The organism is Specibacter cremeus (genome assembly GCF_003946885.1).
In the GTDB taxonomy this organism is placed as follows: Bacteria; Actinomycetota; Actinomycetes; order Actinomycetales; family Micrococcaceae; genus Specibacter; species Specibacter cremeus.
In genome coordinates, this window is sequence record NZ_RWKQ01000008.1 from 55,874 (window position 1) to 106,059 (window position 50,186).

45 protein-coding genes and 1 pseudogene (1 of these 46 cut by a window edge) are annotated in these 50,186 nt (G+C 70.1%); 39 read left to right on the forward strand and 7 right to left on the reverse strand.

Annotation, left to right across the window (positions count from 1 at the left end; all coding sequences use genetic code 11):
- Positions 1 to 978: the 5' end (the start) of an asparagine synthase (glutamine-hydrolyzing) gene (gene asnB / locus EJC77_RS04545; RefSeq protein ID WP_125610389.1), read on the reverse strand. Its footprint begins 1,707 nt before the window's first position; the window shows 978 of its 2,685 coding nt (coding positions 1-978); the start codon lies at positions 976 to 978; its stop codon lies beyond the left edge, outside the window.
- Between the two features lie 108 nt (positions 979 to 1,086).
- Between asnB and pdxT the strand changes: the two genes are divergently transcribed.
- From pdxT to EJC77_RS04590, 9 genes are all read left to right on the forward strand, one after another.
- Positions 1,087 to 1,785 (forward strand): pyridoxal 5'-phosphate synthase glutaminase subunit PdxT, encoded by a 699-nt coding sequence (gene pdxT, locus EJC77_RS04550; RefSeq protein ID WP_125610390.1) that lies wholly within the window; start codon positions 1,087 to 1,089, stop codon positions 1,783 to 1,785.
- A gap of 2 nt (positions 1,786 to 1,787) precedes the next feature.
- The gene (locus EJC77_RS04555) at positions 1,788 to 2,543 is read left to right on the forward strand and encodes a YebC/PmpR family DNA-binding transcriptional regulator (RefSeq protein WP_125610391.1); all 756 of its coding nucleotides are present in this window, start codon (positions 1,788 to 1,790) and stop codon (positions 2,541 to 2,543) included.
- A 3-nt stretch (positions 2,544 to 2,546) separates the two neighbouring features.
- Positions 2,547 to 3,128, forward strand: coding sequence for a crossover junction endodeoxyribonuclease RuvC (gene ruvC, locus EJC77_RS04560; protein ID WP_125610392.1), 582 nt, complete (start codon positions 2,547 to 2,549; stop codon positions 3,126 to 3,128).
- 85 nt (positions 3,129 to 3,213) lie between these two features.
- Positions 3,214 to 3,828 (forward strand): Holliday junction branch migration protein RuvA, encoded by a 615-nt coding sequence (gene ruvA, locus EJC77_RS04565; protein WP_125610393.1) that lies wholly within the window; start codon positions 3,214 to 3,216, stop codon positions 3,826 to 3,828.
- 30 nt (positions 3,829 to 3,858) lie between these two features.
- Positions 3,859 to 4,911, forward strand: a complete 1,053-nt coding sequence (gene ruvB, locus EJC77_RS04570) for a Holliday junction branch migration DNA helicase RuvB (RefSeq protein ID WP_420820297.1) — start codon at positions 3,859 to 3,861, stop codon at positions 4,909 to 4,911.
- A 224-nt stretch (positions 4,912 to 5,135) separates the two neighbouring features.
- Positions 5,136 to 5,477, forward strand: a complete 342-nt coding sequence (gene yajC, locus EJC77_RS04575) for a preprotein translocase subunit YajC (RefSeq protein WP_338069458.1) — start codon at positions 5,136 to 5,138, stop codon at positions 5,475 to 5,477.
- Positions 5,478 to 5,596: 119 nt separating this feature from the next.
- The gene (gene secD, locus EJC77_RS04580) at positions 5,597 to 7,360 is read left to right on the forward strand and encodes a protein translocase subunit SecD (protein ID WP_125610394.1); all 1,764 of its coding nucleotides are present in this window, start codon (positions 5,597 to 5,599) and stop codon (positions 7,358 to 7,360) included.
- Complete coding sequence (gene secF / locus EJC77_RS04585; RefSeq protein WP_125610395.1) at positions 7,357 to 8,358, forward strand: protein translocase subunit SecF; 1,002 nt, start codon at positions 7,357 to 7,359, stop codon at positions 8,356 to 8,358. The genes secD and secF overlap by 4 nt, the downstream gene beginning before the upstream one ends.
- Positions 8,359 to 8,420: 62 nt before the next feature.
- Positions 8,421 to 10,802, forward strand: coding sequence for a RelA/SpoT family protein (locus EJC77_RS04590; RefSeq protein ID WP_125610396.1), 2,382 nt, complete (start codon positions 8,421 to 8,423; stop codon positions 10,800 to 10,802).
- On the opposite strand, the gene EJC77_RS04595 is transcribed toward EJC77_RS04590, so the two are convergent.
- The 3 genes from EJC77_RS04595 to EJC77_RS04605 all read right to left on the reverse strand — a co-directional run bounded on the left by EJC77_RS04595 (position 10,799) and on the right by EJC77_RS04605 (position 14,064).
- Complete coding sequence (locus EJC77_RS04595; protein WP_205786848.1) at positions 10,799 to 11,482, reverse strand: hypothetical protein; 684 nt, start codon at positions 11,480 to 11,482, stop codon at positions 10,799 to 10,801. The two genes, EJC77_RS04590 and EJC77_RS04595, sit on opposite strands and share 4 nt — an antisense overlap.
- Before the next feature lie 266 nt (positions 11,483 to 11,748).
- Positions 11,749 to 13,209 carry a DUF349 domain-containing protein gene (locus tag EJC77_RS04600; RefSeq protein WP_125610438.1) on the reverse strand — a complete coding sequence of 487 codons (1,461 nt, stop codon included), beginning with the start codon at positions 13,207 to 13,209 and terminating at the stop codon, positions 11,749 to 11,751.
- A 60-nt stretch (positions 13,210 to 13,269) separates the two neighbouring features.
- Entirely contained in the window at positions 13,270 to 14,064 is a 795-nt protein-coding gene (locus EJC77_RS04605) for a peptidylprolyl isomerase (RefSeq protein ID WP_125610398.1), read from the reverse strand.
- A gap of 185 nt (positions 14,065 to 14,249) precedes the next feature.
- Here EJC77_RS04605 and hisS point away from each other — a divergent pair, with 185 nt between their 5' ends.
- Positions 14,250 to 15,584: a histidine--tRNA ligase gene (gene hisS, locus EJC77_RS04610; RefSeq protein WP_125610399.1), complete on the forward strand. Its 1,335-nt coding sequence runs from the start codon at positions 14,250 to 14,252 to the stop codon at positions 15,582 to 15,584.
- Positions 15,585 to 15,795: 211 nt separating this feature from the next.
- Positions 15,796 to 17,574, forward strand: a complete 1,779-nt coding sequence (aspS, locus tag EJC77_RS04615; RefSeq protein ID WP_125610400.1) for an aspartate--tRNA ligase — start codon at positions 15,796 to 15,798, stop codon at positions 17,572 to 17,574.
- 54 nt (positions 17,575 to 17,628) lie between these two features.
- Here the strand turns inward: aspS and EJC77_RS04620 are convergent, their stop codons facing one another.
- The gene (locus tag EJC77_RS04620) at positions 17,629 to 18,930 is read right to left on the reverse strand and encodes a hypothetical protein (RefSeq protein ID WP_125610401.1); all 1,302 of its coding nucleotides are present in this window, start codon (positions 18,928 to 18,930) and stop codon (positions 17,629 to 17,631) included.
- Between the two features lie 175 nt (positions 18,931 to 19,105).
- Here EJC77_RS04620 and EJC77_RS04625 point away from each other — a divergent pair.
- Positions 19,106 to 19,807: pseudogene (locus EJC77_RS04625) on the forward strand (GNAT family N-acetyltransferase); the annotation flags it as partial.
- A gap of 16 nt (positions 19,808 to 19,823) precedes the next feature.
- Here the strand turns inward: EJC77_RS04625 and EJC77_RS04630 are convergent.
- On the reverse strand, positions 19,824 to 20,468 hold the full coding sequence (locus EJC77_RS04630; RefSeq protein WP_125610403.1) for an acVLRF1 family peptidyl-tRNA hydrolase: 645 nt from the start codon (positions 20,466 to 20,468) through the stop codon (positions 19,824 to 19,826).
- Positions 20,469 to 20,569: 101 nt separating this feature from the next.
- Between EJC77_RS04630 and EJC77_RS04635 the strand changes: the two genes are divergently transcribed.
- From EJC77_RS04635 to nusB, 14 genes are all read left to right on the forward strand, one after another.
- Entirely contained in the window at positions 20,570 to 21,988 is a 1,419-nt protein-coding gene (locus tag EJC77_RS04635) for a replication-associated recombination protein A (RefSeq protein WP_125610404.1), read from the forward strand.
- A gap of 159 nt (positions 21,989 to 22,147) precedes the next feature.
- Complete coding sequence (rpsD, locus tag EJC77_RS04640; RefSeq protein ID WP_125610405.1) at positions 22,148 to 22,774, forward strand: 30S ribosomal protein S4; 627 nt, start codon at positions 22,148 to 22,150, stop codon at positions 22,772 to 22,774.
- A 139-nt stretch (positions 22,775 to 22,913) separates the two neighbouring features.
- Positions 22,914 to 23,288: a DUF948 domain-containing protein gene (locus EJC77_RS04645; protein WP_125610406.1), complete on the forward strand. Its 375-nt coding sequence runs from the start codon at positions 22,914 to 22,916 to the stop codon at positions 23,286 to 23,288.
- A gap of 36 nt (positions 23,289 to 23,324) precedes the next feature.
- A complete protein-coding gene (locus EJC77_RS04650; RefSeq protein WP_205786850.1) occupies positions 23,325 to 23,576 on the forward strand; it encodes a hypothetical protein in 252 nt (83 codons plus the stop codon).
- Positions 23,577 to 23,660: 84 nt separating this feature from the next.
- Positions 23,661 to 26,342: an alanine--tRNA ligase gene (alaS, locus tag EJC77_RS04655; protein ID WP_125610407.1), complete on the forward strand. Its 2,682-nt coding sequence runs from the start codon at positions 23,661 to 23,663 to the stop codon at positions 26,340 to 26,342.
- The gene (gene ruvX, locus EJC77_RS04660; RefSeq protein ID WP_125610408.1) at positions 26,342 to 26,893 is read left to right on the forward strand and encodes a Holliday junction resolvase RuvX; all 552 of its coding nucleotides are present in this window, start codon (positions 26,342 to 26,344) and stop codon (positions 26,891 to 26,893) included. The genes alaS and ruvX overlap by 1 nt, the downstream gene beginning before the upstream one ends.
- A gap of 7 nt (positions 26,894 to 26,900) precedes the next feature.
- Positions 26,901 to 28,301, forward strand: coding sequence for an endolytic transglycosylase MltG (mltG, locus tag EJC77_RS04665; RefSeq protein ID WP_240629766.1), 1,401 nt, complete (start codon positions 26,901 to 26,903; stop codon positions 28,299 to 28,301).
- The gene (locus EJC77_RS04670) at positions 28,302 to 29,201 is read left to right on the forward strand and encodes a shikimate dehydrogenase (RefSeq protein ID WP_125610410.1); all 900 of its coding nucleotides are present in this window, start codon (positions 28,302 to 28,304) and stop codon (positions 29,199 to 29,201) included.
- Positions 29,202 to 29,233: 32 nt separating this feature from the next.
- A complete protein-coding gene (gene aroC / locus EJC77_RS04675) occupies positions 29,234 to 30,433 on the forward strand; it encodes a chorismate synthase (protein WP_125610411.1) in 1,200 nt (399 codons plus the stop codon).
- Positions 30,433 to 31,005, forward strand: a complete 573-nt coding sequence (locus EJC77_RS04680; RefSeq protein ID WP_125610412.1) for a shikimate kinase — start codon at positions 30,433 to 30,435, stop codon at positions 31,003 to 31,005. Before aroC ends, EJC77_RS04680 begins: the two co-directional genes overlap by 1 nt.
- Positions 31,006 to 31,024: 19 nt before the next feature.
- On the forward strand, positions 31,025 to 32,116 hold the full coding sequence (gene aroB / locus EJC77_RS04685) for a 3-dehydroquinate synthase (protein ID WP_125610413.1): 1,092 nt from the start codon (positions 31,025 to 31,027) through the stop codon (positions 32,114 to 32,116).
- Positions 32,113 to 32,616: a tetratricopeptide repeat protein gene (locus EJC77_RS04690; RefSeq protein ID WP_125610414.1), complete on the forward strand. Its 504-nt coding sequence runs from the start codon at positions 32,113 to 32,115 to the stop codon at positions 32,614 to 32,616. Before aroB ends, EJC77_RS04690 begins: the two co-directional genes overlap by 4 nt.
- Before the next feature lie 80 nt (positions 32,617 to 32,696).
- Positions 32,697 to 33,260 (forward strand): elongation factor P, encoded by a 564-nt coding sequence (efp, locus tag EJC77_RS04695; RefSeq protein ID WP_125610415.1) that lies wholly within the window; start codon positions 32,697 to 32,699, stop codon positions 33,258 to 33,260.
- Positions 33,260 to 33,697 carry a transcription antitermination factor NusB gene (nusB, locus tag EJC77_RS04700; RefSeq protein WP_125610416.1) on the forward strand — a complete coding sequence of 146 codons (438 nt, stop codon included), beginning with the start codon at positions 33,260 to 33,262 and terminating at the stop codon, positions 33,695 to 33,697. Before efp ends, nusB begins: the two co-directional genes overlap by 1 nt.
- Before the next feature lie 88 nt (positions 33,698 to 33,785).
- Here nusB and EJC77_RS04705 read toward each other — a convergent pair whose 3' ends face one another.
- Complete coding sequence (locus EJC77_RS04705; protein ID WP_125610417.1) at positions 33,786 to 35,012, reverse strand: PrsW family intramembrane metalloprotease; 1,227 nt, start codon at positions 35,010 to 35,012, stop codon at positions 33,786 to 33,788.
- A 131-nt stretch (positions 35,013 to 35,143) separates the two neighbouring features.
- Here EJC77_RS04705 and pyrR point away from each other — a divergent pair, with 131 nt between their 5' ends.
- From pyrR to EJC77_RS04770, 13 genes are all read left to right on the forward strand, one after another.
- The gene (gene pyrR, locus EJC77_RS04710) at positions 35,144 to 35,716 is read left to right on the forward strand and encodes a bifunctional pyr operon transcriptional regulator/uracil phosphoribosyltransferase PyrR (RefSeq protein ID WP_125610418.1); all 573 of its coding nucleotides are present in this window, start codon (positions 35,144 to 35,146) and stop codon (positions 35,714 to 35,716) included.
- Positions 35,713 to 36,714: an aspartate carbamoyltransferase catalytic subunit gene (locus EJC77_RS04715; RefSeq protein WP_125610419.1), complete on the forward strand. Its 1,002-nt coding sequence runs from the start codon at positions 35,713 to 35,715 to the stop codon at positions 36,712 to 36,714. Before pyrR ends, EJC77_RS04715 begins: the two co-directional genes overlap by 4 nt.
- Positions 36,711 to 38,027, forward strand: a complete 1,317-nt coding sequence (locus EJC77_RS04720; protein ID WP_125610420.1) for a dihydroorotase — start codon at positions 36,711 to 36,713, stop codon at positions 38,025 to 38,027. The genes EJC77_RS04715 and EJC77_RS04720 overlap by 4 nt, the downstream gene beginning before the upstream one ends.
- Positions 38,027 to 38,563: a PH-like domain-containing protein gene (locus EJC77_RS04725; protein WP_125610421.1), complete on the forward strand. Its 537-nt coding sequence runs from the start codon at positions 38,027 to 38,029 to the stop codon at positions 38,561 to 38,563. The genes EJC77_RS04720 and EJC77_RS04725 overlap by 1 nt, the downstream gene beginning before the upstream one ends.
- Positions 38,560 to 39,756 carry a glutamine-hydrolyzing carbamoyl-phosphate synthase small subunit gene (carA, locus tag EJC77_RS04730; RefSeq protein ID WP_125610422.1) on the forward strand — a complete coding sequence of 399 codons (1,197 nt, stop codon included), beginning with the start codon at positions 38,560 to 38,562 and terminating at the stop codon, positions 39,754 to 39,756. The genes EJC77_RS04725 and carA overlap by 4 nt, the downstream gene beginning before the upstream one ends.
- Positions 39,756 to 43,085 carry a carbamoyl-phosphate synthase large subunit gene (carB, locus tag EJC77_RS04735; protein ID WP_125610423.1) on the forward strand — a complete coding sequence of 1,110 codons (3,330 nt, stop codon included), beginning with the start codon at positions 39,756 to 39,758 and terminating at the stop codon, positions 43,083 to 43,085. The genes carA and carB overlap by 1 nt, the downstream gene beginning before the upstream one ends.
- Before the next feature lie 112 nt (positions 43,086 to 43,197).
- Positions 43,198 to 43,995 carry an orotidine-5'-phosphate decarboxylase gene (gene pyrF / locus EJC77_RS04740; protein WP_240629775.1) on the forward strand — a complete coding sequence of 266 codons (798 nt, stop codon included), beginning with the start codon at positions 43,198 to 43,200 and terminating at the stop codon, positions 43,993 to 43,995.
- A gap of 101 nt (positions 43,996 to 44,096) precedes the next feature.
- Positions 44,097 to 44,429 (forward strand): integration host factor, actinobacterial type, encoded by a 333-nt coding sequence (mihF, locus tag EJC77_RS04745; RefSeq protein WP_125610425.1) that lies wholly within the window; start codon positions 44,097 to 44,099, stop codon positions 44,427 to 44,429.
- Entirely contained in the window at positions 44,426 to 45,043 is a 618-nt protein-coding gene (gene gmk, locus EJC77_RS04750; protein ID WP_125610426.1) for a guanylate kinase, read from the forward strand. The genes mihF and gmk overlap by 4 nt, the downstream gene beginning before the upstream one ends.
- 35 nt (positions 45,044 to 45,078) lie before the next feature.
- Positions 45,079 to 45,342, forward strand: a complete 264-nt coding sequence (gene rpoZ, locus EJC77_RS04755; RefSeq protein ID WP_125610427.1) for a DNA-directed RNA polymerase subunit omega — start codon at positions 45,079 to 45,081, stop codon at positions 45,340 to 45,342.
- A 33-nt stretch (positions 45,343 to 45,375) separates the two neighbouring features.
- Positions 45,376 to 46,650, forward strand: coding sequence for a bifunctional phosphopantothenoylcysteine decarboxylase/phosphopantothenate--cysteine ligase CoaBC (gene coaBC / locus EJC77_RS04760; RefSeq protein WP_125610428.1), 1,275 nt, complete (start codon positions 45,376 to 45,378; stop codon positions 46,648 to 46,650).
- Between the two features lie 54 nt (positions 46,651 to 46,704).
- A complete protein-coding gene (metK, locus tag EJC77_RS04765) occupies positions 46,705 to 47,907 on the forward strand; it encodes a methionine adenosyltransferase (RefSeq protein WP_125610429.1) in 1,203 nt (400 codons plus the stop codon).
- A gap of 87 nt (positions 47,908 to 47,994) precedes the next feature.
- The gene (locus EJC77_RS04770; RefSeq protein WP_125610430.1) at positions 47,995 to 50,109 is read left to right on the forward strand and encodes a primosomal protein N'; all 2,115 of its coding nucleotides are present in this window, start codon (positions 47,995 to 47,997) and stop codon (positions 50,107 to 50,109) included.
- The last annotated feature ends 77 nt before the right edge of the window (positions 50,110 to 50,186 follow it).

A 50,186-nucleotide genomic window follows, 5' to 3' on the forward strand; every position in this document is an offset into this window, starting at 1 on the left:
GTCGGCGTACTTCTCCTCGTCATTGATGGAGTTGGGGAAGATGGCCGAGAACGTCTGCTGGGAACCGCCGAGCGAATCGGTCGCGTCCGCCTTCTCCTGCATGAGCTTGTTGATGGTGACGACGACGGCGGACGAGTCCAGGCCGCCGGACAGGGCCGTGCCGACGGGCACGTCGGACTGCAGTCGCAGCCGCACGCCCTCGGTGAAACGGTCCCGGTACTCGTCGATGACGGCCTGCGAGTATGGCGTCTCGGCCGTGGCCAGCTCCGCCAGTTCTTCCTTGAACCGGGTGAACGGGCTGATGGTGACCGTGCCGGCCGGGCCTTCCGCCGTGTCGACGGTGTTCAGGACCAGTTTCTCGCCGGGCATCAGCTTGTAGATGCCGTCGAAGAACGTCTCCGCCTCCTCGTCGTGGATGCGGAACTGCAGGTAGCGGTACAGGATCCGCTCGTTGACCTTCTTCTCCAGTTTCCCGGCGGCCAGCAGCGGCTTGATCTCGGAGCCGAACAGGAGCGTGGGCGCCTCGGCCGTGCCCGCGGTGGCGTAGTACAGCGGCTTGATGCCGAAGTGGTCACGGGCCAGCACCAGCCGGTTGTTCCGCTTGTCAAGGATCGCGAAACCGAACATGCCGTTGAAGCGGTCGAACGCCGCGTCGCCCCATTCCTCGTACGACTGCAGCACCACTTCCGTGTCGGACACGGTGGAAAACGTCCGGCCCAGGGCCTCCAGCTCGGTGCGCAGGTCCCGGTAGTTGTAGACCTCGCCGTTGTACACCAGGATCGTCTGCCCGTCGGCGCTGATCATCGGCTCGTGCCCGCCGGCCCGGTCGATGATGGACAGCCTGCGGTGCGCCAGCCCCACGTTGCCGTCCGCGTGGATTCCGTCGCCGTCGGGCCCACGGTGCACGATGCACGCATTCATGTCCCGCAACAGGGCTTCGTCTTCCCCGTACCCGTAATATCCGGCGATTCCGCACATACTGCCGTTCCTCATCTGTAGTTCGTCAGTCCACCGACAATCCTACGGGGTGGGTCCGGCACCCCCACGCACCGACGCCGTTTTGCGCAGTGGCGCCCACTATGATGAATGCTTGTGACTTCGCAGACCCCCAACACCCCGTCCGTCTCCCGCCGCCCGCTCGTGGGCATCCTGGCGTTGCAGGGCGACGTGCGCGAGCACGCCCGCTCGATGGAGGAGGCGGGGGCGCGGGTGACGACCGTGCGCCGCCCGGGCGAGCTGGCCGCCGTCGACGGCCTCATCATCCCCGGCGGGGAGTCGACCACCATCGACAAGCTGACCCGCATCTTCGGCCTGGCCGAACCGCTCAGGGAGCGCATCGCGGCCGGCCTGCCCGTGTACGGCAGCTGCGCCGGCATGATCCTGCTGGCCGACGACATCGCCGACCCGGCCCTCGACCTGGCCGGCAACCCGCAGCAGACGCTCGGCGGGTTGGACATCACCGTCCGCCGCAACGCCTTCGGCCGGCAGGTCGACTCGTTCGAGACCGAGCTCGCGTTCACCGGCCTCGCGCCGGCCGGGACCCCGGAAACGCCCGTGCACGCCGTGTTCATCCGGGCCCCGTGGGTGGAGCGCGTCGGCGAATCCGTGCGGGTCTTGGCATCCGTCGAACTGCCCGGCGACCCGCGGGCCGATAGAATTGGCGCAGAAGTCCATGCGGTGGCCGTTCGTTCCCAGCACCTGCTGGCGACCTCCTTCCATCCGGAAATGACCGGGGAGCGCCGCATCCACGACCTGTTTATCCGAATGATTAGAGGGGAAGCGTAACCATGTCAGGCCACTCCAAATGGGCAACCACGAAGCACAAGAAGGCCGTCATCGATGCGCGCCGGGCCAAGTCGTTCGCCAAACTGATCAAGAACATCGAGGTCGCCGCCCGCATCGGCGGTGCCGACCTGTCCGGCAACCCGGGCCTTGAACTGGCCGTGTCCAAGGCCAAGAAGACGTCCGTGCCCAACGACAACATCGACCGCGCCATCAAGCGCGGCGCCGGGCTCACCGGCGAGGTCGTCGACTACACGGAGATCATCTACGAGGCGCGCGGCCCGCAGGGTTCGGCGCTGCTGATCGAGTGCCTGACGGACAACAAGAACCGTGCCGCCTCCGAGGTGCGCCTGGCCGTGACCCGCAATGGCGGCACGATCGCCGACCCCGGCTCGGTCAGCTACCTGTTCTCCCGCAAGGGCGTTGTGGCGCTGCCGAAGAAGGAACTGACGGAGGACGACGTCCTCATGGCCGTGCTCGACGCCGGTGCGGACGAGGTGCGCGAGTCCGGTGACAACTTCGAGGTCCACTCGGAACCGGCCGACCTGCGCGCCGTCGTGGCCGGGCTGGAGGAGGCGGGCATCGAGTACGAGACCGACGAGGTCGAGTTCGTCCCGTCCATGCAGGTGGAACTCGACATCGACGCCGCCCGCAAGTTCATGCGCCTGTACGACGCGCTCGAGGACCTGGACGACGTCCAGAACGTGTACTCGAACGCGGACCTGTCCGCCGAGGTCATGGCCGCCCTCGAGGAGGACTAGGCCCTGCGCGTTCTCGGAGTCGACCCCGGGCTGACCCGGTGCGGGCTGGGCGTCGTCGACGTGGCCGCCAACCGGACGGCCACCTTGGTGGGCGTCGGCGTCGTCGGCAGCACGCCGGAGCAGGCCCTGGATGCGCGTCTGCTCGTCGTCGCCGAGGCGATCGACGCGTGGCTGGACGCCTACGCGCCGGACGTTCTCGCCGTCGAACGCGTGTTTTCGCAGACCAACCTGAGCACCGTCATGGGCGTCGCCCAGGTCTCCGGCATCGTGATCGTGGCCGCCGCCCGGCGCGGCATCCCGGTGGCGCTGCACACCCCGTCGGAGGTGAAGGCGGCCGTGACCGGCAGCGGCCGGGCCGACAAGGCGGCCGTCGCGGCCATGGTCACCCGCATCCTGCGGCTGGACGCCCCGCCGAAACCGGCGGACGCCGCCGACGCGCTGGCACTGGCCATCACGCACGCGTGGCGCAGCGGCTCGGCCGTTGCCGCCGGCGCGGCGGGAACGACGGCGGCGCAACAGCTGTGGCGCGAGGCCGAGGCGAAGGCGAAACGCAACAAGGAGAAGCCGCGGCAGACCTGGCGGTAGCGTGGCGGTTCGCCCCATTGTCGGACGGGTATGCTATTCGTAGATATATTCGGATTGTTCGCAGGAGAGCGGTGTAGGAGAGACCATGATCAGCTTTGTTCGCGGCCCGGTGGCCCAGGTGACGCTGTCCGCGGCCGTCATCGACGTCAACGGCGTGGGCATGCTGGTGCACGCGGCGCCCAAGACGCTCGGTACGCTGCAGGTCGGCGAGGAGGCGCAGCTGACCACGTCGATGATCGTGCGGGAGGACTCCCTGACGCTGTTCGGGTTCGCCGACCTCGACGAACGCACGGTGTTCGACATCCTGCTGGGCGTCAGCGGCGTCGGGCCCCGGCTTGCGCTGGCCATCTTGGCCGTGCACGACCCCGAGACCATCCGGGTGGCCGTCACGGCCGGTGACGGCAAGGTGCTGACCAAGGTTCCGGGCATCGGGCCGAAGGTGGCCGCGCGGATCGTGCTCGAGCTGGCCGGCAAGCTGGCGCCGACCGGGGCCGCCGTGCCCGCCGCCGCGACCGCCGCCGTCGACGCCGTCTGGAAACCGCAGGTCGTCGCCGCCATGACGAGCCTGGGCTGGAGCGAGAAGGACGCCGTGAAGAGCATCGACGCCGCCATGGCCGCCGACCCCGGGCTGGGGGAGCGCGGCAACGTCGCCGAGGTGCTGCGGGCCACGTTGCGCTGGCTCGGCCAGGGGGCGCGGTAGACCGTGGCCGATCCCCAGCTGCCCGGCCGCATCCACGCCGCCTCCTCCGAACTGGTCGCCCCGGCCGGCGAACCGGAGGAACGGGCGCTCGAGGCCGCGCTGCGGCCGAAGAACCTCGATGACTTCGTCGGGCAGGAACGCGTCCGCAAACAGCTCTCGCTGGTGCTGGCCGCCTCCCGCATCCGTGGGCGCAGCGCCGACCACGTGCTCATGTCCGGTCCTCCGGGCCTAGGCAAGACGACGCTGGCCATGATCATCGCCGCCGAGATGAACGCGCCGCTGCGCATCAGCTCCGGCCCGGCGATCCAGCACGCGGGCGACCTGGCCGCCATCCTGTCCTCGCTGTCCGAGGGCGAGGTGCTGTTCCTCGACGAGATCCACCGCATGTCCCGCCCGGCCGAGGAAATGCTGTACATGGCCATGGAGGACTTCCGTGTCGACATCATCGTCGGCAAGGGTGCCGGGGCCACGGCCATCCCGCTCGAATTGCCGCCGTTCACGCTCGTCGGCGCCACGACCCGTGCCGGGCTGCTGCCCGGGCCGTTGCGCGACAGGTTCGGCTTCACCGGGCACCTGGAGTTCTACTCGGTGGCCGAGCTCGAACTCGTGCTGCGCCGCTCCGCCGGCATGCTCGACCTGCGCCTGACCAGCGCCGGCTTTTCGGAGATCGCCGGACGCTCCCGCGGCACGCCGCGCATCGCCAACCGGCTGCTGCGGCGCGTGCGCGACTGGGCCCTGGTGCACGCCGTCGACACCATCGATGCACGCACGGCGTCGGCCGCCCTGGACATGTACGAGGTCGACGTCCGCGGGCTGGACCGGCTCGACCGCGCTGTGCTGGAGGCCCTCGTGAACAAGTTCAACGGCGGGCCGGTGGGGCTCTCGACGCTGGCCATCGCCGTCGGCGAGGAGTCCGAGACGGTCGAGACCGTCGCCGAGCCGTTCCTCGTCCGGGAGGGATTGCTGGGCCGCACGCCACGCGGCCGCATCGCCATGCCGGCGGCGTGGGAGCATCTGGGGCTTCGGATGCCCGGCAACGCGGTGGCCGCCGCCATGCTGCCGTTCGACGACGAAAGCCAGTAAACGGACCTCGCTGACCGTCCTGTTCATTGTTTGTTCAGGATTAGCCCTTAGACTGGTATGAGTTCCGGCACCATGTCACCGTCCGGGCGCCCAATTCCAGACGTATCAGAACGGAACCTTGACTGTGTCCCCTAGTAGCATCCAAGCGGCGGCCCAACAGGCCGCCGGCGGCTTCGACCCGATGACCCTGATCCTTTTCGCGCTCTTCGCCGTNGGTCATCATCATGATGTTCCGCAAGCAGCGGAAGGCCAAGGCGGCCCAGCAGGAGAAGCAGGCCCAGCTTGCCCCCGGCGTGAACGTCATGACCAACTTCGGCCTCTTCGGGACGGTGCTCGCTGTCGACGCCGAGGAGAACAAGGTCGTTCTGGAGCTGTCCCCGGGCACCACGGCCACCGTGCACCGCCAGACCATCTCCAAGATCACGCTGCCCGAGGACGCCGAGACCATCGTCCCCGACGATGCGTCGTCGCTGACCGGCGGCATCCACGCGGGGCACGAAACCGTCACCGAGACGCCGGAGGAGACCCTGGCGCGGCTGAACAAAGAAAACGAAAAAGACAACTGACTCGTGCCCGGCCGGCGCCTCCCTCGGGTGGCGCCGGCACGGTTTAGCGCTTCCGGCCACGACGCCGGGAGCGCCTTGGCGCGTCCAGCGACCATGACCTGGTGAGAAGGAATCCCTAGATGGCAAGAACCGGTCCGACGACCAACGCCCGCAGAGCCCTGCTGTGGCTGGCGGCCATAATCATTGTGGCGGCCGTGGTGCTCGGCGGCGGCGTGGCCGCGGGTGCCGCCAGCTGGGCGCCGAAGCTCGCCCTCGACCTCGAGGGCGGTACGCAGATGATCCTGACGCCCAAGGTGGCCGGCGGTGCCTCCGTCAACGAGCAACAGCTGAACCAGGCCGTGGAGATCATCCGCCAGCGCGTCGACGGTTCGGGCGTCTCCGAGGCCCAGATCACCACCGAGGGCGGGCGCAACGTCGTCGTATCCATGCCCGGCAAGCCGACCGACCAGCAGCGCCAGCTGATCCAGGCGTCGGCGGACCTGAGCTTCCGTGCCGTCATCCAGGTCGCCGCCGGCGCGGCCGTGCCGAAGGCCGCCCAGACGCCCCCGGACAAGCTGCCCAAGCCGACGGCCAAGCCCGTCAACGGCAGCGACCCGAACTGGATCGACGCCGCCCTGTACCAGCAGTTCGAGAACACCAGTTGCGTCCCCCCACTCACCGACCGGCCCACCACCTCGGACCCGGCCAAGCCGCTGGTCTCCTGCGAGCCGGGCTCCACCCTCAAATACATCCTGGGTCCGGTGGAGATTCCCGGCACGGACGTCAAGGACGCCACCTACGGCCTCGCCCAGGGAGCCCAGGGCGTCACCACCAACCAGTGGTCCGTCAACCTCAGCCTGAACGCCGCCGGCGCGAAGACGTTCCAGGCGGTCACGCAGCGGCTGTACCAGAAGTACCTGGCCAACCCGAACGACCCGCAGGCCCAGTTCGCCATCGTGCTGGACAACAATGTCATCTCCGCCCCCCGGTCCCAGGCCGTGATCAGCGACGGCAACTCGTCCATCACGGGAAACTTCACCGAGCAGAGCGCCCAGCAGCTCTCGCAGCAGCTCAAGTACGGGGCGCTGCCGATCAGCTTCAGCATCCAGTCCGAGGAGCAGGTCTCCGCAACGCTCGGCAGCCAGCAGCTGCAGATGGGCCTGCTGGCCGGCCTGATCGGCCTGCTGCTGGTCGTCGTCTACTCGCTGTTCCAGTACCGGGCGCTCGGCTTCGTGACCGTGCTGTCGCTCGTCATCGCCGGTGCGCTGACGTACCTGGCCATCGCCATTCTCGGCTGGACCGAGAACTACCGGCTGTCGCTGGCCGGCGTGGCGGGCATCATCGTCTCGATCGGCCAGACGGCCGACTCGTTCATCGTCTATTTCGAGCGTGTCAGGGACGAATTGCGTGACGGCCGCGGGCTCATCGCCGCCGTCGAGAACGGCTGGGGCCGGGCCAAGCGCACCATCCTGGCATCCAAGGCGGTGAACCTGCTCGCCGCCGTCGTGCTGTACTTCGTCGCCGTCGGCAACGTCAAGGGGTTCGCGTTCACGCTCGGCCTGACCGCCGTGGCCGACCTCATCGTCGTGTTCATGTTCACGCACCCGATGCTGCAGCTGCTGGCACGGACCAGGTTCTTCGGCGAGGGCCACAAGTTCTCCGGCCTCGACCCGAAGCGCCTGGGCGCCGTGCCGCTGTACCGTGGCGCCGGCCGGCTGCGCACGCCCGGCGACGTGCCCAGCGTCGCCAACGGCCAGCTCAAGGCGAAGAACACCGCCGCCGCCGGGGAGGCCGAACGCCGCATGACCATTGCCGAGCGGAAGCTCGCCGCCAAGCAGCACGAGATGTCCGGCGGACCGGGTGCGGGCAAGCCGAACGACAACTCCAAGGAGAACGACCGATGACCAACTTCTCCACGTTCGGCAATGAGCTGTACACGGGCAAGCGTTCGTACGAGTTCGTCGGCAAGCGAAAGCTGTGGTTCGCCATCGCCGCCGCCTGCATCGTGCTCTCGATCCTGTTCCCGATCCTGCGCGGCGGGTTCAACCTCGGCATCGACTTCCGCGGCGGCTCGCAGTTCACCATCTCCAATACGAAGAACACCAGCCAGGGCATCGGCGAGCACGCCGTCACCTCCGTGGTCCCCGGCACCGTCGCCCAGGTGACGAACCTGGCCGCGGGCACCGTCCAGGTGCAGACGGAGAAGCTCACCGCCGACCAGACCGCGAAGATCAGCGACGCGCTGAAGACCGGGTACGGGGTCACCTCCAACGACGTCACGTCGACGTTCGTGGGCCCGACCTGGGGCCAGGACGTGTCGCGGCAGGCCATCATCGGCTTCATCGTGTTCGTCCTGCTGGCCACGGTGCTCATGGCCCTGTACTTCCGGACCTGGCGCATGTCCATCGCCGCCATCGTCGGCCTGCTCGTCGTCATGGTCGTCACGGCCGGCATCTATTCGGCCACCGACGTGGAGGTCACCCCGTCGTCGGTCATCGGCTTCCTCACGATCCTCAGCTACGCCCTCTACGACACGGTGGTGGTGTTCGACAAGATCCGGGAGAACACGACCAACATCACCACGTCGAACCGGCGGACGTTCGGCGAGGAGGTGAATCTGGCCGTCAACCAGACGCTCGTGCGGTCCATCAACACCATGATGGTCGCCGTGCTGCCGGTCGGTTCGATCCTCTTCATCGGTTCGTTGCTGCTGGGTGCCGGCACCCTGCGCGACCTGTCGCTGTCGCTGTTCATCGGCATCATCGTCAGCACGCTGTCCACCTTGTTCATCGCCGCACCCGTGTATGCCCTGTTGCGCGAGCACGAACCGGAGCTGGTCAAGCAGGCCCGGAAAGTCAAGGCGCGCCGCGCGTCGGAGGCCTCCGCGGCGGCGACCGTCTAGGGCCGTGGAATAGACTAGGTTGAGAATACCCGCGGCAGCGTGTGAGGAAAGGAGCTTGCGTCATGGATAAGCAGGCACCCTCACACGACGCCGACGCGTCCACCCACGGGACGGCCCGCGACGCGGTGCAGGGCACGACGACGGTCGGCTCACCCGACGCCGTCAGCGCGCGGCGCAGCACCGAGATCCGGCCCACCTTTCCGGGGCGCCGGGAACGCACCAGGGCCCGGCTGGCCCGGTTGACCGGGTGGAGCGCCGGAAATTATTCGCCGATCCTCGAACCGCTGTTGCGCATCGTGCGGGTCAACAATCCCAAAGAGGATCTGGAGCTGATCCAGCGCGCGTTCAGCGTGGCCGAGAAATGCCATGAAGGTCAGAAGCGCAAGAGCGGCGACCCGTACATCACGCACCCGGTGGCCGTGGCCACGATCCTGGCCGAGTTGGGCATGACCGGTCCCACGCTCGCCGCGGCGCTGCTCCACGACACGGTGGAGGACACCCCGTACTCGCTTGAGGCGTTGCGGGCCGACTTCGGCGACGAGATCGCCATGCTCGTCGACGGTGTGACCAAGCTTGACAAGGTCACGTACGGCGAATCGGCGCAATCCGAGACCGTGCGCAAGATGGTCATCGCCATGGCCAAGGACATCCGGGTGCTCGTGATCAAGCTGGCGGACCGGCTGCACAACGCGCGCACCTGGCGGTTCGTGTCCGCCGAATCGTCCAGCCGGAAGGCCCGCGAGACGCTGGACATCTTCGCCCCGCTGGCGCACCGGCTCGGCATGAACACCATCAAGTGGGAGCTCGAGGACCTGTCGTTTGCGGCGCTCTACCCGAAGGTGTACGAGGAAATCGTGCGCATGGTCGGGGACCGCACGCCCGAACGCGAGAAGCACCTGGCCGTCATCCGCAAGCAGATCGACGAGGACCTGCGCGCGGCGAAGATCAAGGCCGAGATCTCCGGCCGGCCCAAGCACTACTACTCCGTCTACCAGAAGATGATCGTCCGGGCGAAGGATTTCGACGACATCAACGACCTCATGGGCGTGCGCGTGCTGGTGGACACGGTCCGGGACTGCTATGCGGCGCTGGGCGCCATGCATGCGCGCTGGAACCCGCTGCCGGGCCGGTTCAAGGACTACATCGCCATGCCCAAGTTCAACATGTACCAGTCGCTGCACACGACCGTGATCGGGCCCGGCGGCAAGCCCGTCGAGATCCAGATCCGCACGCACGAGATGCACCAGCGGGCCGAATACGGCGTGGCCGCGCACTGGAAGTACAAGTCGGGCAACAAGGAGGGCGCCCGGTCCGGCCAGGAGGACATGAACTGGCTGCGCACCCTCGTCGACTGGCAGCAGGAGACGCGCGACCCGGCCGAGTTCCTCGATTCGCTGCGGTACGAGATGAACGCCAAGGAGGTGTTCGTCTTCACGCCCAAGGGCGAGGTCATGGCGTTGCCGGCCGGGTCCACCCCGGTGGACTTCGCGTATGCGGTGCACACCGAGGTGGGCCATCGGACCATCGGCGCCCGGGTCAACGGCAAGCTCGTGCCGCTCAACAGCGAGCTGCAGCACGGCGACTCCGTGGAGGTGTTCACGTCCAAGGCCGAGGGCGCCGGCCCCAGCCAGGACTGGCAGAACTTCGTCAAGAGCCCGCGGGCGCGCAACAAGATCCGGCAGTGGTTCAGCAAGGAACGCCGCGAGGAGGCCATCGAGAAGGGCAAGGAGCTTCTCACCCGGGCCATGCGCAAGCAGAACCTGCCGCTGCAGAAGATGATGACGCACGAGGCGCTGCTCTCGGTGGCCGAGCATTTCCGGCTGTTGGACGTGTCCGCGCTGTACGCGGCCGTCGGAGACGGCCACACGTCGGCCCAGTCGGTCGTGGAGCGGCTCGTGGATCTGCTCGGCGGGCCGGAGGCGGCCGACGAGACCGCGGTCCAGGTCCCGTCCAGCGTCTCGAACGCGCGCTCGCGCATTTCCGAGTCCGGGGTCATCGTCCATGGCCTTGACGACGTCCTGGTGAAGCTGGCCCGCTGCTGCACACCCGTGCCGCCGGACGCGATCATGGGGTTCATCACGAAGGGCTCCGGCGTGTCCGTGCACCGCACCGACTGCAAGAACCTCGAGCACATGCGCAACGAGCCCGACCGCCTGGTCAGCGTCGAGTGGGCGCCGGACCAGTCGGGCGTGTTCCTGGTCGAGATCCAGGTCGAGGCGCTGGACCGCAAGTCCTTGTTGTCGGACGTGACGCGCATTCTGTCGGAGAACCACGTCAACATCCTGGCCGCCAGCGTCAACACGTCCCGCGACCGGGTGGCCATGTCGCGCTTCGCGTTCGAGATGGGCGACCCCAAGTACCTGCATCACGTGCTCAACGCCGTCCGGCGCATCGACGGCGTGTTCGACGTGTACCGGACCACCGGCTCGCAGCGCCGCGCCTAGCCGCCCTCCATCAGCTGCTCGAGCAGCGCCAGGGCGCGCAGCTTCCAGGGCAGCCCCGGAACCCGGGCGATCTCGGTGCGGACCCGGTGCAGCGGCGCATCAAGCCAGGCGGCGGCGTCCAGCCGGCGCAGCACGGGCGCGGCCGCGGGCGCCGGAACGTACAACGCGATGTCCATGGCCGTGCGCAGGCCGGTGGTCACGGAGGCGTCGCCCACGGCCGTGACGTCGGCATCGGCAAGCGCGACCTCGTGCAGCGTGCAGCCGCTGAAGGGCGGCAGTTCGGTGGTTCGGCGGGCATTGGCCACGACCAGGGCGATCCGTTCCGGGGGAGGGGCGCAGCCGTAGACCCAGGCGGCCGCCAGCCGGCCGATTGCGACGCGCGGCACAAGGGCCGGGGGCACCTTGCGCAGGAGCGCCGCCGCGCGGAGCGCGGGCGTCTCCGCGATGGTCACGGACCGGTACACGCCGGCGCAGACACCCCGGGCGACGCCGTCCAGGCGCATGGCGCACAGTTCCCCTTCGGAGAACAGCGTCCCCGCCACCAATACGCCGGCCGCGCCGCCGCCGGGCATCTCGTCCTCGGCCCGCTGCCCTGCGGGCTGGCCGACCGTGGGTTGGCTGGCTTGGCGCAACCGCGGGTGGCGAAGCGGGCCGGCGGAGTCCGGTGGTTGCGAAGGCATCATGCGTCCAGCCTGCCCCGCCGTCGCGGCAACGCAAAGGCCCCGCCGCCGGCCTGTGGACAACACGTGCGCGGTAGCACATGTGCAGGACGGCCGTGACGGGGCCCCTGCGTCGGGAGGGCGTGGGTGGGCCCACAGCTCCGAGGGGCCCGTTGATGACGCGCCCGCGTGGACTTCACGGTGGGCTGGCAAGTGGGTGGGCCCACGCGCCCGAGGGCCCCGATGGGACATCGCGCTAGCGATGGACCATCGGGAGGGCGTGGGGACTACGCGAAGTCCTCCGCGGCCTTGCGGACCTGCTCCAGCCACAGTTCACGGGCGGCCAGCGCCTCCGTGGCATCCTTGATCTTGCGGGCGTCACCGGCGCGCTCGGCGTCGGCCAGTTCGTCCCGCAGGCCCGCAATGGTGGCCTCGAGCTGGACCAGGGCGCTGCTGGTGCGGGCCTTGGCCTCGGGGTCGCTGCGCCGCCACGTCTCGTCTTCGGCCGAACGGACCGCGTCCTCCACCTTGCGCAGGCCGGCCTCGATGCGCTGCATGTCGCCGCGCGGCACCTTGCCGGCGTCCTCCCACCGGTCGCGGATGGACTGCAACGCCTTCTTGGCCGCGGCCAGGTCGGTGATGGGCAGCAGGGCCTGTGCCTCGGCGACGAGCTCCTCCTTGACCACCAGGTTGGCGCCGAATTCCTCGTCGAGCGCGTTGTTGGCCGACTGCCGGGCGTTGAAGAACACGTCCTGGGCGGCGCGGAAGCGGGCCCACAGGGCGTCGTCCTCCTTGCGGCTGGCGCGCGGCGACGCCTTCCACTGGTCCATGAGGCGGCGGTACTCGCCGGCGGCATAGCCCCAGTCGGTCGACGACGAGAGGGCCTCGGCATCGGCGATCAGCTTCTCCTTGGCCGACTTGGCGGCGGCGTTGTTGCTGTCCAACTGGGAGAAGAACGCCCGGCGGTGGCGGTCGAAGATGGTCCGGGCGGACCGGAACCGCTTCCACAGGCCCTCTTCGGTGGCACGGCCCAAACGCAGCCCGCTCTTCTGCGCGCTCTTCCACGCCTCGAACAGTTCGTTCATGCGGGCACTGGAGGTCTTCCACTGGATCGTGGATGGCTCCTGCCCGGCGAGCTGCTCGGCCTCGGCCACGATGGCCTCGCGCGCGGCCAGTTCGGTAGCCCGGGCAGCCTCGTGCGCGGCACGTTCCGCCCCGGCCAGTTCCTTGACGGCCGTCTCGAGGGCGTCCAGCCGGGCCGCGGCGGCGTTCACGTCGCCCACGAAATTCCGTTCGGCCAGCTGATCGCGCAGGTGCGTGACGGTCTTGCTCATGTCGGATGCGGCCGCCTTGGCCTCGACACGCTGTTCAAGGAGGGTGATCTGGGCCGTGATGTCCTCGAACTTGCGGGCGAAATACGCCAGCGCCTCATCCCGGCTGGCTCCCGGGTACTGCCCAACCGGGTGCTCCTCGCCGTCGAGGCGCAGGAATACGTGCCCGTCGTCGTCCGCGCGGCCGAACGCCGCGGCCGCGGCCAGGTCCACGACCGGGGCCGGAACGGCCGGCACGGCGGGAACCGCGGCGGCCGGTGCCGGCCTGGGCCGGCCGGCGAAGGCCGTGGGGGACGGGGTGGGCTTGACGACCGGGGTTTCGGCCGTGGTTTCGTCGGATTGCTGACTCTGTGTCACCGCTAGAAATCTTTCGCGTCGAGGGGTACCTGCCGGGCGTGAAGAATGTCCGGCCGGCATCTGTTCAGGTGCCTGCACGTTGGATATGGCTTGCACGTTAGATACTACGGCCGATTCACATTACTTCAGCGTAAACGAGTCTATCGTTACCTTGGTCACAGGGGCCCCGTCCGTGGCGCCGCCCGCGATGCCGGCGGCCGCGATCTTCTTCACGACGTCGAGGCCGCTGGTGATGTGGCCGACGATTGTGTAGCCGCCCGCGTCCTGCGGCAGCGTCGTGTCCCCGAAGGTGACGAAGAACTGGGTGCCGTTGCTGTAGGTGGATGTGCCGCGGGCGACGGCGATCGTGCCGGCCCGGTACAGGCCGTTGGCGGGGGAGTTCTCCACCGGCCCCCACTGGTAGTTCGGGTCGCCCTTGCCGTCGCCGTGGAGCGAGCCGCACTGCAGCAGCTGGAAGTTCGCCGCATTGGTCAACCGGTGGCAGGTCTTGCCCTTGAAGAAGCCCTGGTCGGCCAGGGACTTGAACACGGCGGCGGCCTGCGGGGCCTTCGTGCCGGATAGTTCCACGCCCATCGGCTGGCCGTTGAGCGTCAGGGTGCCCGTGAACGTCCTGCCCTTGGCGGTGCTTGCGGCCGGCACGCCCGCACTGTTGGTCTGCGCGGCCGGTGGCTGCGTCGATGGCGCGGTGGATGACGCGGACGGTGACGCGCCGGCGGCAGCCGTGTTCGCCGTCGGATGTGAGAACACCGTCAGGGCGAGCACGACGGCGACCACGATCACGACGGCCATGGCGGCGGCGGCGATGAGGTTGTCGCGCTTGCGCCGGCCCGACTGGCGGGCGTGCAGGGCGGCGTTGGCTTCCATCCGGGCCACGCGCAAACGCGCCTCGCGGCCGTCCTTCTTGCTCTGGGCCAACGCTGTCTCTCCTTCGTCCTGCGGGCGCCGTGGCGGCCGGCATTGCAGTGGTGCCGGCCCGGCGGGTTCGAAACGGCGGGCCGGGAACACATAAAATGGCTGCCGCAGACAGTTTACCCATGCGTTACCCCCGTCCCTGCGCCCGGTCCGCCGCGCGCATACCGCGAATTAGGAGAGTCCCTTCCATGGCACGCACCGCCTCCCTGTCAGGTTTCCCCGAGTGGCTACCTCAGGAGCGGCTGGTGGAACTGCATGTGCTGGACACGTTGCGCCGCACCTTCGAGCTGCACGGTTTCTCCTCGATCGAGACCCGTGCGGTGGAGACGGTCGGGCAGCTGCTGCGCAAGGGCGAGATCGACAAGGAGGTCTACGGCCTCTCGCGCCTGCAGGACGACGACGATGCCGGCAAGGACGACCCCAGCCAACTGGCGCTGCACTTCGACCTAACCGTGCCTTTCGCCCGCTACGTTGTGGAGAACGCCGGCTACCTGTCGTTCCCGTTCCGGCGCTACCAGATCCAGAAGGTGTGGCGCGGTGAACGCCCGCAGGAGGGGCGGTCGCGCGAGTTCACCCAGGCGGACATCGACGTGGTGGCCGACGGCGTGCTGCCGTTCCGCTATGACGTGGAGCTTGCGCTCGTCATCGCCGAGGCACTGACCGCGTTGCCGTTGCCGGCGTTCAAGCTGCGCATCAACAACCGGAAGCTGGCCGAGGGGTTCTACCGCGGCATCGGGCTCACGGACACGGCCGGGGTGCTGCGCAGCATCGACAAGCTGGAGAAGATCGGCGCCGGCGCCGTGGCCGGGCTGCTCAAGAGCGAACTGGGCGCCACCGACGAGCAGGCCGCCAAGGCGCTGGCGTTGGCGTCCATCCGCACCGAGGACGTCTCCTTCGTGGCGCGGGTCCGGGCGCTCGGCGTCACGGACGAACTGCTCGAGGAGGGCCTGGACGAGCTGGAACAGGTCATTTCCGCCGCCGTGGCCCGCGCCCCGGGATCCGTCGTGGCCGACCTCTCGATCGCCCGCGGCCTGGACTATTACACCGGTACCGTGTACGAGACCGTGCTGGTGGGCCACGAGGCGCTCGGGTCCATCTGCTCCGGCGGGCGGTACGACGCGCTGGCGGCCAAGGGCAACCGCACGTTCCCGGGCGTCGGCCTGTCCATCGGGGTCACTCGGCTCGTCTCGCGCATCCTCAGCCACGAGCTGGCCACCGCGTCGCGTTCCGTGCCCACGGCCGTGCTCGTCACGCTGGCCGACGAGGACGGCTGGATGGCCGCCCAGGACGTGGCCGCGCAGTTGCGCGCCCGCGGCATCGCCACGGAGGTTGCCGCCAAGGCGGACAAGTTCGGCAAGCAGATCAAGTACGCCGACCGGCGCGGCATCCCGTTCGTCTGGTTCACCGAACCGGACGGCAGCCACCAGGTCAAGGACATCCGCAGCGGCGAGCAGGTGCCGGCCGATCCGGCGTCCTGGATGCCCCCGGCCGCCGACCTGGCGCCGACCATCACGATAAGCTGATCGGCCGGTGATCGAGCCTGTCGAAATCACCCCTGGTCTCGACAGGCTCGACCACCGGTTCGGTGATCGAGCCTGTCGAAATCACCCGGGTCTCGACAGGCTCGACCACCGGTTCGGTGATTGAGCTTGTCGAAATCACCCCGGGTCTCGCTCCCCAGCGGCTCCTACTAAACTCTTCAGTAGCGTCAAACCCACCATTGAAAGGAATGCTGTGCTGCGCACACATGACCTTGGCTCCCTGCGGGCCGAGCACATCGGACAAACGGTAACCCTGACGGGGTGGGTTGCCCGCCGCCGCGACCATGGCGGAGTTGCGTTCCTGGACCTGCGCGACGCCTCGGGCGTCAGCCAGGTGGTGGTCCGTGAGGAAGACGTGTTCCACGCCCTGCGCAACGAGTTCGTGCTGCAGGTGACCGGCGCCGTGGCGCGCAGGCCCGAGGGCAATGAGAACGCGCACCTCGCCACCGGTGAGATCGAAGTGTTGGCCGATGACGTCGTCGTGCTCAATGAGGCCGCCCCGCTGCCGTTCCAGGTCGATGAGCACGTCGAGGTGGGCGAGGAGGCGCGCCTGAAGCACCGCTACCTGGACCTGCGCCGGCCGGCCATGCAGCGCAACATCCGGCTGCGCTCGGAGGCGAACCGGGTGGCCCGCGAACTGCTGCACGACGAGGGCTACATCGAGATCGAGACCCCCACGTTGACGCGCTCCACGCCGGAGGGCGCCCGCGACTTCCTGGTCCCGGCCCGCCTGGCCCCGGGCTCCTGGTACGCGCTGCCGCAGTCCCCGCAGCTGTTCAAGCAGCTGCTGCAGGTGGGCGGGTTCGAGAAGTACTACCAGATCGCCCGCTGCTACCGCGACGAGGACTTCCGCGCCGACCGCCAACCGGAGTTCACCCAGCTGGACATCGAGGCGAGCTTCGTCGACCAGGAGGACATCATCGCCCTGGGCGAGAAGATCGTCTCCGCCCTGTGGCAGCTGATCGACGTGCAGATCCCGCTGCCCATCCGGCGCATGACGTACTGGGACGCGATGGCCCGCTACGGTTCCGACAAGCCGGACCTGCGCTTCGGGCTCGAGTTGACCGAGCTGACCGACTTCTTCAAGGACACGAACTTCGGCGTGTTCAAGGCCCCGTATGTGGGCGCCGTCGTCATGCCCGGCGGGGCGTCGCAGCCGCGTCGCACGCTGGACGCCTGGCAGGAATGGGCCAAGCAGCGCGGCGCCAAGGGCCTGGCCTACGTGCTGTTCAAGGAGGACGGCGAGCTGGCCGGCCCCGTCGCCAAGAACCTGACCGACGCCGAGCGCGCCGGCCTGGCCGGCGCCGTGGGCGCCAAGCCCGGCGACTGCATCTTCTTCGCCGCGGGCGAGACGTCCCCGTCCCGGGCGCTGCTCGGCGCCGCGCGCGTGGAGATCGGCCACCGCACCGGGCTGATCGACCCGGCCGACTGGGCGTTCGTGTGGATCGTCGACGCGCCGCTGTTCGAGCCCACCGCCGCGGCCGTGGGCAGCGGCGACGTGGCCGTGGGGCACAGCGCCTGGACGGCCGTGCACCACGCGTTCACCTCGCCCAAGCCCGAATTCATGGACACGTTCGACACCGACCCGGACAGTGCCCTGGCCTATGCGTACGACATCGTCTGCAACGGCAACGAGATCGGTGGCGGTTCCATCCGTATCCACCGCCGCGACGTCCAGGAGCGCATCTTCGCCGTCATGGGCATCGGCGAGGAGGAGGCACAGGAGAAGTTCGGCTTCCTGCTCGACGGGTTCAAGTTCGGCGCCCCGCCGCACGGCGGCATCGCCCTCGGCTGGGACCGGGTCGTGTCGCTGCTGGCCGGCGCCGACTCGATCCGCGACGTCATCGCGTTCCCGAAGTCCGGCGGCGGCTACGACCCGCTGACCGCGGCCCCGGCCCCGATCACGGCGCAGCAGCGCAAGGAGGCGGGCGTGGACTTCAAGCCCGAGGCCAAGAAGGACGAATCCAGGTAAATCCAGTGCAGGAAGGCCGGTCTCCGTCACAAAAGGAGACCGGCCTTCCCCGTCTCACCGGCCTTCGACGGTGAGCCCGGACACGACCTGGGCCAACTCCGGAACTGCCCGGACGACGTCGGACAGCGCACCTGCCGCCGTGACCTTGCCGCCCACCGTGATGGCATCCAGGGAGCCTTCGAGCTCCATGGCCGGGACGCCGCCGCCCTCGGTGCGCACATCCCCGCCGATGCTGACGGTGCCAATGCGGCCGCCCGGCTTGATGCTGAGCGCAATGGCTGACAACGGCAGCAGCACGCCCTTGACCAGCGATTCGCCAGTGCCGCCCTCCGTCCGCAGGTCGCCGCGGATGGTCAGCACCGGCAGGTCTCGGCTGACTTGGACGCCCACCGAGCCGTCGCCGTGGGTGGTGATGGAGTCAAAGACGGCTTCCTGGAGCGAGCCGTCGTAAACGTTGAAGCCGCGCGCGCCGAGGCCAAACGTCTCGACTGGCGCATTGACGGTGAGCGTGCCGATGTCGCCAAAGTTCACAAAGCCAATGCCGCTGGGTCCCCGCGACGTGACGGCGGCGTGCGCGTTCCATGCGGTCACCGCACCCCAATTGTCCAGGACCATGTCATTTTGGCCATACGTGGTGGTGGCGCCCAAGTTGCGCACCTCCGCGACATTGGCGCCGGAGATGACGAAGACGCCGCCGCTGATCAGATCCGGCGTGCCGGGGGCTATGCCGCCGTCGGAGAAAACGTCCCCGGTGCTCAGAAGTTCGACGGCGATGCTGCCGCCGTCCGCCTTGCCCGCCGTATCGCCGTGCCCGCCGACAAACACGCCGCTGCCGCGGACAGGCTCCTGTGCCGTCCCCGCGGAAATGTTTTCCAGCCGGGCCGTGAGCTTCACGGCGCTGTCCGGCTGCCGATTCCATAAGGTGAACGCACCCTGCAGCGCCTCCACGCCAAACCCCGTGGGCCGGTGGAAACGCCCGCGGGTGTCCGCGGCGATGACGTGTACGCCGTCGGCCTCCACCCGGCCCGAGCGCACGTTTTGGTCGGCCGCGAGAAAGACCTGGCCGGTGGTCGTGACATTGGCCAGGGTCAGCGTGCCGAAATCGGCGACGGTGGTGTCGTTGTAAATGGCGACCTCGTGGGGTTCCGTGGTGACGGTGACGTCCTGAACGGTGTTGTTGCTGGTGAGCTGCAACCCCTTGGCGCCAAAGGCGAGCCGGCCGCCGCGCAGCGACACGCCGGGTGGCAGGGTCACCGACGGCATGCCCTTGAGGCTGCCGGTCACCTCGATGTTGGTTGCACCGGAAGACAACGCTTCCGTGAGTTCGCTGACGCTTGCCACCTGTGTCCAAGCCATGGAGAACCACCGTTTCCGTCGTTGCGTATGTTGGTCCTGCTTGCGGGCCACTCTCGGGGTGCCTGGGTGAAACAGTAGTACCAGTTTTTGGCAGGTGGGTAGTGAAATCCGGCGATGAGGGCGTTTCGCGTGACGGGGCCGTGCGTGCGCCTAGGANGCGCCGGAGGCCCACACGCTCGAGGGCTGGGTTTTGCGTTCCGCCGGCTCGGTCACCCAGCGCGCCAACTCGATCTGGCCCGCATCACAGCCGGAGGAACTGAATGCGGCCCTGCGTAGCGCCGCGGATTGGTATGCCACGCGCCGCCAGCCGGTCATCTTCCAGCTGACGCACCGACTCGAAAACGCCGCGCTGGAGGAATTCCTCGATGGCGAACGTTATTCCCGCCAGTCGGAAACCGTCATCATGACGGCGTCCGGGGAGACGGCCGGTTCCGTGAGCCGGCCGGTGGCCGGTGAAGTCGTCCTTGCCGATTCGCCGTCGGAGCAGTGGCTGGACCTGTGGTGGCGTGTTGACGGCAGGGGTGGCGCCGCCGAACGCCACATGGCGCGTTCCATTATTCTGGGCACGCCTTCCGTATACGCCACGGCGGTGGACGGCCGCGGGGCGGCCATTGGAACCGGCAGGATTTCCATCCTGGATGGCTGGGGTGGCATTTACGCCATGGCAGTGCATCCGGAATTCCGCCGGCAGGGCGTGGCCACGGCCGTTGTCGGCGCACTCCTGGCCGCCGGCCGCGATGCGGGCGCAGCGAATTTCTGGCTCATGGCCACCGTCGCCAACACGGGAGCCCGCGAACTGTACCAGCGGGCCGGATTTGCCGAAGCGGGGCGCTACCACTACCGCCAGGCGCCGTGCCCGGTCACGGGAGCGTGCTGAATCCCCGGTGCCGGCCTCATCTCGGGTCGCTCACCCTCACCCGGATGGCGCAGAAGTCCGCGGCGGCCTTCACCAGCACGGCAAGGTTCGGATCGCCGACCGCGATCGGCGCCACCCGGGGGCGCCCGGCGAAGGGTCGCAGTGCCGGTTCGGCCAGTACGGCATCGACCAACGCCCTGTCCCCGCCGACTGCCACATACTCGAAGTCCTGCCCGGCGAATACCCGGGCCGCCTCCAGCGCCGTGCGCTCGACGAGGCCGTCGGCCTGGTTGGCGCGGCGCCGGGCGAAGCGGTGCTGCGACTGGCCGCCGGCCGCCGTCCTGGACTGCACGTACTTCGTGCCGCACTTGTGCACCAGCAACGTGCCGGACACGGCCACGCCCACCGCATATCCGCCCCGGCGCACCAGCAGCACACCGAAGCGTCGTTCCTGCGTGGCAAGCGAGGAAAGGCGGGAGACCAGGTCGGGTCCGCGGCCCGGGCGCCCGGCGTCCGGCCACGGGGGCGCCAACAACGCCACCGCACCGTCGTGGGCGCGCAACACCACGCCGTCGTCCGTGTCCTCCACCGGCGCGAGACCCCCGTGCGCGGCCGAGAACCGCTCCACCCACCCCGACAACCGGGCGGCGGACACGAACGCGGTGCGGGTCGGAGTGTTCACGCGCCCAGCCTAATCCCCACGCCCTCCCGATCTTCACCGCGCTGGGCGCGATGAAGATCGGGCCCCGCGGGCGCGTGGGCCCAGGCGGATAGGCTGGGAGCGTGAGTGACCTCTTTGACAGCGCCTTTGGCGACGACGAACCGGACGACGCCGGCACCGTCACCTTTGGCGGCGAGCCGGCAGGAGCGTCGCGCCCGCGCAGCCCACTGGCCGTTCGCATGCGCCCGCGCACGCTGGCCGAGGTGGTGGGGCAGCAGCACCTGCTGGGCCCGGGCTCGCCGCTGCAGGTGCTGGCCGGCGGCGGTGGAGCGGGCGGCCCGGCCGGCCCCAGCTCGGTCATGCTCTGGGGCCCGCCCGGGACCGGGAAGACCACCCTGGCCCACGTGATTGCGCGCGGCCCGGGGCGGAAGTTCGTGGAGCTCTCCGCGATCACCGCCGGGGTGAAGGACGTGCGGCGCGTCATGGACCAGGCGCTCACCGACCGGGACCTGCACGGTCGCACCACGGTGCTGTTCCTGGACGAGATCCACCGCTTCAACAAGGCCCAGCAGGACGCGCTGCTGCCCGGCGTGGAGAACCGGTGGGTGGTGCTGGTCGCCGCCACCACGGAAAACCCGTCGTTCTCCGTGGTCTCACCTCTGCTCTCCCGCTCCATCCTGCTCACCCTCAAGCCGCTGACCAACGCCGACATCCAGGGGCTCGTGGAACGGGCCGTGACGGATCCGCGCGGGCTGGACGGGGCCATTGAGCTGACGCCGGAGGCGCTGGACCACCTGGTGCGGCTGGCCAGCGGCGACGCCCGCCGGGCCTTGACCACCCTGGAAGCCGCCGCGGGGGTGGCGTTGTCCGAGGCCAGCGCGCCGGACGACGACGGCCCCGTCCTGGTGGATCTTGGCATCGCCGAACGGGCCATTGACGCCGCGGCCGTCCGCTACGACCGGGCCGGCGACCAGCACTACGACATCATCAGCGCGTTCATCAAGTCGCTGCGCGGCTCCGACGTGGACGCGGCCCTGCACTACCTGGCGCGCATGCTGGAGGCAGGGGAGGACCCGCGCTTCATCGGCCGGCGCCTCATGATCTCCGCCGCCGAGGACGTCGGCATGGCAGATCCCACCGCCCTGCAGACGGCCGTGGCGGCGGCCCAGGCCGTGGCGCTCATCGGCATGCCGGAGGCGCGGATCATCCTGGCCGAGGCCGTCGTGCACGTGGCGACGGCGCCGAAGTCCAACGCCGCGTACAACGGGATCAACGCGGCCATCGCCGACGTCCGGGCCGGCAAGGGCACCGACGTGCCGGCCCACCTGCGGGACGCCCACTACCCGGGGGCCCGGGGTCTGGGCCACGGCCAGGGGTACGTCTACGCCCACGACGCCCCGCACCACATCGCCGCCCAGCAGTACGCCCCGGACGACCTGGTGGGCCACGACTACTACCTGCCCACCGGCAACGGCGTCGAACGCGACCTGTCGGCGCGCGTGGCCCGGCTGCGCGGCATCATCCGCGGCGCCGGCGGATGATAGGCTGGATGGCGCACTGGCAAGCCCCGGCTCCATGCCCGAGACCCCATCCGGGAAATCGACGCATGCCCGGCGGTTGCAGCGAAGGGCGGCGACAGCCCCAGCTCTCCATGATGGAGGCCAGGATCCAGTCATGTCGCACCATATTGGAAGGACACCGTGGCTAACAACACACGTGCCCGCCGTCAGGCCCGCCTTTCGCGGTCCCTCGGCATTGCTCTGACCCCCAAGGCGGCCAAGTACCTCGAGCGCCGTCCGTACGGACCCGGCGAACACGGCCGCGCCCGCAAGAAACAGGACAGCGACTACGCGGTTCGACTGCGTGAGAAGCAGCGCCTGCGCGCCCAGTACGGCATCCGCGAGGCGCAGCTGACGCGCGCCTTCGAGGAAGCCAAGCGCACCAAGGGCCTGACCGGTGAAACCCTGGTCGAGCTGCTGGAATCCCGCCTGGATGCCCTGGTCCTGCGTGCCGGCTTCGCCCGCACCACCGCCCAGGCCCGCCAGCTGGTCGTGCACCGCCACATCATGGTCGACGGCGCCCGCGTGGACCGCCCGTCCTACCGCGTCACGGAGGGTCAGCTGATCCACGTGCACCCGCGTAGCCAGACCATGGTTCCCCTGCAATTGGCCGCCGCCGGCGCCCACCGCGACGTGCTGCCGAACGTTCCGGCCTACCTGGACGTCAAGCTGGAAAGCCTCCAGGCCCGTCTGGTGCGCAAGCCCAAGCGCGTCGAGGTTCCGGTGCAGGTCGAAGAGCAGCTGGTCGTCGAATTCTACTCGCGCTGATTCTTATCACAGCGTGAGTCGTCCGGCACCGCCGAGCACGACACTGCAGGACAGCCCGCGGCACCCGCCGCGGGCTGTTTTGTAGGTAAGGTACCAAGGGAGGCAAATCCCGGTGGAATCACAAGGAAGGCAGGCATCCGTGAGCGGCGCAGACATCGCAGGATTGATCGCGGCGGGGGTCTTCGCCGTACTGGTGGCCCTCCTGGCCGTGCCGATCGTCAAGCTGGGCCACGTGTTCGACGAGATGCGCAGCACCATCAAGCAGATCAGTGACGGTGCCACCCCGCTGATCGACGAGGTCACCACCACCGTCTCTACCACGAATGCGCAGTTGACGAAGGTCGACGACATCTCCACCAACATCTCCGACGCCACGGCCAACATCTCCGCCCTGTCGTCCCTGTTCGCCGCCACCCTGGGCCGGCCGCTGATCAAGGTCGCGGCCTTCTCCTACGGGGTGCGCGAGGCGTTCGCCGGACGCGGCGCGAAGCCCGCGCCCCGCCGCGGCCGCTAGCCACAGCGCCCCGAATCCCTTGGAGGGAACTGACGAATGAAGAAGATCTTCTGGCTGGGCGTGGGCATCACCATCGGCGTGGTGGCCGCCCGCAAGATCGCCGGCGCCAAGGGTGCGCTCGGGCCCGCCGGCATCAACCGCGCCGTCGGCCGGGCGAGTGATTCGCTGCACGACTTCGCCGGCGCCGTCGTGGCCGGCATGGGCGAGCGTGAAACCGAGCTGCGCCGGGCCCTGGGACTGGACACCGACCACGAGGTCGGCTCGCGCCAATCGCGTCGCAGACACTAGCAGCCGTCACTAGCAGTCGGCACCGGGCGCCGGCGCCCCTTGACTTTTTACCTGTTCCAACCATTGAAGGGACCCTTTTCGGTCATGAAATCCCACGAAATCGCACGCCGCTGGATCGAGTTCTTCGCCAGCAAGGGACACACCCCCGTGCCTTCGGCGTCGCTGGTCTCCTCCGATCCGTCGCTGTTGTTCACCGTGGCCGGCATGGTCCCCTTCATCCCCTACCTGACGGCCCGCGAGGTGCCCCCGTACAACCGCGCCACGAGCGTGCAGAAGTGCATCCGCACCGGCGACATCGATGAGGTCGGCAAGACCGTGCGCCACGGCACGTTCTTCCAGATGTGCGGCAACTTCTCCTTCGGCGACTACTTCAAGGAAGGCGCCATCACCTATGCGTGGGAGCTGCTGACCACCCCGGTCGCCGACGGCGGCTTCGGCCTGCCCGTGGACAGGCTGTGGGTCACCGTGTACGAGGAGGACGAGGAGGCCCTGGTGATCTGGCGGGAGAAGGTCGGCGTCGCCCCGGACCGGATCCAGAAGTTCGGCAAGACGGACAACTACTGGTCCACCGGCCAGCCCGGCCCGGCCGGCCCCTGCTCGGAGATCTTCTACGACCGCGGCCCCGAGTACGGTGTCGAGGGCGGCCCCGTGGCCGACGAGACCCGGTACATCGAGATCTGGAACCTCGTGTTCATGCAGTACCAGATCGACAACGTCACGTCGAAGACGGACTTCGACGTCGTCGGCGAACTGCCCAACAAGAACATCGACACGGGCCTCGGTCTGGAACGCCTGGCCATGATCCTGCAAGGCGTGGAGAACATGTACGAGACGGACCAGGTCCGCCCCGTGCTGGACGCGGCCGCCGCGCTCGCCGGCAAGGAGTACACGTCCACGGAGGACCCGGCCGACCCGCACCACCCCGACGACGTGCGCCTGCGTGTGGTCGCCGACCACATCCGCTCCGCCCTCATGCTCATCTCCGACGGCGTCAGCCCGTCCAACGAGGGCCGCGGCTACGTGCTGCGCCGCCTCATCCGCCGCGCCGTGCGCGCCATGCGCCTCATGGGCGTGGAGAAGGCGTGCCTGCCGGACCTGCTGCCGGTCTCCCGCGACGCCATGAAGGGCTCCTACCCGCACGTCGAGACCGACTTCGCCCGCATTTCCCGCATCGCCTACGCCGAGGAGAAGGCGTTCCTGCGCACCATCGCCAGCGGCACGGCCCGGCTCGAGGAGGCCGTGCGCGAATCCAAGGCGGCCAACACACAGCTCAGCGCCGCCGAGGCGTTCGCACTGCACGACACCTACGGCTTCCCGATCGACCTGACACTGGAAATGGCGGGCGAGGCCGGGCTGGCCGTCGACGAGGCCGGGTTCCGCTCGCTCATGCTCGAACAGCGGCAGCGCGCCCAGGCGGACGCCCGGCAGAAGAAGAGCGGCCACGCCGACCTGACGGTGTTCCACGAACTGCTCGCCGAGGGCGAGACCGTGTTCACCGGCTACACCGAGCTCGACGGCGAGGGCCGGGTCCGCTCGATCCTGTCCGGCGGCCGGCGGGTGGACCGGGCCGGCGCCGGTGCCGAGGTCGAGATCGTGCTCGACGAGACCCCGTTCTACGCCGAGGCCGGCGGCCAGGCCGCCGACACCGGCCTCATCACCGGGGACGGGTTCGTCGTGGAGGTGTTGGACGTGCAGCGTCCGCTCAAGGGCCTGAGCGTGCACAAGGCGATCGTGCGCGACGGCGAACTGCCGGCCGACGCCCTGGTGCGCGCCGCCGTCGACCGCGAACGCCGGCACGCCGCCGAGCAGGCCCACTCCGGCACCCACATCGTGCACGCCGCCCTGCACCAGATCCTCGGCCCGGAGGCGCTGCAGCGCGGCTCCTACAACAAGGCCGGCTACCTGCGCTTCGACTTCTCCTGGGGCGAGGGCCTGAGCCAGGCCACCCGCTCGGAGATCGAGGAGGTGTCGAACATCGCCATCCGCAACAACTTCCACGTCAACACGCGCGTCATGGACCTCGACGCCGCCAAGGCCCTGGGCGCCACGGCGCTGTTCGGCGAGAACTACGGGCGCGAGGTGCGCGTCGTGGAGATCGACGGCGCCTGGTCCCGTGAACTGTGCGGCGGCACCCACGTCGGCAGCACCTCCCAGATCGGCAGCCTCACGCTGCTCGGCGAGGCGTCCGTCGGCTCCGGCAACCGCCGCGTCGAGGCGTTCGTCGGCATGGACGCGTTCCGGCACCTGGCCGCCGAGCGGGCCCTCGTCACCGAGCTGACCGACATGCTCAAGGTGCCCTCGAACCTGCTGCAGGAACGCATCGCGGCCACGCTGGCCAAGTTGAAGAACGCCGAGCGCGAACTCGAGCGGCTCCGCAAGGAGCAACTCGTCGCCCAGGCCGGCGCGCTGCTGGCGACCGCCGTCGACGCCAACGGGGTCAAGGTCATCACGCACGACGCCGGCGAGGTCTCCGGCGCCGACGACCTGCGCGGTCTCGCCCTCGACCTGCGCCAGCGCTTCGGCGCCGACGCGGCCACGGTCGCCGTGGCAGGCGTGGCCAACGCCCGGCCGGTCATCCTGGTCGCCACGAATGACGCCGCCCGCGCCGCGGGCGTCAAGGCCGGGGCGCTGGCGAAGCTGGCCGCCGGGCTGCTCGGCGGCGGCGGCGGCGGCAAGCCCGACGTGGCCCAGGGCGGCGGCACGGACGCGACCCGCATCCCCGCCGCACTGGCCGCCGTCCTCGACGAGATCCGGAACCGGGGCTAGTGTCACAGGCACCGCGGGGGGTCAGGCTGGGCGTGGACGTGGGCACGGTCCGCGTCGGACTGGCCGCCTGCGATCCGGACAGCATCCTGGCCACGCCGGTCAAGACACTGTCCCGGGACGCAAAGAAGAACTCGGATATCCGGGTGATCGTGCGCGAGGTGGACGAACGCAATGCGGTGGAGGTCTTCGTCGGCCTGCCACGCACCCTGCGCGGCGCCGAGAAGGCATCGGCCGAGATGGCCCGGGCCTACGCGCTGTTGCTGGTGCGGGCGCTGGCCGGCGCCGGCCGGGACGTGCCGGTGCGCCTGGTCGACGAACGCCTGACCACGGTCACCGCGCACCAGGCCCTGCACGCGGCTGGCCGCGACAGCCGCGAACATCGTAAGCTGGTAGATCAGGTGGCGGCGGTCGCGATACTGCAGCACGCCATCGACATGGAGAAATCTCGGCAGGAAGCTGTCGGCGAATTGGTGGAACTGCCGGATCCCGATGCCGTGGGGCGCATCGATCCGGCCAACGAGAAGAGGAACCTGTCATCGGGACCCCAATGAGCAGCGCGTGGACGTCGTGAACGAACCCGTGACGCGGCGCACCGGGCGGCGTGCCGCGCGCCCGGTCGAGGCCACCCCCGAACCGCTGCCGGCCCAGTTCCACCACGCCGACGGCCGCGCGCGGCCCTGGCCGGACCACGAGCCCGCCGCGCACCGGGCCGCCGATCCCGGCTACGCCGGCCATGGCACGGACGACCATGCGGCGGACGACCACCTGCCGGTGGACCACGCCGCCACGGACCCCTACGCCACGGACCCCTACACCGCCGCTCCCTACCCGGACGAGCCCCACGGGCACTTCGCCGATGAGTCGTTGCCGTCGCGACGCAGCAGCCGGGTCTCCAAGCGGGTGCGCAAGCGCCGCCGCACCCTGGCCTTCCTGGTTGTGCTGGCGTTGTTCGCCGGCGTTGTCTTCTTCGTTGTCCAGATGGTCCAGCCGATGCTCGGCTCCATGGGTGCCGCCGACTACCCGGGCCCCGGTACCGGATCCGTGCAGCTCGTGGTCCCCGACGGGGCCACCGCACGATCCGTCGCCGCGGAGCTCAAGGGCGAGGACATCGTGGCCAGCGAGGCCGCGTTCCTGGACGCGCTCACGGCGGCCAAGGGCGCCGGCGCGCTGCAACCGGGCACGTTCAGCATGAAGAAGCAGATGCGCGCCGCGGACGCCGTCGCCATCCTGCTCGCCGTGGACGGCGCCAAGGTCAGCTATGCGGCCGTCGCGCAGAACCTGCGCATCGATGAGGCCCTGGCCGTGCTGTCCAAGAGCACCCACCTGCCGCTGGCGGACTTCCAGAAGCTGGCCAACGACCCCGCCCAGTTCGACCTGCCCAAGCAGGCGAAGAACCTCGAGGGCTACCTGTCCCCGGGCGAATACAGGTTCCCCGTCGACTACACGGCCAAACAGGTCCTCGCCGACATGGTGGCCGCGACGACGAAGAACCTGGCCGCCGCGGGCGTCACCGCAGCGGACCAGCAGTTCCGCGTGCTCACGATCGCCAGCATCATCGAATTCGAGGGCAACAAGGCCAACTACGCCAAGATCTCCGGTGCCATTGAAAACCGCCTGAACAACCCGAACGCGGAAACCGGCGGCCGGCTGGAGTCGGATGCGACCGTCGCGTACGGGCTGGGCATCAAGACCTACAACATCACGGCGGCGCAGAAGGCCGACAAGTCCAACAAGTACAACACGTTCGCCAACCCCGGCCTGCCCGTCGGCCCGATCGGCTCGCCGGGGGCCGACGCCATCAAGGCCGCCGCACAGCCGCAGGCCAACCCGTACTACTTCTGGGTCACGGTGAACCTGGACACGGGCGAGACCCTGTACGCCACGACCTATGCGGAGCACCAGAAGAACGTGAAGCTGTACCAGCAGTGGTGCACGGCCAACCCCGGGAAATGCGGCTAGATGACCGGCACGCTCCACGGCGCCGTCCTTGGCCATCCGATCGGCCATTCGAAGTCGCCGGCGCTGCACCGCGCGGCCTACCGGCTGCTCGGTCTGGACTTCAGCTACGAGGCCATCGACACCACCAACGCCTCGTTCCCGGCGCTGCTGGACCGGGTCCGGGCGGAGCGCACCTGGTACGGGCTGTCCGTCACCATGCCATTGAAGAACGACGCCGCGGCCCTGGTTGATGAGCTGACCCCCACGGCGCGCCTGCTCGATTCGGTCAACACGGTCGTGGTGACCGGGACGGACGACGGCGGCACGCACCTGCTCGGCGACAACACCGATGTTGCGGGGCTTGTCAACGCGCTCCGGCACGCCGGGGTCGGCCGCGCGCCGCGCGTCGCCGTGCTGGGCGGTGGCGGCACGGCCGTGTCGGCCGTCGCCGCCGCCGCGCGCCTCGGCGCCCCCGCCATCGACGTGTTCCTGCGCAACCCGGCCAAGGCCGGGCCCACCCGGGACGTCGCCGAAGCGCTCGGACTCGCCCATGCGGTGCGCGGCTGGGACGAAGCGGCGCGCGCCCTGGCCGGGTTCGACGTCGTCATGTCAACGCTTCCGCCGCACGGTGCGGACGCACTGGCCGGTGAGCTGGCCGGCGCAACGGCCGGGACCGGGGGCCCGGCGGCCGGCCGGTTCCTGCTGGACGCCGCCTACGACCCGTGGCCCAGCGCACTGGCGGCAACCTGGTCGCGTCTCGGCGGCGTGATCGTGCCGGGCATCGAGATGCTCCTGTACCAGGGCGTCGAGCAGGTCAAGATGTTTGCCCGGGCCGGTGGGGGAGCGGCGGCGGTGGCCGCCGCCCGGGAGCGCGACGTCATCAATGTGATGTGTGACGCAATCGGGTTGGCCCGGCGCTAGGGCGCCGGACAGAGCATGGCAGGATGGAATCTATGTTGCGTTGGTTGACCGCCGGGGAATCACATGGCCCCGCCCTTGTCGGAATCATTGAAGGCGTCCCGGCCGGGGTGGAACTCACCAGCGCCCGGATCCAGGATGCGCTGGCCCGGCGCCGGCTCGGCTACGGCCGCGGCGCGCGGATGAAGTTCGAACAGGACGTGGTGACGATCCTCGGCGGCGTCCGCCACGGGCTGACGCAGGGCGGTCCGGTGGCCATCCAGGTCGCCAACTCCGAATGGCCCAAATGGGAGGACATCATGTCCGCCGACCCGGTGGACCCCGAGGTGCTCGAGGGGCAGGCACGCAACGCGCCGCTGACCCGCCCGCGCCCAGGCCACGCCGACTTCACCGGCATGCAAAAGTACGGGTTCGACGAGGCCCGTCCGGTGCTCGAACGTGCCAGCGCCCGCGAAACGGCCACCCGCGTGGCCCTGGGCGTCGTGGCCGCGCAAATCCTGCGCGCGGTCGGCGTCGAGGTTGTCAGCCACACGGTCGAGTTGGCCACCGTGGCCGTGCCGGCCGGCGCCGACGTGCCGCTGCCCGGCGACGTGGCCGCCCTGGACGCCGACCCGCTGCGCTGCTTTGACGCGGAAACCTCGGCCGCCATGGTGGCCGAGGTCGACGCCGCACACAAGGAGGGCGAGACGCTCGGCGGTGTCGTCGAGGTGCTCGCCTACGGCCTGCCGCCGGGGTTGGGCAGCTACGTGCACTGGGACCGGCGCCTCGACTCCCGGCTGGCCGCCGCACTCATGGGCATCCAGGCCATCAAGGGCGTGGAGGTCGGCGACGGCTTCGCCACGGCCCGGCGCCGCGGTTCGGCCGCCCACGACGAGATCGTGCGGGACGCCGACGGGCGCATCACCCGCGCCGGCAACCGGGCCGGCGGCATCGAGGGCGGCATGAGCATCGGCGACGTGCTGCGCGTGCGCGCGGCCATGAAGCCCATCGCCACCGTGCCCCGGGCGCTGCGGACCATCGACGTGGCCACCGGCGAACCGGCCAAGGCCCACCACCAGCGCTCCGACGTGTGTGCCGTCCCGGCAGCGGGCGTCGTGGCCGAGGCCATGGTGGCGCTGGTACTCGCCGACGCCCTCGTGGAGAAGTTCGGCGGCGACTCGATCACCGAACTGGCACGCAACGTGGAGTCCTACCTGGCCGGCATCCCGGCCGCCCTGGACACGCTGGGGCGGTGATGGCCGGCAAGTCGGTCGGTACAACGGGCGGGACCTTCCGCCCCGCCCGGACCGTGGCGCTGATCGGCCCCATGGCTGTCGGGAAGTCCGTGGTCGGCGCCGAGCTGGCCCGGGCCCTGCACCTGGAGTTCATCGACACGGACCACCAGATCACGGCCAAGCACGGCCCGATCCCCGGAATCTTCGCCAGCCACGGCGAACACCACTTCCGCCGGCTGGAGGCGCGTGCCGTGGCCGACGTGTTGGATCGTCGTGGCGACCAGGTCTGTGTGCTGTCCCTCGGCGGCGGTGCCGTGCTCGACTCGGGCACCCAGCAACTGCTGGCCCGGGCCACCGTCGTCTACCTGCGGGCCGGGCTGGAGACCGTGCGGGAGCGCATCACCCGCACCACCGGGCGTCCGCTGCTGGCCGAGGACCCCGTGGCGGCGTGGCAGCGACTGGCGGCCGCCAGGGCGCCCGTCTACGAACGGCTGGCCGACATCACTGTCGATGTCGACGACAGTGACATCCACCAGGTTGTGAACCGGCTGATCGGGCTGCTCGGCCCCGACGCCGGCGCAGCCACCGACTGAGAAAGTGAACACAAACACCGTGAGCGAGACGAACACCATCATCAAGGTCACCGGCACGACGCCGGGGGACAACTACGACGTCGTCGTCGGCCACGGCCTGCTGGACCGGTTGCCGGCCCTGCTCGGTGAACGCGTCCGCCGGGTGCTGGTCATCCACCCGCGGGCGCTGCGCATGACCGGCGACGCCGTCCGCGAGGACCTGGCCGGGGCCGGGTTCACCGCGCTGACCGCGGAGATCCCCGACGCCGAGGAGGGCAAGCGCATGGAGGTCGCCGGCTTCTGCTGGCAGGTCCTGGGCCAGAACGACTTCACCCGCTCAGACGCGATCGTGGCCGTCGGCGGCGGCGCCGTGACCGACCTCGCCGGCTTCGTCGCGGCCACCTGGCTGCGCGGGGTCAAGGTCGTGCACCTGCCGACATCGCTGTTGGGCATGGTCGATGCCGCCGTGGGCGGCAAGACCGGCATCAACACGGCCGAGGGCAAGAACCTGGTCGGCGTGTTCCACCCGCCCGCCGGTGTCCTGGTGGACCTCGACTCGCTGGGCACGCTTCCGCGCAACGAACTCGTCTCCGGCCTGGCCGAGGTCGTCAAGTGCGGCTTCATCGCCGACCCGGCCATCCTCGACCTGGTCGAGGCGGACATCGCCGGCGCCACGGACCCGGCGTCACCGGTCCTGCGCGAACTGATCGAGCGCGCCATCGCCGTCAAGGCCGACGTCGTCTCCAACGACCTGCGCGAATCGGGCCTGCGCGAGATCCTCAACTACGGGCACACGCTCGGGCACGCCATCGAACTGGCCGAACGCTACTCCTGGCGGCATGGGGCCGCCGTGTCGGTGGGCATGATGTTCGCCGCCGAACTGTCGCGCAGCGTGGGCCGGCTCTCCGACGCGGCCACGGAGCGGCACCGGACCATCCTCGGCTCGCTCGGCCTGCCGCTGACGTACCGCCGGGACCGGTGGTCGGCCCTCCTGGACGGCATGCGCCGGGACAAGAAGGCCCGCGGCGACCTGTTGCGCTTCGTCGTGCTGGACGACATCGCCCGGCCCGGCATCCTCGACGTGCCGGACACGTCGCTGCTCTTTGCCGCCTACCAGGAGATTGCCGCATGACGGCCGAGTTGCTGGACTGGCCCGCCGCGGGTTTCCCCGGCACCGCCGTGAACCCCCGAACGCTGGCCCCCGAGGTGGTTGACGACGCCACCGCCGACGCGGCCGTCGCGGCGTCCGGCGACCCGGCGGATGCCGTGTTCGTGCTGCTCGCCCGGGGGCGGACCAAGGAGGCGGCCGAGGCCGCCGCGCAGGCGCGGCTGGGGGACCCGGAATCGCTGCGGCTGCAGGTCCTCGACGCGGACATCCTGCGCGCCAACAGGCGGCTGGACCAGGCCGAGGCCGTGCTCAAGTCGCTGCTGCCCGCCGCCGCCGACACACCCGTTGGACCCCTGGTGCAGCATGAGCTCGGGCGGGTCTACTTCAGCGCCGCGCAGTATGCCGCGGCGGCGCAGGCGTTCGCCGGGGCGCTCGAGACCCTGGTCGCGTCGGGGTCCGATCCCCAGAACATCTATGCGGCCACCGTGTCGCTGCGCCGTGCCCGCGACCTGGCCGAGGCCTGAGCGCCCGTTTCACGCCTGCTTGCCGCACCCGGTAGACTGGCCAATGGATTTTTGACAACACATTTAAAGAGGAACGCTACGTGGCAACTACCAACGACATCAAGAACGGCACGGTTCTCAAGCTCGAGGGCCAGCTCTGGAACATCATCGAGTTCCAGCATGTGAAGCCGGGCAAGGGCGGCGCGTTCGTGCGCACGAAGATGCGCAACATCCTCTCCGGCAAGGTGGTTGACAAGACGTTCAACGCCGGGCTGAAGATCGAGACGGCCACCGTGGACCGCGGCGACTACCAGTACCTGTACCAGGACGGCGCCGATTTCGTGTTCATGGACACGGGCACGTACGACCAGATCACCGTCTCCGGCGAGACCGTGGGCGACGCCACGAACTTCATGCTGGAAAACCAGATCGTGACCATCGCGCTGCACGAGGGTTCCCCGCTGTACATCGAACTGCCCGCCTCCGTGGTGCTCGAGATCACCTACACCGAGCCGGGCCTGCAGGGCGACCGTTCCTCCGCCGGCACGAAGCCGGCCACGCTGGAGACCGGCTACACCATCCAGGTGCCGCTGTTCGTCGAGAACAACACCCGCGTCAAGGTCGACACCCGTGACGGCAGCTACCTGGGACGTGTCAACGACTAGTGGCAACGGCGCAACCCTCCCGGGCGAACTCGTCCCGCAGCAAGGCGCGGCGGCGCGCGCTCGACATCCTGTTTGAGGCCGAGCAGCGTGCCGTGTCCGCCAGTTCCGCCATCACGGCCCGGCGCGAGAAGACCGACCAGATCATCAACGCCTACACGGTCGACCTGGTCGAGGGCGTGACGGCCATGCAGGAGACGATCGACGAGTTCCTCTCCACCTATGCGCAGGGCTGGACGCTGGAGCGCATGCCCGCCGTCGACCGCATCATCCTGCGCATCGGCAGCTGGGAACTGCTCTACAACGACGACGTCCCCGACGCCGTCGCCGTCAGCGAGGCCGTCGAGATGGCCAAGACACTTTCCACCGACGAGTCGCCGCAGTTCGTCAACGGCCTGCTCGGCCGCCTGCAGCAGGTCAAACCGACACTGCTGGCCTGACACCTCCCCGGTGGTCGAGCCTGCCGAGACCACCGGGGATTGAGCCTGTCGAAATCCTAATCCTGGGTCTCGACAAGCTCGACCAACGTCAGCTTGCCCGTTGCGCGGCGCCGTGCAGGGCCAGCAGCGCGGCGCGCACCGCCGCCGCCCCCTGCAGCAGCGCCAGTTCATCGGCCTGGGCGGCGGCGAACCGGGCGGCGGCACGGCTGCCGGCCGCCTTTCCGGCGGCCCCGTGCGCGGCGCCGGCCACGATGCGTTGGCGCGTGAACGCCAGCCGTGTCGCCAGCCGGATGAATTCCCGCATCGTCTTGCCGGCGCCGAAACCATTGGCCCAGTGCAAGGCACGACGGCGGCCCGCCGCGGTGACCAGCATCGGCACCTCGGCCTCGGTGAACCAGCCCGACGGCACATAGTCGGCCAGGCGCAGTTGCGTCAGTTTGGTCTCCGCGCGGCGCAGGAACACGACGCCGAGCACGAAGGCGATGAAGATCGGCACCTGCAGGGCCCCGTAGGCGATGAGGAAGTTGCTGCCCATGAGCGAGGTCGAGTTCCACAATCCGTGCAGGAACATGGCCGGCACCAGGCCCACCACCCAGGCGCCGACGACAATCCCGGTACTGCCGCGCCGGGCCGCGAAGCCGACGATCGCGCCCAGCATCGAGGTGAACATCACGTGCGCGAACGGCGACATCAGCCCGCGCACCAGGAAGATGCCGAGCAGCCCGCCGGAGGCGTCGTCGGCCCCGGACAGGGCGGAACCGAAGTACAGGATGTTCTCCGTGAACGCGAACCCGGCCGCGATGGTGCCCGCGTAGACGACCCCGTCGACCGGCCCGTCGAACGTCTTGCGGCGCAGGAAGAACAGCAACAGCACGCCCAGGCCCTTGGATGTTTCCTCGACGAGCGGGGCCTGGATGACGGCGCTGACCAGGTGCGGGTCGGAGCCGGCACTGCTGCCCAGCAACAGCGGCTGCACCCAGCTGCCGAGCACCAGCGACGTAACCACGCTCATGCCGGCACCCCAGCAAAACGCGAACAGCAGCGCGCCGTTCGGTTCGGGATCCCACCTGTCGATCCAGTGCAGGGTGAGCAGGCACAGGGCCAACGGCACCAGGGCCAACGCCCCGCAGATGCCGAACACGCTGGCCCCGAGCGAGACGGCGAAGTAGGCGAGCGTGCCAAGCAGCACCAAGGCCAGCAGGCACAGCAACAGGATATTGATCACACGCCCGGCCCGGCGCGGGCGGGGGTCGGTGTGCTGGTGCCAGGGCTGCGCGGCGGCGGAAGACTGGTGCAGGGGGCCGGGCGCTGACATGGAACCAACACTACCCAGCCTCCCCGCCCAGCGCCTTCCAAGCAACAGGACCGGGTGCGGTGCTGTGGTAGTTTTGAGAGCACCATGAACCTTTTAATTCCGTCCTGTGAGGCGGGGAAAGGGGACGAACGATGACGGACAGCCCCGCTGGTCCCGGAACCGTGTCGCGGGTGGTCCTGGCCGCCGCCGACATCGACCGGGCACTCACTCGTATCGCCTATGAGATCCTCGAAGCCAACAAGGGTGGCAAGGACCTCCTGCTCTTCGGCATCCCGCGCCGCGGTTATCCGCTGGCCCGGCGCCTGGCCGCCAAACTCGCCGCCACCGATCCCGCCCTGGACGCCGACGCCATCGTCGGACAGCTCGACGTCACCATGTTCCGGGACGACCTGGCCCACCAGCCGACCCGCGCCCCGCAGCCCACCCAGCTGCCCGCCGCGGGCATCGACGGCAAGGTTGTGGTGCTGGTTGACGACGTGTTGTACTCGGGGCGCACCATACGGGCCGCCCTCGACGCCCTCGTGGACCTGGGCCGGCCGCGCGCCGTCCGGCTCGCCGTGCTCGTGGACCGCGGCCACCGGGAACTGCCCATTCGTGCCGACCATGTCGGCAAGAACCTGCCCACGTCCTGGCGCGAGAAAGTGCGCGTCCGGCTCACCGAAACCGACGGCACCGACGAAGTCGTGATCGAGGCGGGGGCATGAAGCACCTTCTGGGCACCGAATCACTCAGCCACGCCAACGCCCTGGCCATCCTCGACACCGCCGAGGAGATGGCCGCCGTCGGCGAACGCGAGGTCAAGAAGCTGCCCGCCCTGCGCGGGCGCACCGTCGTGAACCTGTTCTTCGAGGACTCCACCCGCACCCGCATCTCCTTCGAGGCGGCCGCCAAGCGGCTCTCCGCCGACGTGATCAACTTCGCCGCCAAGGGCTCCTCGGTCTCCAAGGGCGAGTCCCTCAAGGACACCGCCCAGACACTCGAGGCCATGAGCGCCGACGCCGTCGTCATCCGCCACCACGCCTCCGGGGCTCCGGCCCGGCTCGCCAACTCCGGTTGGATCGACGCCGCCGTCATCAACGCCGGCGACGGCACGCACGCACACCCGACCCAGGCCCTGCTCGACGCGTTCACCATGCGCCGGCACCTGGCCCGGCTGGCGGGCACCGCATCCACCGGCACCGACCTGGCAGGCCTGCGCGTCATCATCGCCGGCGACGTGCTGCACTCCCGCGTGGCCCGCTCCAACGTGTGGCTGCTGCGCACTCTCGGCGCGTCCGTCACGCTCGTGGCCCCGCCCACGCTGCTGCCGGTCGGCGTCGAACACTGGCCCTGCACGGTCAACTACGACCTCGACGCCGCGCTGGACGCCGGCGTCGACGCGGTCATGATGCTGCGCGTGCAGGCCGAGCGCATGCACAACTCGTTCTTCCCGTCGACGCGCGAGTATGCCCGCCGCTGGGGCCTCGACGACGCCCGCCTGGCGCGGCTGGACACACTCGGGCTCGCGGACACGATCATCATGCACCCGGGGCCGATGAACCGCGGCCTGGAGATCTCCTCCGCGGCCGCCGACTCACCCCGCTCCACTGTCCTGGCCCAGGTGCGCAACGGCGTGTCCGTGCGCATGGCCGCGCTCTACCTGCTGCTTTCCGGCGACCTGCACGATGATGCCGCCACCCCGTTTTCGAAGGACGCCCGATGACTGACACCACCTTCCTGGTCCGCAACGCCCGCCTGCTCGGCGCCGACGCCGCCGACCTGCTCATCGCCGACGGCCATATCGCCGCCGTCGGCACCGGGCTGGCCGCCGACGGCGCGAGAGTGATCGACGCCGACGGGCTTGTCGCACTGCCCGGCATGGTCGACCTGCACACCCACCTGCGCGAACCCGGCCGCGAGGACGCGGAGACCGTGGAGACCGGCACCCGCGCCGCCGCCTTGGGCGGCTTCACGGCCGTGCACGCCATGGCCAACAGCTCACCCGTCGCCGACACGGCCGGCGTCGTCGAACAGGTCCACTCGCTGGGCCGCGAGTCCGGCTGGGTGGATGTGCGCCCCGTCGGCGCCGTCACGGTCGGGCTGGCCGGCGGGCAGCTGGCCGAACTCGGCGCCATGGCCGACTCCCGGGCCCGGGTGCGCGTGTTCTCCGACGACGGCATCTGCGTCAGCGACCCGGTGCTCATGCGTCGTGCGCTCGAATACGTGAAGGCGTTCGACGGCGTCATCGCCCAACACGCCCAGGAACCCCGCCTGACCGAGGGCGCCCAGATGAACGAGGGCCGCGTCTCCGCCGACCTCGGACTGGCCGGCTGGCCGGCCGTCGCCGAGGAGAGCATCATCGCCCGCGACGTGCTGCTCGCCCACCATGTCGGCTCCCGCCTGCACGTCTGCCACGTGTCCACGGCCGGCAGCGTGGACATCATCCGGTGGGCCAAGGCGCGCGGCATCAGTGTCACGGCCGAGGTCACCCCGCACCACCTGTTGCTCACCGAGGAGCTGGTGCGCAGCTACGACCCGGTCTACAAGGTCAACCCGCCGCTGCGCGCCGACAGCGACGTGCAGGCGTTGCGCGAGGCGCTGGCCGACGGCACGATCGACATCGTCGGCACCGACCACGCCCCGCACCCCAGCGAGGCCAAGGACTGCGAATGGGCGGCCGCCGCGATGGGCATGACCGGCCTGGAAACCGCGCTCTCGGTGGTCCAGTCCACCATGATCGAGACCGGCCTGATGGGCTGGGACGCCTTCGCGCGGGTCACCTCCACCGCGCCCGCACGAATCGGCCGGCTGGCCGACCAGGGCCGGCCGTTGGCGGCCGGCGAGCCCGCCAACGTGGTGCTTGTCGACCCGGCGCACCGGTGGAACGTGGACCCGTACGCCATGGCCACGAAGGGCCGGAACTCGCCGTTCGCCGGCATGGAACTGCCGGGCCGCGTCGTGGCCACGTTCCTCCGCGGCCACCCGACCGTGCTGGACGGGGCGCGGAACACCCCGTTCCGCGGCTGGGCCGACTGATGGGCGACAAGACCGCCCCGGTGATCGTCGCGATCGCGCTGGTCGTCGTGATCTTCGGGCTGATCGGTTGGGGCTGGCGCGGCCGGCTCAAGCGGCAGGCCGGCGTCGCACCCCTGCCGGACGTGCCGGTGGCGCTCGGCGAACCGCTGCTCACCGTGCCGGGCCAATACGTGGTCACGACCATGGCCGGCGACTGGCTGGACCGCCTCGCCGTGCACGGGCTGGGCGTGCGCACGAACGCGGAGCTCACCGTCCACCCGGAGGGTGTGCTCGTGGCCCGCACCGGCGCCGCGGACCTGTTCATCGGCCGCGACACACTGACCGAGATCACCACGACGGCCGGCCTGGCCGGCAAGTTCGTCGAGAAGGACGGCCTGGTCGTCATCGGCTGGCGACTGGGCGGCCGGCCCGTCGACACCGGCTTCCGCACCCGGGCGGCCGAGGACAAGCGTCCCCTGGTCACCGCCCTCGAAAACCTGCTGCCCGCCGAGCGTACCGGCGGGGACGACCCCAAGGGAAAGAACAACAACGAATGAGTGAGGCAACCATGGCCACGACGGCTTCCACGGCAGCGCTGCTGGTCCTCGAGGACGGCCGCATCTTCCGCGGCAGCGGCTACGGCGCCCAGGGAACCGCCCTCGGCGAGGCCGTCTTCGCGACCGGGATGACCGGCTACCAGGAGACGATCACCGATCCGTCCTACGCCCGCCAGCTGGTGGTGCAGACGGCGCCGCATATCGGCAACACGGGCGTCAACGACGACGACGCCGAGTCCCGGCGGATCTGGGTGGCCGGCTACATCGTCCGGGACCCCGCACGCCGCCCGTCCAACTGGCGCTCCGAGCGCAGCCTCGACGAGGAACTCATCAACCAGGGCATCATCGGCATCCAGGGCGTGGACACCCGGGCCATCACCCGGCACCTGCGTGAACGCGGCGCGATGCGCGCCGGCATCTTCTCCGGCGCCGCCGCCGCGGCGCCCGAGGCCGAACTGCTCGCCCAGGTCACGGCCAGTGCCCGGATGGAGGGCGCACGCCTGGCCGAGGAGGTCAGCGTGAGCCAGGCCTACGTCGTCGAACCTTCCGACCACGGCTGGGAGGGCGAGCCGAAGTTCAGCATCGCCGCGATCGACTTGGGCATCAAGGCCATGACGCCGCGGCGCTTCGCCGAGCGTGGCGTGCGCGTGCACGTGCTGCCCGCCACGTCCACGATCGAGGACGTCCGGGCCGTCAACCCCGACGGCGTGTTCCTCTCCAACGGCCCCGGCGACCCGGCCACGGCCGACACCCAGGTCGGCATGCTGCGCCAGGTGCTCGACGCCGGCACGCCGTTCTTCGGCATCTGCTTCGGCAACCAGATCCTCGGCCGTGCGCTGGGCTTCGGCACGTACAAGCTGCGCTACGGCCACCGCGGCATCAACCAGCCCGTCATGGACCGGGCGACCGGCAGGGTGGAGATCACCAGCCAGAACCACGGCTTCGCGGTCGACGCACCCAAGTCCGGCCCGGTCACGGCCCCGGAGGAACGCTTCGGCCGTGTCGAGGTCAGCCACATCAGCCTGAACGACGACGTCGTCGAGGGCCTGAACTGCCTCGACATCCCGGCGTTCTCCGTCCAGTACCACCCGGAGGCGGCGGCCGGACCGCACGATTCCGCGTACCTCTTCGACCGTTTCATTGACCTGATGGCCAGCACCGCCGCCGCGACCCAGACTGAGGAAAAGAACTAATGTCCAAAAGAGACGACCTGAAATCCGTCCTGGTCATCGGCTCCGGGCCGATCGTGATCGGCCAGGCCGCCGAATTCGACTACTCCGGCACCCAGGCCCTGCGCGTGCTCAAGGAGGAGGGCCTGCGCGTCATCCTCGTCAACTCGAACCCGGCCACGATCATGACCGATCCCGAGTTCGCCGACGCCACGTACGTCGAGCCCATCACCCCCGAGGTCGTTGAGAAGATCATCGCCAAGGAGCGCCCCGACGCCGTGCTGCCCACCCTGGGCGGGCAAACGGCCCTGAACACGGCCATCGCGCTGGAGGCGAACGGGGTGCTGGCCAAGTACAACGTCGAACTGATCGGCGCGAACATCGCCGCCATCGAGCTGGGCGAGGACCGGGAGAAGTTCAAGGGCGTCGTGGAGCGTTGCGGCGCCGAGTCCGCCCGCAGCCACATCATCCACACCATGGACGAGGCCTTCGCCGCCGCCGAGGACCTGGGCTACCCGATGGTCGTCCGCCCGTCGTTCACCATGGGCGGGCTGGGCTCCGGCCTGGCCTACACCCCGGAGGACCTGCGCCGGATCGTCGGCCAGGGCCTGCAGTACAGCCCCACCACGGAGGTGCTCCTGGAGGAGTCCATCCTCGGCTGGAAGGAGTACGAGCTGGAAATGATGCGCGACAAGAACGACAACGTCGTTGTGGTCTGCTCCATCGAAAACTTTGATCCCGTCGGCGTCCACACCGGGGACTCCATCACAGTGGCCCCGGCCCTGACCCTGACGGACCGCGAGTACCAGAACCTGCGCGACATCGCCATCGCCGTCATCCGCGAGGTCGGCGTCGACACCGGCGGCTGCAACATCCAGTTCGCCATTGAGCCGGACACCGGCCGCGTCGTCGTCATCGAGATGAACCCGCGCGTCTCGCGGTCCTCGGCCCTGGCCTCCAAGGCCACCGGCTTCGCCATCGCCAAGATCGCCACCAAGCTCTCCCTGGGCTACACGCTGGACGAGATCCCCAACGACATCACGCAGAAGACCCCGGCGTCGTTCGAGCCGACGCTGGACTACGTCGTGGTCAAGGTCCCGCGCTTCGCGTTCGAGAAGTTCCCGGCCGCCGACCCGACGCTGACCACCACCATGAAGAGCGTCGGCGAGGCCATGGCGCTGGGCCGCAACTTCACCGAGGCCCTGCAGAAGGCGCTGCGGTCCCTGGAGCAGAAGGGCGCCAGCCTGGACTTCAGCTCCGTCAACGCCCTCGACGTGCCGGATCTCATTGAGGCCGCCAAGCGCCCCACCACCGAGCGCCTGTCCCAGGTCCAACGCGCCCTGCTGGGTGGCGCGAGCGTGGAGGAGCTGTACGCGGCCACCGGCATCGACCCCTGGTTCCTGGACCAGCTCGTGCTGCTGAACGAGGTGGCCGCGACCATCCGGCAGTCCACGGCCCTGACCCCGGAGCTGTTGAAGCTGGCCAAGCGGCACGGCTTCTCCGACGAGCAGATCGGTGCGCTGACGCACAACCCCGAGGCCGTGGTGCGCGGCGTGCGCCACGCCCTGGGCATCCGCCCGGTCTACAAGACCGTCGACACCTGTGCCGCCGAGTTCGCCGCGTACACCCCGTACCATTACTCGTCCTACGACGAGGAGGACGAGATCGCGCTGCACGCCAAGCCGTCGGTCATCATCCTGGGCTCGGGCCCCAACCGCATCGGCCAGGGCATCGAATTCGACTACTCCTGCGTGCACGCGTCGATGGCGCTGCGCAAGGCCGGCTACGAGACCGTCATGGTCAACTGCAACCCGGAGACCGTCTCCACCGACTACGACGTGTCCACCCGCCTCTACTTCGAGCCGTTGACGCTCGAGGACGTGCTGGAGGTCATTGCGGCCGAGGAACGCACCGGCGGCGTCATGGGCGTGTTCGTGCAGCTGGGCGGGCAGACGCCGCTGAAGCTGGCCCAGGCCCTGGCGGACGCCGGCGTGCCGATCCTGGGTACGTCGCCCGCGGCCATCGACCTGGCCGAGCACCGCGGCATGTTCGCCCGCGTGCTTGAGCAGGCCGGCCTTCTCGCCCCGAAGAACGGCACCGCCGTGTCCTTCAACGACGCCAAGAAGATCGCCGACGAGATCGGCTACCCGGTCCTGGTCCGCCCGTCCTACGTGCTGGGCGGGCGGGGCATGGAGATCGTCTACGACGAGGCGAACCTGTCCCGGTACATCGCGAACGCCACCGAGATCACCGAGGCGCACCCGGTCCTGATCGACCGGTTCCTCGAGGACGCCATCGAGATCGACGTGGACGCCCTGTTCGACGGCAAGGACATGTACCTCGGCGGCATCATGGAGCACATCGAGGAGGCCGGCATTCACTCCGGCGACTCCGCCTGCGTGCTGCCCCCGGTCACGCTGGGCGCCGACGTGCAGGAACGTGTGCGCACCGCCACGCGCGCCATCGCCGAGGGCGTGGGCGTGCGCGGGCTGATCAACATCCAGTTCGCGCTGGCCTCCGACGTGCTGTACGTGCTCGAGGCCAACCCGCGGGCCTCGCGTACCGTGCCGTTCGTGTCCAAGGCCACCGGCGTGCAGCTGGCCAAGGCCGCCGCGCTGATCGGCACGGGCGTGTCCATCGCGCACCTGCGCAGCATCCACCACATCCTGCCGGAGGTGGGCGACGGCGGGTCGCTGCCGGCCAACGCGCCGGTGGCCGTGAAGGAAGCCGTCATGCCGTTCAGCCGCTTCCGCACCCCGGACGGCACGGTCGTCGACTCGCTGCTCGGCCCCGAGATGCGCTCCACCGGCGAGGTCATGGGCATCGACAAGCACTTCGACACGGCCTTCGCGAAGAGCCAGGCGGCCGCGAACGGGCCGCTGCCGCGGGAGGGGAGGGTCTTCGTCTCGGTGGCCAACCGCGACAAGCGCTCCATCATCATGGCGGTCAAACGGCTGGTGGACCTCGGCTATGAGATCGTCTCCACCGGCGGCACGGCCGACGTGCTGCGCCGTAACGGCATCCACGCCACAATCGTGCGCAAGGTGGGCGAGGGCAGCTCGTCCGACGGCGAGGGCACCATCGTCGACCTGATCAACAACGGCGACATCGACATGATCTTCAACACCCCCACCGGCGGGCAGGCCCGCGGCGACGGGTACGAGATCCGTGCCGCGGCGGTGTCCAACGGCAAGCCGTGCATCACCACGGTGGCGGAGTTCAACGTGGCCGTCCAGGCCATGGAGGCGCTGCGCCACTACGAGTGGGATGTGGCCAGCCTGCAGGAGCACGCGGCCGCATGGAACCCGACCGCGGCGCAGCCGGCGCCCCAGCCCGAAACGGCCGGGGCCTGAGGTGGCGCCCATGAACGACGGTGCCCCGGTCTCGACAAGCTCGACCACCGGGGTCTCGACAAGCTCGACCACCGGTCGTCGAGACCCCTTCGGTGCCCGGCTCGCCGCCGCGATGGCACGGCACGGCCAGTTGTGCGTCGGCATCGACCCGCACCCGGCCCTGCTGGCCGCGTGGGGCCTGGCCGACACCGTCGACGGGCTGCGCACGTTCTCCCTGGCGGCCCTCGAGGCGGTGGGCCCGCTGGCCGCGGCCCTCAAGCCGCAGGTCGCGCTGTATGAGCGTCACGGCTCGGCCGGGCTGGCCGTCCTGGAGGAGTTGCTCGCGGCCGCCGCGGCCGGCGGCATGCTGACCATTGCCGACGCCAAGCGCGGGGACATCGGCTCCACCATGGCCGGCTACGCCGATGCCTGGCTGCGGGACGGCTCGGCGTTGGCCGCGGACGCGGTCACGCTCAGCCCGTACCTCGGGTTCGGGTCGCTGCGCCCGGCCCTGGACCTGGCCGCCCACACCGGACGCGGTGTGTTCGTGCTGGCCCTGACCTCCAACCCGGAGGGCGCATCGGTGCAGCACGCGGGCGGTGACAACTCGGTGGCCCGCCGCATCGCCCTGGCGGCCGGCGCCGAGAACGAGGGAGCCGACGGCCTCGGCTCGGTCGGCCTGGTGGTCGGGGCAACCGTTGGCACGGCCCTGGACGACCTGGGCATCGACCTGACGGCCGTGCACGGGCCCATCCTGGCCCCCGGACTCGGGGCCCAGGGCGCCACCGGGGCCGATCTGCGGGCGACGTTCGGCGCCGCGTGGCCGCAGGTCCTGGCCACGTCCAGCCGCGGCATCCTCGCCGCCGGACCGGACATCGCGGCCCTGCGACGGGCCACCTTGGACACGCTGGCCAGCCTGGCGGCCGGCTGAGGGGCGGCAACCACCCCGGACCGGTCTCGCCGGATTGATTTACGCGCTCCTGTGCCGATAGGTTCGAGAAACCACAATCGCGCGCCAAGGAGGCCTGAACCGTGGGACTGCCACCGCTGACCGAGCAGGAACGCGCGGACGCGCTGCGCAAGGCGGTTCGGGCCCGGGCCGCCCGCAGTGCGGCAAAGGTCCGGCTCAAGAACGGCGAGGCGTCCATCACCGACGTGATTGACGCCGCGGCGCTCGATCCGGCGCTGGCCCGGATGAAGGTGTCAGACTTGTTGGAAGCTTTGCCGGGCATTGGAAAGGTGCGTGCAACTGTGATCATGAGCGAGCTGGGGATTGCCCCCACCCGCCGCCTGCGCGGCCTGGGCGTGCACCAGCGCCGCGCCCTGGCCGGTGTCGCGACCGGCCGGCCGGGATCCGACGCGTGAGCGCCACGGATCTTCCCGCCGGCCGGCACGAGCCGCGCACCCGCCCGCACAACGGCGTGACCGTGCTGGCCGGGCCCACGGCCGTGGGCAAGGGTACGGTCTCGACGTTCATTCGCGACAACTACCCCGACGTGTGGCTGTCGGTGTCGGCCACGACGCGCCAACCCCGTCCCGGGGAGGTCGACGGTGTCCACTACTTCTTCAAGTCGGTCGCCGAGTTCGACGAGCTGCTGGCCCACGGCGACTTCCTCGAATGGGCCCTCGTGCACGGGCGCAACCGCTATGGGACGCTGCGCAGCACGGTCGAGCGAGCCGTCGCCGAGGGCAAGAAGGTGCTGCTGGAGATCGACCTGCAGGGTGCCCGGCAGGTCAAGGAGGCGCTGCCCGACGCCGACTTCGTGTTCCTGGCCCCGCCCAGCTGGGACGAACTCGTCCGCCGGCTCGTGGGCCGGGGGACCGAGTCGGCGGACGAACAGCGCCGCCGGCTGGAAACCGCTAAACTGGAGCTTGCTGCCGAAAAGGAATTCGACCACACCATCGTCAACGACGAGGTGGGCCGGGCGGCGGCCGAACTCGTCACATTGATGGGGTTGACCCCCAATCACGGCTCGTGATTGCACAGTCCACCCCGCAGGATTTGGAGAACCCATTGTCAAACCACGCCGAAGGCATCATCAGCCCGTCGATCGATTCCCTGCTCGAGCATGCCGATTCGAAGTACGGCCTGGTCATCTTCGGGGCCAAGCGCGCCCGCCAGATCAACGCCTACTACGCCCAGCTGCACGAGGGCCTGTTCGAGTACGTGGGCCCGCTGGTCGACACGCGCCTGAACGAGAAGCCGCTGTCCATCGCGCTGCGCGAGATCGACGAGGGCCTGCTGGTCTCCACCCCGGTCGCCGTCGAGAACGCCTAGGCATCCCGGGCACTGCGTCTTCGGGGGCGGAACATGGGCGGACGGAACATAGTCCTGGGCGTGGGTGGCGGCATCGCCGCCTACAAGGCGGCGCTGCTGCTGCGCCTGTTCACCGAGGCCGGTCACACGGTGACCGTCATCCCGACCGCGGCCGCCACCCGGTTCGTCGGCGCCCCCACCTGGGAGGCGCTCAGCGGCCGGCCCGTCACCAATGACGTGTTCGACGCCGTCGACACCGTCAACCACGTGCGGATCGGCCACGAGGCCGACCTGATCGTCGTCGCCCCGGCCACGGCCGACCTGCTGGCCCGGGCGGCCACGGGCCAGGCCGACGACCTGCTCACCACCACGCTGCTCATGGCCCGGGGGCCCGTGCTGTTCGCCCCGGCCATGCACACCGAGATGTGGCGTCATGCCGCCACCCAGGCGAACGTTGCCACGCTGCGCGCCCGCGGCGTCGCCGTCCTCGACCCGGCCGTGGGCCGGCTTACCGGCCCCGACAGCGGCCCCGGCCGGCTGCCCGAACCCGCCGACATCTTCGCGGCCGCCATGGCGCTGCTGACCCCAGGCCAGGTGGGCGACGACGGTGCGCCCGAACCGCTGCACGGTCTCCTGTCTGGTCGCCGGGTCGTCATCACGGCCGGCGGCACGCGCGAGCCGCTGGACCCGGTGCGGTTCCTCGGCAATCGTTCCTCCGGCAAGCAGGGCGTCGCCCTCGCCGCGGCGGCCCGCATGGCCGGCGCGTCCGTGACGCTCATCGCCGCCCACCTCGACGTGCCCGTCCCGGACGGGGTCGGCGTCGTCCAGGTCGGCACGGCGGTCGAGATGCGCGAGGCCACGCTGGCCGCCGCCGCCGGTGCCGACGTCGTCATCATGGCCGCCGCCGTGGCGGACTTCCGCCCCGACACGGTCGCCGGCGGCAAGATCAAGAAACGCGACGACGCGGCCGATCCGGTCATCACGCTCGTGCGCAACCCGGACATCCTCGTCGACGTCGTCGGCCGGCGCACCGCGGGCTCGCTCAACCAGCTGATCGTCGGGTTCGCCGCCGAAACCGGGGACGAGCACGGCAGCGTGCTGGACTATGCCCGCGCCAAGCTGGCCCGCAAGGGCTGCGACCTGCTCGTCGTCAACGCCGTCGGCCCGGACGCGGCCGGCGTCGAGCAGGTTTTCGGCCGCGACGAGAACCAGGTCACCATCCTGGCCCGCGACGGGGCGGACCCCGTGCCCGCGGCCGGCTCCAAGACCGACGTGGCCGCCGCCGTCGTCCGCCTGGTCGCCGCCCGGCTGGCCGCGAAACCGGCCTGACCCGGGGCGTCACGTGCCCGCGGCCGTCCGGCGCGGACAGGGTATTGTTGACGGGTGACCAACACCAATCCCCTGCGCCTTTTCACGTCCGAATCCGTGACCGAGGGCCACCCGGACAAGATCTGCGACCAGATCAGCGACGCCATCCTCGACGCCATGCTGGCCCAGGACCCGAACTCCCGCGTGGCCGTGGAAACCCTGACCACCACCGGGTTGGTGCACGTGGCCGGGGAGGTCACCACGAACGGGTACGTCGAGATCCCGCAGATCGTGCGCAACACGATCCTCGGCATCGGCTACGACTCCTCCGCCAACGGCTTCGACGGGGCCCGCTGCGGCGTGTCGGTCTCGATCGGCCAGCAGTCCCAGGAGATCTCCGACGGCGTGTTCAACTCGCTCGAGATGCGCGAGGGCGCCTCGGTCGATCCGCGCGACGCGCAGGGCGCCGGCGACCAGGGGCTCATGTTCGGGTTCGCCTCGGACGAGACAGACCAGTACATGCCCACCCCCATCTTCCTGGCCCACCGCCTCTCCGAACGGCTCACGAACGTGCGCAAGGACGGCACCCTGCCGCTGCTGCGCCCGGACGGCAAGACGCAGGTCACCATCGGCTACGACGGCGAGACGCCCGTATCGGTGCAGACCGTCGTCGTCTCCGCCCAGCACGCCCGCGAGTACTCGCTCGCCGACCTGAAGGACGGCCTGCTGGAGCATGTCGTGGGGCCGGTGCTGGCCGGCACCGATCTGGACACGGCCAACACCCGGATCATCCTTAACCCGTCCGGTCCCTTCATCATCGGCGGCCCCGTCGGCGATGCCGGGCTGACCGGCCGCAAGATCATCGTCGACACGTACGGCGGCTTCGCCCGGCACGGCGGCGGTGCGTTCTCCGGCAAGGACCCGTCAAAGGTGGACCGCTCGGCCGCGTATGCGATGCGGTGGGTCGCGAAGAACGTCGTGGCCGCGGGGCTTGCCCGGCGCGCCGAGATCCAGGTCGCGTACGCGATCGGCGTGGCCAATCCGGTGGGCCTGTACGTGGAGACGTTCGGCACCGAGACCGTCGACCCGGCCCGGATCGCCGCGGCCATCACCGAGATCTTCGACCTGCGCCCGCTTGGCATCATCGAGGACCTGGACCTGCGCCGCCCGATCTACCAGGCGACGGCCGCGCACGGCCACTTCGGCCGTGACAACGCGGACTTCACCTGGGAGAACCTGGACCGGGTGGACGCGCTGAAGGCCTACTTCAACGCCTGAAAGGGCGCCGGTTGTCCACAGGCCGCCCTGCCGCCGCCCGCCGTGTCATACCCCTGTGCTTAGCTTGAACCGGACGGGAGGCATGCGATGAACGGCGATGAACGCGGATCGGATCCGCACGGCGTCCAGCTGACCCTGCTCGGCGGGTTCCCGTCCCGTGAACGCGTGGCCGACCCGCACAGCGGCGTCGAGCTGGCTGCCGAGTTGCCCGTGGCGCAGGTCGTCATCGACTCGCCGCTGCCGCACCTGGACCGGGTCTTCGACTACTCGGTGCCGCGCGAACTCGACGACGTCACGCGCCCCGGCGTGCGCGTCCACGTGTCGTTTTCCGGGCAGTCGCTCAACGGCTTCGTGATCTCCCGCTCGGCCGCCTCCGAGTCCGAGCGCCTCGTCCCGTTGACGCGCGTCATGTCCGCGGTGCCCGTGCTGGCGCCGCGGGTGCTCGAACTGGCCCGGCAGGTCGCCGCCCGGTACGGCGGCACGGTCGCCGACGTGCTGCGCGTGGCCGTCCCGCCCCGGGTCGCCAAGCTGGACAAGGAATACCTGCTCGAGCATGTTGCCCGGCACGAGCACCCGCACGAGCCCGGGGACGCGCATCCGGGGCCGTCGCTGTTCGCCGGGTACGACAACGGTGACGCGTTCCTCACCCACCTGGCCGCCGGCGGGGCGCCCCGGGCCGTGCTCGGCGCCCTGCAGGGGTATGGTCCGGACGGCTGGACCCGCCAGCTCGCCCAGGCCGTCGCGCACTGCCACCTATCGGGCCGTGGTGCGGTTGTGGTCGTGCCCGACGTCCGTGACCTGGTCCGGCTGCACCGGGCCATGGAGGAGGTGCTGCCGCCGGGTGCGTTCGTGCGCCTGACGGCCGACGACGGCCCCTCGCTGCGCTATGAGAGTTTCCTGCGCGTGTTGTCGGGTGAGGCGCGCGTGGTCATCGGCACCCGGTCGGCGGCCTACGCACCGGTGGCGGACCTGGGCCTGGTGTGCTGCTGGGACGGCGCCGACGAACAGCACATCGAACGGCGCGCCCCCTACCAGCACACGCGCGACGTGCTGCTGCTGCGTGCCGAACTGGAGGGCGCGGCCGTGCTGCTGGCCGGGCACAGCCGCAGCACCGAGGACCAGCGGCTGCTCGGCTCCGGCTGGGCGCAGCCGATCGTGGCCGGGCGCGCCCTGGCCCGCACCGTCACGGCCCGGGTGGTCAGCACGGCGGACAGCTTCGAAACGGACCTCGACCCGACCGCCTCGCTGGCCCGGCTGCCGCGCCGGGCCTGGCTGACGGCGAAGGACGCGCTGGCCCGCGGGCCGGTGCTGGTCCAGGTGGCGCGCGCCGGCTACGCGCCGGCGCTGGCGTGCCAGCGCTGCCGCGAGATCGCACGGTGCCGGAAATGCGCGGGCCCGCTGATGGAGTCCCGGGCCGCCGGCGCCGCCGGCACGCTGGTCGGCTGCCGCTGGTGCGGCACCGTGGAGACCGCGTTCGGCTGCCCCACCTGCGGGTTCCACGGGCTGCGGGCCGTCGCCGTCGGGGCGGCCCGCACCGCCGAGGAGCTGGGCCGGGCGTTCCCGGCCACCACCGTGATCTCCTCGGCCGGCGACCACGTGAAGCCGGACGTCCCGGACCGGCCGGCCATCGTCGTGGCCACCGTGGGGGCCGAACCCGTCGCGCCGTCCGGTTATGCGGCCGCCCTGCTGCTGGACGGCGACACGCTGCTGCGGCGCGAGTCGCTGCGCGCGGGGGAGGAGACGCTGCGGCGGTGGTGCAACGCCGCGGCCCTGGTGCGCCCCGCCGGCGACGGCGGCATCGTCGTGGTCACAGCCGACGAGTCGCCCGAGGTGCAGGCGCTGGTGCGCTGGGATCCGCCCGGCTACGCCGAACGTGAGCTTGGCCTGCGCCGGGAGCTGGGCCTGCCACCCGCGGTGCGCATCGCGTCGCTGACGGGCGCCGAGGCCGACGTGGCCGCGTTCACGGCGGCCCTGGCGCTGCCCGATGCCGTGCGCGTGGTGGGGCCGACCGCCCTCGGACCGGCGGCCGGACCGCCCGCCGGCGCGGTGGTCGACGCACCCCCCTACCGGACGCTGTTGTTCTTCCCGTACGCGTTGGCCGCCGGCGTCACGGCGCGGTTGCGGGCGCAGCGGGCGGCCAGCGCGGCCAAGCGCGTCGGTGCGCCCGTCCAGGTGCGCTGCGACGGCGTGGACGTCGTCTAGGTGCGTGTGCCAGTAGTGGTTTGAGGTGCGGCGTCGTGTTGTGACGGAATTCGCCCGTTCCAAGCCGGGCCGGTACC

Excerpts from the sequence above, each read along its gene's own strand:
- pdxT (WP_125610390.1), top strand. The coding sequence starts at position 1,087 with ATGCTTGTGACTTCGCAGACCCCCAACACCCCGTCCGTCTCCCGCCGC.
- EJC77_RS04555 (WP_125610391.1), top strand. The coding sequence starts at position 1,788 with ATGTCAGGCCACTCCAAATGGGCAACCACGAAGCACAAGAAGGCCGTC.
- ruvA (WP_125610393.1), top strand. The coding sequence starts at position 3,214 with ATGATCAGCTTTGTTCGCGGCCCGGTGGCCCAGGTGACGCTGTCCGCG.
- yajC (WP_338069458.1), top strand. The coding sequence starts at position 5,136 with ATGATGTTCCGCAAGCAGCGGAAGGCCAAGGCGGCCCAGCAGGAGAAG.
- secD (WP_125610394.1), top strand. The coding sequence starts at position 5,597 with ATGGCAAGAACCGGTCCGACGACCAACGCCCGCAGAGCCCTGCTGTGG.
- secF (WP_125610395.1), top strand. The coding sequence starts at position 7,357 with ATGACCAACTTCTCCACGTTCGGCAATGAGCTGTACACGGGCAAGCGT.
- EJC77_RS04590 (WP_125610396.1), top strand. The coding sequence starts at position 8,421 with ATGGATAAGCAGGCACCCTCACACGACGCCGACGCGTCCACCCACGGG.
- EJC77_RS04595 (WP_205786848.1), bottom strand. The coding sequence starts at position 11,482 with ATGCCTTCGCAACCACCGGACTCCGCCGGCCCGCTTCGCCACCCGCGG.
- EJC77_RS04600 (WP_125610438.1), bottom strand. The coding sequence starts at position 13,209 with ATGCCGGCCGGACATTCTTCACGCCCGGCAGGTACCCCTCGACGCGAA.
- hisS (WP_125610399.1), top strand. The coding sequence starts at position 14,250 with ATGGCACGCACCGCCTCCCTGTCAGGTTTCCCCGAGTGGCTACCTCAG.
- EJC77_RS04620 (WP_125610401.1), bottom strand. The coding sequence starts at position 18,930 with ATGGCTTGGACACAGGTGGCAAGCGTCAGCGAACTCACGGAAGCGTTG.
- EJC77_RS04650 (WP_205786850.1), top strand. The coding sequence starts at position 23,325 with ATGAAGAAGATCTTCTGGCTGGGCGTGGGCATCACCATCGGCGTGGTG.
- alaS (WP_125610407.1), top strand. The coding sequence starts at position 23,661 with ATGAAATCCCACGAAATCGCACGCCGCTGGATCGAGTTCTTCGCCAGC.
- EJC77_RS04670 (WP_125610410.1), top strand. The coding sequence starts at position 28,302 with ATGACCGGCACGCTCCACGGCGCCGTCCTTGGCCATCCGATCGGCCAT.
- aroC (WP_125610411.1), top strand. The coding sequence starts at position 29,234 with ATGTTGCGTTGGTTGACCGCCGGGGAATCACATGGCCCCGCCCTTGTC.
- EJC77_RS04680 (WP_125610412.1), top strand. The coding sequence starts at position 30,433 with ATGGCCGGCAAGTCGGTCGGTACAACGGGCGGGACCTTCCGCCCCGCC.
- EJC77_RS04690 (WP_125610414.1), top strand. The coding sequence starts at position 32,113 with ATGACGGCCGAGTTGCTGGACTGGCCCGCCGCGGGTTTCCCCGGCACC.
- EJC77_RS04705 (WP_125610417.1), bottom strand. The coding sequence starts at position 35,012 with ATGTCAGCGCCCGGCCCCCTGCACCAGTCTTCCGCCGCCGCGCAGCCC.
- pyrR (WP_125610418.1), top strand. The coding sequence starts at position 35,144 with ATGACGGACAGCCCCGCTGGTCCCGGAACCGTGTCGCGGGTGGTCCTG.
- EJC77_RS04715 (WP_125610419.1), top strand. The coding sequence starts at position 35,713 with ATGAAGCACCTTCTGGGCACCGAATCACTCAGCCACGCCAACGCCCTG.
- EJC77_RS04720 (WP_125610420.1), top strand. The coding sequence starts at position 36,711 with ATGACTGACACCACCTTCCTGGTCCGCAACGCCCGCCTGCTCGGCGCC.
- EJC77_RS04725 (WP_125610421.1), top strand. The coding sequence starts at position 38,027 with ATGGGCGACAAGACCGCCCCGGTGATCGTCGCGATCGCGCTGGTCGTC.
- carA (WP_125610422.1), top strand. The coding sequence starts at position 38,560 with ATGAGTGAGGCAACCATGGCCACGACGGCTTCCACGGCAGCGCTGCTG.
- carB (WP_125610423.1), top strand. The coding sequence starts at position 39,756 with ATGTCCAAAAGAGACGACCTGAAATCCGTCCTGGTCATCGGCTCCGGG.
- pyrF (WP_240629775.1), top strand. The coding sequence starts at position 43,198 with ATGGCACGGCACGGCCAGTTGTGCGTCGGCATCGACCCGCACCCGGCC.
- coaBC (WP_125610428.1), top strand. The coding sequence starts at position 45,376 with ATGGGCGGACGGAACATAGTCCTGGGCGTGGGTGGCGGCATCGCCGCC.
- EJC77_RS04770 (WP_125610430.1), top strand. The coding sequence starts at position 47,995 with ATGAACGGCGATGAACGCGGATCGGATCCGCACGGCGTCCAGCTGACC.